The organism is Pseudomonas sp. SJZ077 (genome assembly GCF_007993905.1).
Taxonomy (GTDB): Bacteria; Pseudomonadota; Gammaproteobacteria; order Pseudomonadales; family Pseudomonadaceae; genus Aquipseudomonas; species Aquipseudomonas mandelii.
This window is the reverse complement of the sequence record NZ_VIUJ01000006.1, coordinates 229,356-277,835: the sequence shown is the minus strand read 5'-3', so window position 1 is coordinate 277,835 and position 48,480 is coordinate 229,356. Positions and strand designations below refer to the sequence as shown.

At 59.3% G+C, this 48,480-nt stretch carries 37 protein-coding genes (1 of these 37 cut by a window edge); 12 read left to right on the top strand and 25 right to left on the bottom strand.

What is annotated here, in order from left to right:
- Positions 1–267: 267 nt before the first annotated feature.
- From FBY01_RS12475 to FBY01_RS12450, 6 genes are all read left to right on the top strand, one after another.
- Positions 268–1,422, top strand: a complete 1,155-nt coding sequence (locus FBY01_RS12475) for a MalY/PatB family protein (RefSeq protein WP_010460356.1) — start codon at positions 268–270, stop codon at positions 1,420–1,422.
- A gap of 221 nt (positions 1,423–1,643) precedes the next feature.
- Positions 1,644–2,501, top strand: coding sequence for an SDR family oxidoreductase (locus FBY01_RS12470; RefSeq protein ID WP_010460357.1), 858 nt, complete (start codon positions 1,644–1,646; stop codon positions 2,499–2,501).
- A 169-nt stretch (positions 2,502–2,670) separates the two neighbouring features.
- The gene (locus tag FBY01_RS12465; protein ID WP_010460359.1) at positions 2,671–3,282 is read left to right on the top strand and encodes a Yip1 family protein; all 612 of its coding nucleotides are present in this window, start codon (positions 2,671–2,673) and stop codon (positions 3,280–3,282) included.
- A gap of 46 nt (positions 3,283–3,328) precedes the next feature.
- A complete protein-coding gene (locus FBY01_RS12460; RefSeq protein WP_145307575.1) occupies positions 3,329–4,672 on the top strand; it encodes a sodium:proton antiporter in 1,344 nt (447 codons plus the stop codon).
- Between the two features lie 191 nt (positions 4,673–4,863).
- Positions 4,864–5,160 carry a hypothetical protein gene (locus FBY01_RS12455; RefSeq protein ID WP_145307577.1) on the top strand — a complete coding sequence of 99 codons (297 nt, stop codon included), beginning with the start codon at positions 4,864–4,866 and terminating at the stop codon, positions 5,158–5,160.
- 384 nt (positions 5,161–5,544) lie between these two features.
- The gene (locus FBY01_RS12450) at positions 5,545–6,021 is read left to right on the top strand and encodes a hemerythrin domain-containing protein (protein WP_145307579.1); all 477 of its coding nucleotides are present in this window, start codon (positions 5,545–5,547) and stop codon (positions 6,019–6,021) included.
- Between the two features lie 54 nt (positions 6,022–6,075).
- Here the strand turns inward: FBY01_RS12450 and FBY01_RS12445 are convergent, their stop codons facing one another.
- Positions 6,076–6,612 carry a hypothetical protein gene (locus tag FBY01_RS12445; RefSeq protein ID WP_077748489.1) on the bottom strand — a complete coding sequence of 179 codons (537 nt, stop codon included), beginning with the start codon at positions 6,610–6,612 and terminating at the stop codon, positions 6,076–6,078.
- Positions 6,613–6,750: 138 nt separating this feature from the next.
- Here FBY01_RS12445 and FBY01_RS12440 point away from each other — a divergent pair, with 138 nt between their 5' ends.
- Positions 6,751–6,984, top strand: coding sequence for a hypothetical protein (locus FBY01_RS12440; protein ID WP_145307581.1), 234 nt, complete (start codon positions 6,751–6,753; stop codon positions 6,982–6,984).
- Between the two features lie 12 nt (positions 6,985–6,996).
- Here the strand turns inward: FBY01_RS12440 and FBY01_RS12435 are convergent, their stop codons facing one another.
- Positions 6,997–8,919 carry a PAS domain-containing sensor histidine kinase gene (locus FBY01_RS12435; RefSeq protein ID WP_145307583.1) on the bottom strand — a complete coding sequence of 641 codons (1,923 nt, stop codon included), beginning with the start codon at positions 8,917–8,919 and terminating at the stop codon, positions 6,997–6,999.
- Between the two features lie 146 nt (positions 8,920–9,065).
- Between FBY01_RS12435 and FBY01_RS12430 the strand changes: the two genes are divergently transcribed.
- On the top strand, positions 9,066–9,821 hold the full coding sequence (locus FBY01_RS12430) for a DJ-1/PfpI family protein (protein WP_145307585.1): 756 nt from the start codon (positions 9,066–9,068) through the stop codon (positions 9,819–9,821).
- Here the strand turns inward: FBY01_RS12430 and FBY01_RS12425 are convergent.
- The 3 genes from FBY01_RS12425 to FBY01_RS12415 form a co-directional block, all read right to left on the bottom strand.
- A complete protein-coding gene (locus tag FBY01_RS12425) occupies positions 9,802–10,698 on the bottom strand; it encodes a zeta toxin family protein (protein WP_145307587.1) in 897 nt (298 codons plus the stop codon). The two genes, FBY01_RS12430 and FBY01_RS12425, sit on opposite strands and share 20 nt — an antisense overlap.
- 128 nt (positions 10,699–10,826) lie before the next feature.
- Positions 10,827–13,106: an ATP-dependent DNA helicase gene (locus FBY01_RS12420; RefSeq protein WP_145307589.1), complete on the bottom strand. Its 2,280-nt coding sequence runs from the start codon at positions 13,104–13,106 to the stop codon at positions 10,827–10,829.
- A complete protein-coding gene (locus tag FBY01_RS12415) occupies positions 13,103–14,755 on the bottom strand; it encodes a VRR-NUC domain-containing protein (protein ID WP_145307591.1) in 1,653 nt (550 codons plus the stop codon). Before FBY01_RS12415 ends, FBY01_RS12420 begins: the two co-directional genes overlap by 4 nt.
- Before the next feature lie 187 nt (positions 14,756–14,942).
- Between FBY01_RS12415 and FBY01_RS12410 the strand changes: the two genes are divergently transcribed.
- On the top strand, positions 14,943–15,167 hold the full coding sequence (locus FBY01_RS12410; protein WP_010460381.1) for a YgdI/YgdR family lipoprotein: 225 nt from the start codon (positions 14,943–14,945) through the stop codon (positions 15,165–15,167).
- A gap of 84 nt (positions 15,168–15,251) precedes the next feature.
- On the opposite strand, the gene FBY01_RS12405 is transcribed toward FBY01_RS12410, so the two are convergent.
- The 15 genes from FBY01_RS12405 to FBY01_RS12335 form a co-directional block, all read right to left on the bottom strand.
- On the bottom strand, positions 15,252–15,614 hold the full coding sequence (locus tag FBY01_RS12405) for a hypothetical protein (protein ID WP_145307593.1): 363 nt from the start codon (positions 15,612–15,614) through the stop codon (positions 15,252–15,254).
- Between the two features lie 200 nt (positions 15,615–15,814).
- The gene (locus FBY01_RS12400) at positions 15,815–17,668 is read right to left on the bottom strand and encodes a polyurethanase (RefSeq protein ID WP_145307595.1); all 1,854 of its coding nucleotides are present in this window, start codon (positions 17,666–17,668) and stop codon (positions 15,815–15,817) included.
- Positions 17,669–17,764: 96 nt separating this feature from the next.
- Positions 17,765–19,453, bottom strand: coding sequence for a triacylglycerol lipase (locus tag FBY01_RS12395; protein WP_010460388.1), 1,689 nt, complete (start codon positions 19,451–19,453; stop codon positions 17,765–17,767).
- A gap of 24 nt (positions 19,454–19,477) precedes the next feature.
- Positions 19,478–22,549 carry an autotransporter serine protease gene (locus FBY01_RS12390; RefSeq protein WP_145307597.1) on the bottom strand — a complete coding sequence of 1,024 codons (3,072 nt, stop codon included), beginning with the start codon at positions 22,547–22,549 and terminating at the stop codon, positions 19,478–19,480.
- Between the two features lie 215 nt (positions 22,550–22,764).
- On the bottom strand, positions 22,765–25,722 hold the full coding sequence (locus tag FBY01_RS12385; RefSeq protein WP_145307599.1) for an autotransporter serine protease: 2,958 nt from the start codon (positions 25,720–25,722) through the stop codon (positions 22,765–22,767).
- Between the two features lie 72 nt (positions 25,723–25,794).
- The gene (locus tag FBY01_RS12380) at positions 25,795–27,162 is read right to left on the bottom strand and encodes a TolC family outer membrane protein (protein WP_145307601.1); all 1,368 of its coding nucleotides are present in this window, start codon (positions 27,160–27,162) and stop codon (positions 25,795–25,797) included.
- 2 nt (positions 27,163–27,164) lie between these two features.
- The gene (locus FBY01_RS12375; RefSeq protein WP_145307604.1) at positions 27,165–28,514 is read right to left on the bottom strand and encodes an HlyD family type I secretion periplasmic adaptor subunit; all 1,350 of its coding nucleotides are present in this window, start codon (positions 28,512–28,514) and stop codon (positions 27,165–27,167) included.
- Positions 28,511–30,286: a type I secretion system permease/ATPase gene (locus tag FBY01_RS12370; protein ID WP_145307606.1), complete on the bottom strand. Its 1,776-nt coding sequence runs from the start codon at positions 30,284–30,286 to the stop codon at positions 28,511–28,513. Before FBY01_RS12370 ends, FBY01_RS12375 begins: the two co-directional genes overlap by 4 nt.
- A 173-nt stretch (positions 30,287–30,459) precedes the next feature.
- The gene (locus tag FBY01_RS12365; protein ID WP_077747857.1) at positions 30,460–30,885 is read right to left on the bottom strand and encodes an AprI/Inh family metalloprotease inhibitor; all 426 of its coding nucleotides are present in this window, start codon (positions 30,883–30,885) and stop codon (positions 30,460–30,462) included.
- A 74-nt stretch (positions 30,886–30,959) separates the two neighbouring features.
- Positions 30,960–32,417 carry a serralysin family metalloprotease gene (locus tag FBY01_RS12360; protein ID WP_077747856.1) on the bottom strand — a complete coding sequence of 486 codons (1,458 nt, stop codon included), beginning with the start codon at positions 32,415–32,417 and terminating at the stop codon, positions 30,960–30,962.
- Between the two features lie 448 nt (positions 32,418–32,865).
- The gene (locus FBY01_RS12355) at positions 32,866–33,120 is read right to left on the bottom strand and encodes a hypothetical protein (RefSeq protein WP_077747855.1); all 255 of its coding nucleotides are present in this window, start codon (positions 33,118–33,120) and stop codon (positions 32,866–32,868) included.
- A gap of 118 nt (positions 33,121–33,238) precedes the next feature.
- On the bottom strand, positions 33,239–34,324 hold the full coding sequence (locus tag FBY01_RS12350) for a polyamine ABC transporter substrate-binding protein (RefSeq protein WP_145307608.1): 1,086 nt from the start codon (positions 34,322–34,324) through the stop codon (positions 33,239–33,241).
- A gap of 44 nt (positions 34,325–34,368) precedes the next feature.
- Positions 34,369–34,716: a cupin domain-containing protein gene (locus tag FBY01_RS12345; protein ID WP_145307611.1), complete on the bottom strand. Its 348-nt coding sequence runs from the start codon at positions 34,714–34,716 to the stop codon at positions 34,369–34,371.
- Positions 34,717–34,759: 43 nt separating this feature from the next.
- Entirely contained in the window at positions 34,760–36,166 is a 1,407-nt protein-coding gene (locus tag FBY01_RS12340) for an FAD-binding oxidoreductase (protein ID WP_145307612.1), read from the bottom strand.
- A gap of 50 nt (positions 36,167–36,216) precedes the next feature.
- Positions 36,217–37,032, bottom strand: coding sequence for a helix-turn-helix domain-containing protein (locus FBY01_RS12335; protein ID WP_145307614.1), 816 nt, complete (start codon positions 37,030–37,032; stop codon positions 36,217–36,219).
- A 263-nt stretch (positions 37,033–37,295) separates the two neighbouring features.
- On the opposite strand from FBY01_RS12335, the gene FBY01_RS12330 reads away from it, so the two are divergent.
- Positions 37,296–37,571, top strand: a complete 276-nt coding sequence (locus FBY01_RS12330) for a DUF1652 domain-containing protein (RefSeq protein WP_010460414.1) — start codon at positions 37,296–37,298, stop codon at positions 37,569–37,571.
- Between the two features lie 57 nt (positions 37,572–37,628).
- Here the strand turns inward: FBY01_RS12330 and FBY01_RS12325 are convergent, their stop codons facing one another.
- On the bottom strand, positions 37,629–40,103 hold the full coding sequence (locus tag FBY01_RS12325) for a UvrD-helicase domain-containing protein (protein ID WP_145307616.1): 2,475 nt from the start codon (positions 40,101–40,103) through the stop codon (positions 37,629–37,631).
- A gap of 281 nt (positions 40,104–40,384) precedes the next feature.
- Here FBY01_RS12325 and FBY01_RS12320 point away from each other — a divergent pair, with 281 nt between their 5' ends.
- The gene (locus FBY01_RS12320) at positions 40,385–41,080 is read left to right on the top strand and encodes a pirin family protein (RefSeq protein WP_077747847.1); all 696 of its coding nucleotides are present in this window, start codon (positions 40,385–40,387) and stop codon (positions 41,078–41,080) included.
- 187 nt (positions 41,081–41,267) lie between these two features.
- On the opposite strand, the gene pgm is transcribed toward FBY01_RS12320, so the two are convergent.
- From pgm to FBY01_RS12300, 4 genes are all read right to left on the bottom strand, one after another.
- On the bottom strand, positions 41,268–42,914 hold the full coding sequence (pgm, locus tag FBY01_RS12315) for a phosphoglucomutase (alpha-D-glucose-1,6-bisphosphate-dependent) (RefSeq protein ID WP_083376719.1): 1,647 nt from the start codon (positions 42,912–42,914) through the stop codon (positions 41,268–41,270).
- Between the two features lie 119 nt (positions 42,915–43,033).
- Positions 43,034–44,434 (bottom strand): PLP-dependent aminotransferase family protein, encoded by a 1,401-nt coding sequence (locus FBY01_RS12310; RefSeq protein WP_145307618.1) that lies wholly within the window; start codon positions 44,432–44,434, stop codon positions 43,034–43,036.
- Between the two features lie 67 nt (positions 44,435–44,501).
- Positions 44,502–45,980: a hypothetical protein gene (locus tag FBY01_RS12305; protein WP_145307620.1), complete on the bottom strand. Its 1,479-nt coding sequence runs from the start codon at positions 45,978–45,980 to the stop codon at positions 44,502–44,504.
- A gap of 560 nt (positions 45,981–46,540) precedes the next feature.
- Entirely contained in the window at positions 46,541–47,563 is a 1,023-nt protein-coding gene (locus FBY01_RS12300) for a zinc-dependent alcohol dehydrogenase family protein (RefSeq protein WP_010460426.1), read from the bottom strand.
- Between the two features lie 269 nt (positions 47,564–47,832).
- On the opposite strand from FBY01_RS12300, the gene FBY01_RS12295 reads away from it, so the two are divergent.
- On the top strand, positions 47,833–48,480 hold the 5' portion of the coding sequence (locus FBY01_RS12295) for a LysR family transcriptional regulator (protein WP_008156370.1). It continues 270 nt past the right edge of the window; only the first 648 of its 918 coding nucleotides appear in the window; the start codon lies at positions 47,833–47,835; the stop codon falls past the right edge of the window.

Below are 48,480 nucleotides of genomic sequence, written 5' to 3'. Positions count from 1 at the left end.
GTGGGACGAAGTCTCCCACGGTCTGTACTGGTTAGAGTCAGATGACGAGCTTTAGTCCCACCCACCCCTTCAAGTCTAAACATACAAGCGAGCCTATTCGCGATAGCGGTGGGTCAGTTTGCCTGGATGATGAATGAGCTGACGCCATCGCGAGCAGGCTCGCTCCCACAGGGGTTTGTGTTGTTTGGGCGATTACCGTCTCGCTCCCACAGGGACTTGGCGTTTATCATGGCGCCACGTTCAACCCCGCTTTTTATGAGACTGAGCATGACCTTCGATTTTGATCAGGTGTTCGACCGCCACAACACCGGCAGTACCAAGTGGAGCCGCTACCCGGCCGACGTGTTGCCGATGTGGGTCGCCGACATGGACTTCGCCGCGCCGCCGGTCATCCTTGAAGCCCTGCGTAAACGCCTGGAACACCCGATGGTCGGCTACAGCGTGCCTCAGGACGATTTGCGCGCCGCCATCGTCGCCGACCTCTGGAACAAATACGCCTGGCGCGTCTTGCCGGAGGAACTGATCTTCCTGCCGGGTGTGGAGTCGGGTTTCAACATGGCCCTGAAGGCGCTGATCGAGCCGCAACAAAACGTCGTGGTCCAGGTGCCGAACTACCCGCCGCTGCGTCATGCGCCAGGTCATTGGGGCTTGAACAAGGTTGAACTGGAATTCGACGCGTTGGCTGACGGCACGTATGACACGCCGCTCGCGGCCTTGAGCGAAGCACTGACCGGTGGCGGCGCGCTGTTGCTGAGCAACCCGCACAATCCGCTGGGCAAGGTTTTCCCGCGGGAAGAACTGCAAGCGCTGGCGGACATTTGCCTGGAACACAACGCGTGGATCATCTCCGACGAAATCCACGCCGAGTTGTGCTTCGACGGGCGCGTGCACATTCCCACGGCATCGCTCAGCCCGCAGATCGCCCAGCGCACCATCACCCTGATGTCGGCGAGCAAGGCTTACAACATTGCCGGTCTTAAAACCTCCTTCATGATTATTCAAGACTCGGCGGTGCGTGCGCGGGTCAATCATGCCCGTTGCGGCATGGTCGACAGCGTCAACCCGCTGGGAATGGAAGCCACTCGCGTTGCCTACAGCGAAGGCGGCCCGTGGCTGGCCGGGTTGACGGCGTACCTGCAAGGCAATCGGGATTACCTGGTGGAAGCGGTTCGCACGCGCTTGCCGGGCGTGACGATGAATATCCCGCAGGGGACGTATCTGGCATGGCTCGATTGCTCCGCCCTGGGGCTGGACAATCCGCAGCAGTTCTTCCTCGACCAGGCCAAGGTCGGCCTCAGCCCCGGCCTGGATTTCGGCGACAACAACCGCCAGTTCGTGCGCCTGAACTTCGGCTGCCCACGGGCATTGCTCGAAGAAGGCTTGGCACGCATGGCGCGTAGTTTGCTCAACCTCAAGGCCTGACAACACGACAAATCCCCCTGTAGGAGCGAAGCTTGCTCGCGAAGGCGGTGTGCCAGTTGACACATGTATGACTGACACACCGCCTTCGCGAGCAAGCTTCGCTCCTACAAGGGATTTGCCTGGATTCGGGGTTTTGTGCACACACCTGAATCCAACCGAACTCAAGGCAAAACACCAGGGTCAACCCTTTGAATCCTGTGCCCCGAGATCGGAGATTTGCCATGACTGACTACCCAAGACCACCCTTCCCCAAACAAGGCCAGCCTGTCCCCGGCTCCCAAAAGAAAATGGACCCGTATCCAGACTGCGGCGAAAAAAGCTACAAAGGCTCGGGCCGGCTGGATGGCAAGATTGCCCTGATCACCGGGGCGGACAGCGGCATCGGCCGTGCGGTCGCCATCGCCTTCGCCCGTGAAGGCGCCGATGTCGCGATTGCCTACCTCAATGAACATGAAGACGCTCAGGAAACCGCACGTTGGGTCGAACAGGCCGGACGCCAATGCGTGCTGCTACCCGGCGACATCGCGCAGAAAGCGCAATGCCAGGCCCTGGTGGACAAGACAGTCGAACGCTTCGGGCGGATTGATATTCTGGTCAACAACGCCGCGTTCCAGATGACGCACGAACACTTCGAAGACATCCCGGACGAAGAATGGGTGATGACCTTCGACGTCAACATCACCGCCATGTTCAGGATCTGCCAGGCCGCGCTCAAGCACATGAAGGCCGGCAGTTCGATCATCAACACCAGTTCGGTCAACTCGGACATGCCCAAGCCCACCCTCCTGGCCTACGCCACGACCAAGGGTGCCATCGCCAACTTCACCGGTGGCCTGGCGCAGATGCTCGGGCCGAAAAACATTCGGGTGAACAGCGTGGCGCCGGGGCCGATCTGGACACCGCTGATCGTCTCGACCATGCCCGATGAAGAGGTGCAGAACTTCGGCGCGCACACCCCGCTGGGCCGGCCGGGCCAACCGGTGGAAGTGGCGCCGATTTACGTGCTGCTGGCGTCGGACGAGGCCAGCTACATCACCGGCCAGCGGTACGGCGTGACCGGCGGTAAACCGATGTTGTGACCGCCCGCTGTAATAGCAGCGGCCCTGTGGCGAGAGGCTTGCCCCCTCGCCACAGGGTTGCGCCAACGGCTACACGTCATTCCGCGAAGTCGCGAAAAAATGAACCCCTGACAAATCTCTCCCCTCAATACGTTTAGGCCCCCATCACGGGCCGTTCGAGGAGGTCGTCATGTCCGCACCTATCGTCAAACTGTTCACCCAGCCCAATTTCGCCTGGACGGATATTCGCCGGGAGGAGGAAGCACATCCGCGCCATTACCTCGCGCATTTGCTGCTGCTCGCCTTGATCCCCGCCGTCTGCCTGTTCATCGGCACCACCTATGTCGGCTGGAGCCTGGCCGAGAACGAAACCGTCAAACTCAGTACCCAAAGTGCGTTGCAACTCTGCGTGCTGCTGTACGTCACCATCATCGCCGGCGTGGCGTTGATGGGGGGATTCATCCGCTGGATGTCGCGCACCTTCGACGCGCGTCCGACCATCAATCAATGCATCGGTTTTGCGGCGTATACCGCGACGCCGTTTTTCCTGGCGGGGATTGCCGGGCTGTACCCGAGTCGCTGGCTGGCAATCATTGTGTTGATGGCTGCTTCGGCTTATTCGACGTTTTTGCTGTTCGTCGGCTTGCCGACGTTCATGCACGAGCGCAAGGAACAAGGCCTGCTGAATGCGGCGTGCGTCTGGGGCGTCGGGCTCCTGGTATTGGTGACTATTCTGGTAGAGATGATTCTGCTGTGGTTCAACGTGCTGACGCCTGAATACCTGCGCGCCACGGTCGGTTGATCCGCAGAGGCCAACAAACGCGGTCCACCCCCAGCGAGAACCGAGCATGAGTTTCATTTTATGGGTGGCCGTGTTGGGTGCTGTACTCCTGACGCTGGCGCTGACCTCGTCCTACCTGCGCTGGATGCCGGTGACCACGTCGGCGGTGTGCCTGGTGCTGGGCGCCGCCATCGGCCCGGCCGGGTTCGGGCTGTTGAAACTGGACACCGCTGACGCTTCGATCTGGATGGAGCACCTGACGGAAGTCGCGGTGATCTTTTCTCTGTTTGTCTGCGGCCTGAAATTGCGCTCGCCCCTCAAACATAAAAACTGGCGAATTGCGGTCGGCCTGGCCGGCCCGGTGATGCTGCTGACCATTGTCGGCGTCTGCGTGTTGCTGCATTACGCATTGCAATTGTCATGGGGCGCGTCTGTGCTGATCGGCTCGATCCTGGCCCCCACCGATCCGGTGCTCGCCGCGCTGGTCCAGGTCAACGACGCGCGGGATGACGACAGCGTGCGCTTCGGCCTCTCCGGTGAGGCCGGGCTCAATGACGGGATCGCGTTTCCGTTCGTGATCCTTGGCCTGCTCCTGCTGCAACACGAGGGTAACCCCGGCTGGTTGGGCGACTGGGTGCTGCGCAGTCTGATCTGGGCGGTTCCGGCCGGTTTTCTGACGGGGTACTGGATGGGACGCGGCATCGGGCGCCTGACCTTGGCGCTGCGGATCAAGAACGATGACAGCACGCTGTCTCCGAACGATTACCTGGCCCTTGCTTTGATTGCCCTGGCGTATGTCGGGGCCGAGTCTATCCACGCCTATGGGTTTCTGTCGGTGTTCGCCGCTGGCCTCGGATTGCGCCAGGAAGAAGTCAGCTCCACGGGCAACGACGAACTCCCTGCCGAGCATCTGGTCCAGCCGGTGGTCGGTCACCAGAACGTCGAACCACAACACGCGGCGCATGGCGATACCGACAACCTTGAAGACACCCAGGTCGCCGCGGGCATCATGATGGGTGACATGCTCGCCTTTGGCAGCCTCGTGGAGCGGGCCATGGAAGTGTTTCTGGTGACACTGCTCGGCGTCGTGCTGATCGCTCACTGGGACTGGCGCGCCCTGCTGGTCGGCGGGGTGTTGTTTTTTCTGATTCGCCCTTTGAGTGTCGCCGTGATGCCGTGGGGCCGATTGCTCGATTGGCGCCAGCGAATGTTGATCGGCTGGTTTGGCATCCGTGGCATCGGCAGCCTGTATTACTTGTTCTACGCCTTGAATCACGGGCTGGGTCAGTCGGTGTCGACGCTGTGCATGGACCTGACCTTGTCCGTGGTCGCGTTGAGCATTTTGATCCACGGCATCAGCACGCAACCCACCCTCGCCCGCTATGAACGGCGCAAGAAACAAATTATTTGATTTTTACCTGCGTGTTTACAGCTTGAATCAAACGAATTTTCGCCTCGAAAAATTTGAAATCCCTGTGCAACTCGACAGTCACAACCTTAATTCCGCCTGTTTTCTTTTATACGGCGGAACTCGACAGGTTCGGTTCCACTGTGGCAACGATGCCTATTAAAAGGGACCTCGAAAAAAGTAAGGTGCCGGTCATGGTTCACTATTCAACTCCCGATCAAATCAAAGCCTGCCGGGCGTTTGCCCTGGAATGCAATCGCCAGATGTTCGAAGACGCCCAGGCGTTGAGCCGAAGCGCTTTCGAGATGCTTGAGGACGGCGACATGGACCTGGAACGGTTCGAACGTTACAGGGCGATGCGCAGGAAGGCTGATTTGAAGTTTCAGGAAGCGATTGAGCACCTGCGTTTGCTCAACGCGGACTTCCCACCGATCCCGATGTCCGTGAATAACTCCCACCGGTTGCGCCAGCAGCTTGAAGGCCGGGCTTGATCCTGAAAACCCCCGGGGCATCCGCCCTGACGCACTCCATATAGCCGCTGGCGAAATCGCCTTCGGCTATCGCATCAGTTTCCACGCTCTCCGTCAGCGGAACATCCCTTGAACCCGGTGTCAGGATGCGGCGAATCTGATCGACGGTAACACCGACAATTCACATTTCTCGACGGAAAACTTCGTGCCGCGAACTGCATGAGTCAATTTCCAGACTCATGCAGCCTGCACGACCTCAATTCGCCATCAGAGCTTCTAACCAATTGTTTTATATAGCGTTACTCATGGCGGTGAAATCGGCACGACAAATGCTCCCAGTGTAAAAGCGACCTACGGCCATGAGACCGTTTGCGCCTATTCCGTGACTATTTGAGAGATTCGACCATGAACGCCATCGACCTGTTGAAAGCCGACCATGAACGCGTAAAAGTCATCCTGACTCAGTTAAGCGAATCCACCGAACGAGGTGTCAAAAAACGCACCGAGTTGCTGGCCAAGCTCGAAATGGAGATCACCATCCATACCCGGCTCGAAGAAGAAGTCTTGTACCCGGCGTACAAAAAAGCCGGTGGCAAGGAACAGGACGTCATGTACTACGAAGCCAAGGAAGAACACCGCACCGTGGATTCCCTGGTGTTGCCGGACCTGAAAGTCACCGACCCTTCCACCCCAGAATTCGCGGGTCGGGTGAAAGTGGTCAAGGAGCTGCTGGAACACCACATCGAAGAAGAGGAAACGGAAATGTTCCCTCAGGCGAAAAAGCTGCTGGGCAAAGCCACCCTGGAAGAGTTGGGCGCGCAGATGGAAACGCTTAAGGCTCAGTACAAGAAAGAAATGAGCGCGTCCAATCTGGCGGCTTGATTTGGTAGTCGATGTCAGAGAGCCCGGCAAATGCCGGGCTTTTTAGTCTGCGATTCAGCCGCCGGGATTGGTGACCTGGATGTAAACCGCATAAGTGCCCAGCAACACCCAGAACGTCGCGAAAATCCACGGCGTACGCACGGAAAACAGCAGCGATTTGCGGTAGCCCTTGTGGGACGATTCCATCTCACTGAACAGCGGGGATTCATCGTACGCCAGCCCCATCAATGGCTCGCTGCGCAACAGCTCACTTTGCTTGAAGTGCCAGTGGTCGATGATGTCGTAGGCCGCACGAATGCCCGGCCAGGCGTTCAGCGAGCTCAGTAAACCCAGCAGCGCGAGGAACGGCGGCACCACCAGGGTGAAGAGTTTTCCCCATTCGGGATTGAGGTTGGCCATGCAGGAAGCAAAGGCAATCACCAGGAACGACTGCGCGGCCAGGTAAGCGTCGGTTCGGTTGGCGAGGATGCTGGTTTCATACTGGATTTCCCGACGGTAGAAATCCAGCCGCTCCTTGGGCGAGCCGAACATCTTGGCATTGTGCTCGGTCAAGACTTCTTCGGCAGTGTGTTCGGTCAGTATTCTGGGCACGGAAATTACACAAGGACTGGGAAAGCGTTATGACGAAACCTGCCCGGGCAAAGTTCAGCCGGATTTAATGCACTTCACTCGAACGCTATTTCGCTGCCGTGGTCCTTCAAGTACACAGGCTGACTTCAAGGATTGCGGATGGACACTCTCGATTGGGTGCAATGGCCGGCGATGCTGGTCACGGTATTGGCGGCGTGGTTGATCGGCTCGCAATCACCCTCGCGCAGGGTGTGGGGTTTCAGTTGCTTCATCGTCAGCAATCTCTTGTGGGTGATTTGGGGCTACCACACCCACGCCTACGCATTGATCGTGTTGCAGTTTTGCTTGTGTGCCATGAACTTGCGCGGTTTCAAGAAGAACGTGAATGGCTGAGCACGACGCACATCACTTCATGGCCAGCGCAATCACCTCGACCAGATTGAGTTGGGTATACGGTTTGGACAAGCGAGGGAGTGTGGTCGCGAAGCCTTCGAGGCGTTCGGCATAACCCGTGGCAAGAATGATCGGTACGTCCGGCTTCAACGCCCGGATGGCATTGGCCAACTGCTCACCGTTCATTTGTGGCATGGCCATGTCGGTAATGACCAGGTCAACATGCTGCTCGCGTTCGAACAGCTCAAGCGCTTGGGCACCGGACACCGCACTGATCACCCTGTGACCGAGGTCCTCAAGCAACAGGCCGGTGCTGGTCAGCACCAGGCTGTCATCGTCCACGACCATGACGCACAACTGAGCCACTGGCGGAGCGGCCACTTCCGCTACGGCAGGATGATTGAGCGCGGCTATGGACGCGGCGGGTATCCACAGTTCGGCGACAGTGCCGATGTCCTTCTGACTCTTGAGAATGAATCGCCCGCCCAATTGTTCGATAAAGCCATGGATCATCGACAACCCCAGCCCCGTGCCTTTGCCCACCCCTTTGGTGGTGAAAAACGGGTCCATGGCCGACGCCAGGGTGACCTCATCCATGCCCTCCCCGTTATCGGCAACACTCAGGCAAACATAGCGTCCGGGCTCCGGCAATAGTGTCGATTGGTCGCAGACGTCTTCCGTCCGGGTACTGATGACGATTTTTCCGCCGTTGGGCATCGCGTCCCGGGCATTGGTGGCGAGGTTCAGCACGGCCAGTTCGAGTTGATTGACATCGGCCATGACCGGAACGAGGTCAGGGGAAAAACGGGTTTCGAGCTGTACAGAAGGCCCGAGGGAGCTGCGCAACAATCCGCTGATTCCTTCCACCAGCGCGGGTATTTCGACGGATTCGGACTTGAGTTCCTGACGTCTGGCGAACGCCAGCATGCGTTGAGTCAGGGACACTCCACGCAGGGCACCTTGGGTGGCGTTGTCGACCAATCGAGTGACTTTCGGATTGTCTCCCACGCGTTTACGGACGATTTCCAGGTTGCCCAGGATAACGGTCAGCAGATTATTGAAATCGTGGGCGATCCCGCCACTGAGTTGGCCGATGGCCTGCATCTTCTGCGCCTGGAACAGCGCTTCACGGGTTTGTTCCAGAACCTTCTGTGCTTGTGTGGCCTCGGTGATGTCCCGGGTAATTTTGGCAAAGCCCAGCAACGTGCCCGTATCGCCCCAGATCGGATCGACCACCACATGGGCAAAGAACCGCGTGCCGTCCTTGCGCACGCGCCAGGCCCTGTTTTCAAAGCGCCCTTCCCGCATAGCCGTCTCCAACGCACGTTGGGGTTCCCCGGCTTCACGGTCTTCGGGGGTATAGAAGAGTGAAAAATGCTGACCGATGACTTCTTCGGGTCGGTAGCCCTTGATGCGCTGGGCGCCTTGATTCCAGTTGGTCAATCGTCCATCCGGGGCGAGCATATAGATGGCGTAGTCAGTCACGCTTTGAACCAGCAAACGAAACTGCTGCTCGCTTTGCTTGAGCGTCTCTTCGGCCATTTTGCGGTCAGTGAGGTCCCGGGTGATCTTGGCAAACCCCAATAGATTGCCTGCCGGGTCGCGAATCGGATCGATCACCACATGGCACCAGAAGTGTGTTCCGTCCTTGCGAACCCGCCAGCCTTCGCCCTCGAACCGTCCTTCGCGAATCGCCGTATCCAGCGCGCGCTGGGGTAGACCGGCACTGCGGTCTTCTTCGGTATAAAAGCGCGAAAAATGCTGTCCGAGGATCTCCTTCTCCTCATACCCCTTGAAACGTTTGGCGCCAGCGTTCCAGCTGGTGATGATGCCATCGGGGTCAATCATGTAGATCGCATAGTCCACCACGGCATCAATCAGCAGGCGAAAGCGCATTTCCTCGATGGCGTTGGTTTTGGACTGGTTATCACTCATCGATCACACCCGTGACTGTTGTTTTGCGAAGTATGCGTCAAACCGTGGGTTTGGTAAGCCAGAAAACGGTTGTGCACTGGAGCATAGCGTTCACTCCGCCTATTCTCGATGCCAAACGCCATTCCTGGCGGTTCCAAGGCGCCCCGATGATCCTGATTCTGTTGCCCACTTCCGACTACGATCCCACAGAGAGCAGCGTTCCATGGCAGGCCATGCGTCAGGCCGGCATCGAGGTGCGCTTTGCGTCGCCCGAGGGATTGCCCGCCTACGCCGATTCACGTTTGGTGGACATCGGTTTCGGCCCGTTGAACCCGCTGCTGATGACGCGCAAGGCCGACCTGGCCAGCTACGCCCGGATGATCGAAGACCCCTCCTTTCGCCGACCGCTGAACTATGACGATGTGGACCCCAGCGAGTTCCAAGGACTGCTGATTCCCGGCGGGCATGCCAAGGGCATGCGCAGCCTGCTGGAGTCCGAGCAGGCGCGACGGATTGCCCTGCACTTTTTCAAGACAGACAAACCCGTGGCAGCGGTCTGCCACGGCGTACTGTTGCTTGCCCGAACCCTCGACCCCGATACCGGGCGTTCGGTGTTGCAGGGGCGCAAGGTCACCGCCCTGGTCGCCAATACCATGGAGCTGCCTGCCTGGGCAATCACCGCCGCCTGGCTAGGGCGCTACTACCGGACCTATACCCAAACCGTCGAAGCGGAAGTCACGGCCGCCCTGTCCAGCCCGACGGATTTCCTGCGCGGGCCCGTCCTCGCGGTGCGTGATTCGGCGGACCAGCCACAACGCGGGTTCGTCGTCCGTGATGGCCTGTTGTTGACCGCGCGCTGGCCGGGAGACTGTCATCGCTTTGCCGCCGAGTGGGTTCGCCTGCTTACCGGTTCACGTATTTGACGATGTAGGCGTACAGGTCGTTGTAAACGAAGTCAGGAACAACCTGGGCGTAAGTCTGGGTGTTGAGTAACGCCAGGTGGCATTCTTTAACTATCTCGTCACGCTCACTCAGGGTGTGGACATGATTATTGATGATGCTTTCATAGGCGCTGTATGCCGTTGGCGTCGTAGAGGGCGTCACGCAAGCGGTTGTGGTGTAGGTGATATGAGCACGCGAGACGCGTTCCTTCAGCGCCCCGAACCCGCGTTCATACACCGTGATTTGTGAACGATCGACCGCCTTCGAGGCGGTTTCGAAGGCCAGGATCACCGCTTGCTCATTCCTCATGGAGCTCTCCAGTGTCGATCGCGTGACAAACCTTTCCAGTTCGCGGTTTTCCAGGCTTTTAAAGGCTCTTTTGATGCACGAAACGTGAGCGAACTCCAGCGTGCAGCCAACGATATGCGTTTCGAACTGATAGCCGGCCGCCGTCGCGAGTGGTGGAAATGCCGCGAAATCGATGCTGTCGAACGCACACTCCATGATGATGTTGTATTTGAGTGTGAAGGCTTCGGTGAAGATTTTGGCGCAAAGCTCTCGTACGAAAGCTTCGGTATGTTCATAGGCATGCAGCACGCCAAGCTTGATCATCTCTGCGTATTGAGGATGTTTCTGCCGGTATTCGGGCAGGTAGAGACGAACATACTTGTCGTAGCGCCTGGTCGGCAGGAGTGTGTTTTCCAGCAGGAAGGTTTTACCCGAGCCTTGAAGCCCGGCAACCACCAGGATTTTCGGCGTTTCCTCGGCCGTGATACCGCGGAACAGCGTGGTTTTGATGGCATTGAACGCGGCGCTGACTTGTTCAGTGGTGTAGGTGTAGTTAGGTGCGGAGGACATGCCTTGATTTCCTTATCAAAGAGCCGGCTGAAATTGATTGGCTGCCCTTTGAATAAAGCGCTGTTTCACCGCTTGTTCAAATACGTCTGTCTTTCAAGATATGTACCTGTTTTAAAAGGTAAATAATCCTACGCACCTGAAGCCAAATGCGCCTGTTCGACCGACCACCAACGCGGCAGCAAGTGTTTGACCTTGCTGTCGCCGAACCGGTCATCGATCAACATCACCACCCCTTGATCCTGCTGAGTGCGGATCACCCTTCCTGCCGCCTGCACGACTTTCTGTACGCCGGGATACAAGTAGGTGTAGTCATAACCGGCGCCGAAAATCGCCGCCATTCGATGCTTCATCTGTTCGTTGACCGGATTGAGTTGCGCCAGCCCCAGGGTGGCAATGAATGCACCGATCAGGCGCGCGCCCGGCAGGTCGATGCCTTCACCGAACGCTCCGCCGAGCACTGCAAATCCGACGCCCTGGCTGTGCACGGTGAACTGGTCGAGAAAGGCCTGGCGTTGCCCTTCCGCCATGCCCCTGGACTGCGACCACAAAGTGATCTGCGGATGTCGCTCGGCCAGTAACTGCGCCACTTGCTGCAAATAATCGAAGCTGCTGAAAAATGCCAGGTAGTTGCCGGGGCGTTGGCTGAATTGGCGGGCGATGAGTTCGACAATCGGTTCGAGGGACGCCTGGCGATGGACGAATCGGGTCGATATCTGACTGACGATGTGCACTTTCAACTGGTCTGCATGGAACGGCGATTCGACATCAATCCACACTGTATCCGGCGGCGTACCCAGCAGGTCCGCGTAATAATGCCGAGGGCTCAGCGTCGCCGAAAACAGCACGGTGCTGCGCGCAGCCGTCAGGCGTGGGCGGATGAAACCGGCCGGCACCACGTTGCGCAGGCACAGTTGCGACAGGTTTTGTTTACGTTCGAGGTCGCGCTTGCTGATGTCGAACAGGAACTGTTCATCGAAGAGTTCGGCCACCCGGCAAAACTGCAGCATGTCGAAGTAAAAACTCTGTAGGGCGCTGTCCAGGTCTTGGGGATGATCGTTGAGATAATCGCCGATGCTCGCGCTGCATGACGACAGCGCCTGGAGAAGTTTTTCCGGTGCCTTGTCGTAGGCCTGATACGGCGCCAATTGCAGATTATGCAGGGCATTCCACTCACGATTGACCCGCTGCAACGGTTTTTTCAGGGCGTCCGGTGCGGTTTTTCGTACCCCGCTGAGGGTCGACTGATCGAGCGTGGCGCTGTACATCTGCCGGCCGCGTTCCACCAGGTTGTGCGCCTCATCCACCAACACCGCGACTTTCCAGTTATTGGCCTGAGACAAGCCGAACAGCAACGCACTGAAATCGAAATAGTAGTTGTAGTCGGCGACCACCACATCGGCCCAGCGGGCCATTTCCTGGCTCAGGTAATACGGACAGACCTCATGCGCCAATGCCACTCGGCGCAAGGCGTCCTGATTCAGCAGGCTGAGTTCGCTGGCGGCCTGGCGGGCGGCCGGCAAACGGTCGTAAAAGCCCTGGGCCAACGGGCAGGATTCACCGTGACAGGCTTTGTCCGGGTGTTCGCAGGCCTTGTCCCGGGCGATCATCTCCAGCACCCGCAGCGGCGGCGCATCGGCGCTCTCCAGGATGACTTGCGCGGCATCCAGCGCCAGTTTGCGCCCCGGCGTTTTCGCCGTCAGAAAGAACACTTTGTCCAACTGCTGCGGCGCCAGGGCCTTGAGCATCGGAAACAGCGTGCCCACGGTCTTGCCGATGCCGGTTGGCGCCTGAGCCATCAGGCAACGACCGGTGCTGACCGCCTTGAACACCGATTCCGCCAGGTGCCGTTGCCCCGGACGAAAGTCAGCATGGGGAAACGCCAATTGCTGCGCCGCGTGATTGCGTGCTTCGCGATGGGCCATCTCCTGCTCGGCCCACAGCAGGAACAGCCCGCAATGATGCTCGAAGAACGACTGCAGCTCTCCGGCGCTGAAGGCCTCGACCAGGCAGGTTTCCTTTTCGCTGACAATGTCGAAGTACACCAGCGCCAGATTGATCTGCGCCAGTTCCAGCTTCTGGCACATCAGCCATCCGTAGACCTTCGCTTGTGCCCAGTGCAATTGCCGGTGGTTGGCCGGTTGCTTGCTCAGGTCGCCGCGATAGGTTTTGACTTCTTCCAGGCAGTTTTGCGCCGGGTCGTAGCCGTCCGCCCTGCCCTTGACCTTCAAGGTTTTATACAGGCCTTCGAGGGCGACTTCGCTTTGATAACCCTCGCTTCGGCGCGAGGCGACAGTGCGGTGCCCGACGATGCCTTCCAGCGCAGTTGGCGACGGCGTGAAACGCAGATCGAGGTCGCCGACCTTGGCGGTGAATTCACACAGCGCCCGCACCGCAATGCTGTAACTCAAGCGCTCTGCTCCGCCCATTGCACGTAGCAGACGGCGATTGGCATCTGGTGTTCGTGACAGAACTCCAGCCAGCGCAATTGGTTGTCTTGCAGGCGATCGCCGGGGCCTTTGACTTCGATCATGCGGTAGGTCTTGTGCTGCGGCCAGAACTGGATCAGGTCGGGCATCCCGGCCCGGTTGGCCTTGATGTCCAGCAACAGGCGATTGAACCAGTGCTTGAGGTGTTCGGCGGGCAGGCAGTCAAGCGCCTGATCCAGCAGTTCTTCGCTCAGCGCGCCCCAGAATACAAAGGGTGACTGCACGCCCCACTTGGCGACGTAACGCTCACGGATGGTCTGGCTATAACGCCCGTCATCGAGTTCGGCGAGACAGGCCTGAAACACCTCCGCCCGACGTGCATGGAAGTCTTCGTTGAGCAGGTCCACCGGCCCGCGCTGGAACGGGTGGAAAAACGCCCCCGGCAACGGCGCAAAGATCGCCGGCCAGCACAACAGGCCGAACAGCGAGTTGATCAGACTGTTCTCGACGTAATGCACCGGCGCCGAATCCTCCGCCAGGTGCGCCTGAACATGAAATTCGACCGACAGCGCCGGATCGGTCCTGGGCAAGTGCAGGTCCAGGCGCAGCATTTCCCGGGGCGATGGCCGCTTCATTGCCGGGCCGCCCAGTTTGCGCCGCAACCTGGGCAACACACGCAGCACATGCTGATGCTCGGTGGCGCTTTCCGGCGATTGCTCCGCGTGCGTGGCCAGATGCAGGGCCAACTGATATTCACCACAGCGTTCGAGCACACGGATAAGACGCACCCGAGCGCCGGGGTAGGCGCAATCGCGATAAATCGACAGCGCCGTGGAGAAATCCGTCATGCGTTCACAATGCTGACCAATCTGGAACAGCAACTTGCCCCGGCGTCGTTGCAGCCAAGGGTTGTCGAGTTGCACCTCGTTGATCTGCTCGACAATGTCCGCCACCTCTTCACCGGCCTCGAAACGTTGCTGGCAGTGGTGCAGAAACAGGCAGGCGTCCACGTCTTCACGGCTGCGCAAGCCCCGGGATTCGGCGCAGAATTCGACTTTCTCGTAGGTAAAGATGCCGAGATCGGCCAGCACGAACTCTGACCAGTCCTGATAAAGGTTGCCGAAGAACATCAGCCGCAAGCGGTCGCACAGGTCCATGATGGTCAGCGTGAACAGCCGGTCGTTCAGTTGCGGGCACCATTGCGCGAAGCTCTGCGACTCGCAGAACTGCTCGCTCAGGGTCGCCAGCCATTCGGTCTTCTTGCCTTTGGGTTGATCGATGGCGGCACCGAAGCAGTGAAGAATCTCGGCCTTGAGCAGAACGTCGAACAGTTCCTCGATCTGTAGCGGCGATTGCGCAGAGATCCAGCCTGCCGCCAGCAATGGCTCGGCAGCACTGGCAATGTCGCCAATCTCGACGTAACTCAATTTGCCGGCCCTGAAATGCAGGCCCTTGCGCATCACCATCCTGACCAGCAGCGCCCGGGACTCGCGGGGTTGCCGACGAAAATCGCGGATGAAGGCTTGCTCCTCGACGCTCAGCACGTCGGCATAACGATGCTCAAGCCAATCAAGCACTTGCATGAAGTTGTTCAAGTAATAGAACGGGTCGTCGAGAGGATTTTCAGTCACAGGAAAAAAGGGCCATGGCGAGCGAGTACTGGTTATGCGTACAGATACCAGTTACAGCGCGTTCGGTGCAAACGGAAAAGGATAAGCGGCGGCGCTATTTGGCTATTTTCAGGGGGCCATCGAACTTTCTGCCGTTCCACGGCACCAACCGGCATAGCGGCTTTTTTCACGCATTTGAGAGGTGGGTATGAATATCAAGACTCTGGGTTTGCCTTTGGCAGCGGCAGCCTTCCTGGCACTGGCCGGTTGCTCCACGCCAACGGTGGTGACGCTGCAGAACGGCACCCAGTATTTGACCGAAGACATGCCGAAAACCAAGACCAAGGACGGGTTTTACGAGTTTGAGGATATTTCCGGCGCGAAGGTGAAGGTCAATGCCAAAGATGTGGCCACGGTCCGCGAGGAAGACTGAGAACCGCATTATCGTTCTTCGTGGGCAAGCCTCGCTCCTACAGGGTTGTGCGATGTGAGGCTGGCCCGCGAAGAGGCCGAAAATCTACGGCATCCACGGCGTACTGTTATCGCAGGAGATGAACTTCCCTCCCCGCCTCCTCAGTTCTTCATGAATCTTCTGGCAGCGCTCGTAATCCTGCTGCATCGCGTGGTCGATGCTGATGTTGCCTGTCATCTCCGGCTGCTTTTCCCCCGAGCGAAATGTCACAAAAGGCTCTTCCGGCTGGAGCTGGAAACGGCTTTTTTCTACCAGCGGGGCGGCGGGTTCCGACGGTGCCGGTGTGGGCAGTTGATCTGGCGTCATGCCATAGCGGCTCAAAATCGAGCTATGAGGCAACTCCGCAGCGGCACTTCCTGATAACAGGGCCAGCGCCAGACCGATGAGGTGCTTCTTGCTGTTACTCACGTTGCGTAATCTCCTGATCCAGTACTCAATCCTGTTGTTGCAAGGTATTGGAGTCCGCAGGTGACTGTCGGGTCACGTGCTCAGGCAGGTTTACCGCGTTATTGTTCTTCGCGGTCAAGCCTCGCTCCTACAGGGTTGTGCGATTCCTTGTAGGAGCGAGGCTTGACCGCGAAGAGGCCCTTACCGGCGCCACATCACCCTCAGGCGATGACGATCCCGGCGCCAGACAAACTGTCCAGCCCAACCCCCACCAACGTCACCGAATCCCCGCCAAACGTCAGCACCGTATCCTGCCCCACCGTCGTGGCATGAGCCCGATAGTCATCATTCGGCGCGACCCCCTGAACCCCGAGGAATACCAGCTTGTCGTTTGCCTGATACCCCACCACCCGGTCCTGACCAAACGCACCGCTGAACAGGAACGTATCAATCCCGCCCCCCGATTCCATCAGGTCATTCCCCGCCCCGCCCACAAACACATCGTTGCCCTGGCCGCCGATCAAATGATCGTTGCCGTCCAGACCGAACAACCAATCGCCCGTCGTATGCGCCTTGAGCGTATCGGCCCCCGTGCCGCCCTTCACCGATGACGCGTATGACGTCAGGTTGTTGCCGACGGCAAGTCCATTGGCCGTCACGCTGTGCGTCACATCATCCTTGAACAGCCCCCACAAGAACCCCGGTTCCTTGGTGACAATACTGCCGATGTCCCGGGTGATGCTGATACCGCCATTGGCATCACGAACATAGAGGGTGCCGGCGTCGTCATTGGCAAAACCGACATTCTTCACCGACTGCTGCAAGTCCAGCACGTTGTTGCCATTGCCTCCCAGCAGGATGTTGTAGCCGCCGCCGTCACGGAAGGTGTCGTTACCGTCACGCCCCTCCAGGTAGTCGTTACCCTTGCCACCCTGAATCAGGTCGTTGCCGTCGCTGCCGATGATGAAGGTACTGCCCTTGTGGGTCTCGGCGTTGCGATTGAGGTCCTGAACCCAGGTATTGGCGCGTGCCGGGTCCGAGAGATTGGCGACGACGATCGTCGAGTCCTTGCTGGTGAGGTCGTAGAACTTCGATTCGATCACCCGGTTCATGCCGTCGCCATAGGCGGTCGGCAAGTGCGAGATCCAGGTCGGGATGTTGAGGATGGAGAACGGCAGCACATTCCATGCGGTCGAGGCGTAGTGATCGTTGAAGCTGACGATGTTATCGGTCACCGAGGCCTTGGCGGCATCGTGCACACCCACCGACGACAGGTTGAAGGATGAACCGTCGAGGGCCCGAAACACCGGGTCGTTTTCATAGCCGACATTGAGCACTTTGTCGGTGCTGCTCTGGGTCGGGGACGCGTAGGCGATGTAGTTGGAATCCTGGTAGAACCCGGACCACTTCTCCGCGCTCAAGTCCGCCAGGCTGTTGACCGCCAGCCCGCCGAGGCTGTGGCCGCTGACCAGCACGTTTTTTCCCGACAGGCCATTGGCCTGGGCAAACGCCATGACGTCGCCGAGCAGATTGCCGAAGGCTTCGCCCACATAGTTTTTCGCATAATCCTTGGGACCTAGCGCCGCCAGCAGATCGTTGATCACGTCGCCGATGGAATCGCCGATCAAGATTTCCCGCGGGCCGCTGGTGCCGCGAAAGGCGATGCCGATTTCGCTGAGATGGCCTTGAGCATCGTACTTGCCGAGGATTTCGACCTGCGCGCTGGTGTACCCGGCCTTCTCGCCGAAGAACGTTCCGCGAGCGTCGACCTTGCCGTCATAACCCAGTTGCGAGGCCGTGATGGGCGTCCAGCCGGCTTTTTGCACGGCCTCCAGGGCGGCTTTTTCCGAATCGGGGTTCCAGGGAATGCCGGGGATCACGCCTTGAGAATCGGTGCCGCCCAGCAGCGCGGTAACCAAAGTCGCCGGCAAGCCCAGGCCGAAGCCGTTGTGCTGGTAGCCGGTGGCAAAGCCATTGTCGAGGTTGTGATAGGAATACAGCGTGATCGCCATCGCGTCGGTGAATAACGCTTTGGAATCGGCTGTGCCGAAGTTTTTGTAGTCATACACACCCATTGGTATTGCCTCTCTTTTGTTGGAATTGTCAGAGATAGCTCACAACCAGGACGCCTCATTCACGAGGCGCCCCAGAGCATTTAGTGCATGCAGCCTTTACGCAAACGTGATGCCTGACGCCGACAGGCTGTCCAGTCCTACTCCCACCAGGGTGACGGCAAAATCGCCCACTTTCAGCACCGTGTCATGGCCCGACTGCGAAGCGTGTTGCTTGTAGTCATAACCCTGCCCCGCGCCCTGAACGCCGAGGAACACCAGCTTGTCGTTGCCCTGATAGCCATTGATCGCGTCGAAACCGAAGGCGCCGCTGAACAGGAAAGTGTTGTGGCCTCCCGAGGCCTGCATCAGGTCGTTGCCCGCGCCACCGACGAAGGTCACCTGGCTTTTGTCGCTGCGCAGCAGGTCGTCGCCGGCATGACCGAACAACCAATCGCCGTCGACGCTGGCCGCCAGTGTGTTGCCATAGGCGTCACCGTTGAGCGAGTGGTTGTAGTGGGTCAATTCACTGCCGTTGAGCAAGCCATTGGCAGTGACGCTGTAAGTCACCTCCTTGCTGCCCCACCATGAACCCGACTCCTTGCTCACCAGCGAACCGATGTCGCGGGTCATGCTGATGCCACCATAGGCGTCGCGCACGTACAGGGTGCCGTCGCCGTCGTTGGCAAAACTGAAGTTCTGCAACGGCTTCTGCAATTCGAAGGTGTTGCTGCCCTTGCCGCCCAGCAGAAGGTTGTAGCCGCCGTCGTCGCGCAAGCGATCGTTACCGTCGCGGCCTTCGATGAAGTCATTGCCGGCACCGCCCTTGAGCAGATCGTCGCTGTCGGTGCCAATGATGAAGGTGCTGCCGGTGTGGGGTTCGCCGCTGCGTCCGAGGTCCTCGACCCAGGTGGTGCCCCGGGACGACTCCGCCAGGTTCGAGACGATCAGCGTTGAGTCCTTGTCGGTGAGGTCGTAGAACCGAGAGTCGATCACCCGGTTCAAACCGTCGGCATAGCCCAACGAGCCATGCGCTGACCAGTTCAGCGGATTGAGGATGCTGAACGGCACCAGGTTCTGCGCGGTGGACGCGTACTGGTCGTTGAAGTTGACGATGTTGTTGGTCGCCGAATCCTGATGACCGTCGTGCTTGCCCAAGGACCCACTGCTGAACGTGGTGCCGTCGAGCACCCGGAACACCGGGTCGTTCTCGTAGCCGATGTTCAACACGTTGTTGCCGGTAGCGCTCTGGGTCGGTGAGGCGAACGCGATGTAATTGGCGTCCTTGTAGAAGCCGCCCCAGTTGTTGCCGCTCAATTCGGCGAGGCTGTTGACCCCCAACCCGCCGAGGCTATGGCCGCTGACCATGACATCCCTGGCGCTAAGGCCATGGGCGATGGAAAACGCGGCAACGTCCTTGAGCAAGTTGTCAAAGGCGTTTTTCGCGTAATTCGTCGCGTAATCCACCGGGCCGACGGCGGCCAGCAGGTTGTTCTTCATGTCGCCGAAGGTGTCGCTGTACCCCAGGCCTCCGGTGCCCCGGAAGGCAATGCCGATACCGATCAGCTTGCCCGCCGTGTCGTACTTGCCGAGCACTTCGGCTTCGGCGCTGGTGAAGCCGTCCTTCTCACCATAGAAAGTGCCCTGAGCACCGACCTTGCCTTGATAACCCAGTTGCTTGGCGCCAATCGGCGCCCACGCGGTGGCCGGCAGTGGCTGACCGGTTGGCGTGTACGCATACAGCGTCAGGGCGATGGCGTCGCTGTACAGCGCCTTGCCGTCAGCATTTTTGTAATCAAACAGTCCCATGTTGTTTGCTTCCTTTGCGTTAAATCAGAACTGCCAGTCGAGTGTCAGACCTACACCGTGGTCTTTCTCGTTGGAGCCCAGCAGTCCGTTGTAATCCAGGCTTACACGCACATCCTTGGCCACCGCCAGACCGGCGCGCGCACCAATGACGGCGGCGTTACGATCCAGAGACACGCTCTGCACGCTGAACCCGGTGTTGCCGTTGGCGAAGGCCAGGTGGTCTTCGGAACGGGTGTTGCTCAGGTTGTGCTGCCAGCCCAGGGTGCCGGACAGTTCCAGTTGCTGTTTGTCCGACAGGGCAATGGCTTTGCTCGCCCGCACACCGAGGGTCGAGAGCACGGCGTCGCGGTTGTCTTCGCCCCCCTTGAGCGCGGCGGCATCGCCTTTCTCGGTGAAGCTGTCGCGGTTGAGGTGCACGTAAGCCAGGTTGGCAAACGGTTCCAGGGCCAGCGGTTGCAGGTCCAGGCGATACGCGGCTTCGGTAAACAGCTGGGCGGTGGTCGCATCGCGTTTGGATTTCTGTTTGCCGCTGACGTCACCGAATTGCAGGTCACGTTTCACATCGATGCGATGCCAGCTATAAGCGCCGCCGACACTCAAGCGCAGTGCATCGATTTCATGGCCCAGGTAGGCGCCCAAGTGGTAGCTGTCGACCGAGGCCGACGAATGCGTGCCATCGCCCATGCTCAACGAGCTGTCGCTATACCCGGTGACGAAACCGAGCCGCGTATCTTCAGTGATCAGACCGTCGACACCGGCCAGCAAGCCGCCGATGGAGCTGGTGGAACTGGCGTTGTCATGCCCGCCGTCGCTCTTGCCCCAGGCGCCGAGGACTTTGACCCAGGCATTGCTGCGGTCATCGGTGGGTGCCGCGGCATCGAACAGATCACGCTCACGCAGGCGTTCGCCGACGGCATCGCGCAGGTAACGGCTGTCGTTGATCAGCAACGTGCCGATCGCCGGATGAATCTCACCGGACAGTTGCTGGAAGGCTTGTTGCGCGACGGCAGCGGTTGGCGACAGCAACAGGGTTTCATAGAGCGGATTGCCCGCGCCCAGTTGCTCGGCAGCGGCAGCGACGGCACGTTGGTTCGGGGTCTGGCCGACGCTGGCGAAGGACGCGGCGTTGCGCTCTACCGCCAGTTGGATGCCAGTTGCCGAGTAGTCGAGCGCGCCGCCGATGAACAGGTAGTTCGGCAGGACTGCGCCAAACCGCCCTTCGATGCCGCCAGCTGCTTGCAGGATGTTGTATTGATTGCCAAGCAGCGATTGCACGTCGCTGGTGGTCAGCAAGGTCGGGCTGTTTTCCAGGGACAGGCTGACAGTCGCGCCTTCGATCACTGCTTTACCGCCCGCGATGATCTGGTCGCTGCTGGTCGGCGACAATTCCACGGCGTAGGTCGAGCCCGGCTCGAACGTCACGTCACCCGCGACCTGCAAGGTGCCGATGGAATTGCCGGGGGCCACGGTGCCGCCGCTTTTCGCGGTCAATGCGCCGATGCGGCCGTTACCGCCGAGGATCCCGCTGTCGTTGACGGTGACCGCCGAGAGCAGCGAACCGTTGATCGCCAATCGCCCCTGATTGACCAGCGTCGGGCCGGCGTAAGTGTTGGCGCCGGTCAGCACCAGCGTGCCGATGCCCTGCTTGGTCAGGCCGCCGTGGCCGGAAATGTCGTTGCGCCAGACGTCCCGGCCACACTGCACGTCATTACAGACGCGCTCGGTCGGTTTGCCCGCATCGATAATCGCGCCGATGCCGGGCAAGTCCGCGACAAACTGGCTGGAGCCGTAGGCGCCCTGGATGCGGAACTCCTCGGGTATGTCTTGCTCGGTGACCAACATCGCCGGGCCATCGATGCCTTTGCGCAGGTTGATCATGCCCCAGCCATACAGCGCGTCGACACCCGGTGCGCCCATGTCGGTGGCCGTGGTGCGCAGCACGCTGGCAACCTGGGCGCCAGTCATGTACGGGAAGCGTTCCATCAGCACCGCCACCGCGCCCGCAACGTGCGGCGCCGCCATGGAGGTGCCGTTTTTGTTGGCGTAGCCGATGGTCATGTTATCGGCATTGGTGCCGCCGATGACTGCGCTGAAGATCTTGCTGCCCGGTGCCGACACGCAGAAACTCGCGGTGTAGCCGCAACGCGACGAGAAGATGCTGATGTTGTAGAGGTCCGGGCTGTTGAGGTCCGGGTTCTTCTGCAAGGCCGCGACGGTCATCCAGTTCGGTGCGATTTCGGGGACGAAATAACCGAGGCCGGCAATGGCATCCGGGTTGTTGAGGTTGTAGTCGTTGCCGGCGGCGAAGATCGTCACGATGCCGCTGCGAGCGGCCGCGATCGCACCGTCATAGGCACCGCCCTGGCGCGTGCCGAGGATGGGTTGGATCTGATTGAATTGCAGTTGCGCGTCCTGCACGGTGAAGTGCGGATACGCCGGGTCGCGGCCGCCCAGGTCGAAGCGATCGGTGATGCCGATGCCCCAACTGTTGTTGATGATCCGCGCCCCGCTGGCGATCAATGCATCCCAACCGGCCTTGTACACCGCGCCGTCGTTGCCGAGGATGATCCCGTCTTCGGGGCCCGGGTCGCCGTTGTCGGCACTGATGATTTGCGCGTTGTACGCCACGCCGTGCATTGGATTGCCGTCACGGCTGCCCGCGGCGATCCCGCCGACGTGAGTGCCGTGGGAGCCGAGCTTGCCGTCGTAGCCGACCGAGGGTGAACCGTCATACACAAACGCATCGCCGGCTTTGACCGGGATGTATGGGTCGGTGTATTCGCGGATGCCGCGGGTGACCAGCGTGACGACCTTGTTGGCACCGGAAAACTCCGGATGCTGGGCGTAAACCGGTTGATCGAAGATCCCCAGTTTCACGCCTTTGCCGCTGTAACCGGCGGCGTAGGCATCCTGGGCATTGATGGCGCCCAGGCCCCAGTCAGCGTTGAACTCCGCGCTGCGCCAACTGTTGGGATCGCCTGCTTTGCCGCTTTCCACGTAGGGCACCGCTTGTGCGGTGCCTACTGAAGCCAGCGCACAAAGCAGGGCTCGGTTGAGTGCTTTCAAGGCGAATAAGTTGTTGTTCTTAACTTTCATACAGCGACCATCCTTAGTTGTCTTGCCAAAATCCCTGTAGCGAGGGGGCTTGTCGGAACGCCGCATCGTCCCGTTCGGCTGCGCAGCAGTCGCGAGCCCGGCTGATGCGTTTTGTCTGCCAAATCACCGCTGCCTGTTTTGGGGCGGCTTCGCCACCCAGCGGGAGCAAGCTCCCTCGCCACATTTAATGTTTGCCACGTTTTTTGTTCGTGTTTTTAAAACTGCCAATTGAGGCTCAGCCCTACGCCATGGCTCTTCTCGCGGCTGGCCAGTTGGCCGGTGTAATCGAGGTTCACGCGAATATCCCGGCTCAGGGCCAGGCTGGCATGCGCGCCTACCAGTGCCGCGTCACGCACCATTGGCGCCCCTTCCACCGAGAACGCCGTGCTGCCGCTGGCAAATGCCAGATGTTCTTCAGCATCGGTATTACTCAGGTTGTGCTGCCAGCCTAGACTGCCGCTCAGGTCTAGTTGCTGCTGGCCGGACAGGTTCACCGTTTTCAATGCGCGCACGCCCAGGGTGCTGAGCACCGCATCCCGCGTGTCGCCAGTGCTTTTCAGTGCAGCGCCATCACCTTTCTCGGTGAAACCCTCGGTGTCGAGGTGCACGTAGGCCAGGTTGGCGAAGGGTTCGAGCGCGAGCGGTTGCAGATTCAGGCGATACGCCGCTTCACCGAACACTTGAGTGGTGCCGGCATCGACCTTGGCTTTCTGCTTCGCGCTGACGTCGCCGTATTGCAGGTCACGTTTGACGTCGGCGCGATGCCAGCTGTAGGTACCGCCGGCACTCAGGCGCCAGGCGCCCAGTTCGCGGCCGGCGTAAGCACCCAAGTGATAGCTGTCGACCTTGGCCGATGAATGCGTGCCCGAGCCCATGCTCACCGAACTGTCGCTGTAACCCGTGACCAGGCCGATCCGGGTTTGCTCGTCAATCGCGCCATCGACACCGGCAAGCAAGCCGCCGATCGAGGTGGTGTAACCGGCGGTGTCATGGCGGTCATCGGTCTTGCCCCAGGCCCCAAGCGCCTTGATCCAGCCATTGCTTTGCGCGCCTTTAGCGTCAACCAGTCGCTCACCGATTGCATCGCGCAGGTATCGACTGTCGTTGATCAACACCGAACCCAACGCCGGGTAGATTTCCCCCGACAACTGCTGGAACGCCTGCTGTGCAGACGTCGCGGTGGGCGACAGCAACAGGCTTTCGTACACCGCATTCCCCGCCCCAAGCCCTTCCAAGGCGGAAGCGACGGCGCGTTGGTTCGGCGTCTGACCGACGCTGGCGAACGTCGTGTCGTTTCGCTCCACGCTCAGTTGAATACCGGTGGCGGCGTAATCGAGGCTGCCGCCGATGAACAGATAGTTGGGCAACACCGCACCGAACTGACCTTGAATGCCGCCGGCCGCTTGCAGGATGTTGTATTGCTGACCGAGCAGGCTTTGCACTTGTTGAGTGCTGAGCAAGGTCGGGCTGTTTTCCAGTGACAGGCTGACCGTCGCACCGCTGACCGTGGCCGTGCCGCTCGCAACGATCCGGTCGCTGTCGGTCGGAGACAGCTCCACCGCGTAAGTCGAGCCGGGTGCAAACGTGACGTCGCCGGCGACCTGCAAGGTGCCAATGGAGTTGCCCGGCGCGACGGTAGCGCCGCGATTGGCCGTCAGATCCCCGACTCGTCCTGAACCGCCCAGCGTGCCCCCGTCATTGACGGTCACACTGGATGCCAACGAACCGTTGACCGACAGCAGGCCGCCATTGACCGTGGTTGGCCCGCGATAGCTATTGTCACCAGTCAGCATCAAGCGTCCGGCTCCTGACTTGATCAGGCTGCCTTCGTAGACCCGAGTGGTGGCGGCAAGATCGCGGGCCATGCCGACGGCGTAATCCGTCTGATCCTGCTGACTGGCACCGGCCGGTATGCCATTCTCCCAGCCCTTGGTCCTCAACGTCTGTTGCCAGGCACTGCGTTCGGCCGCGTCTTCACTCTGGCGCTGGATCAGCGCGTTGTCCGAGATGTCGTTGCTCCAGACATCGCTCTGCCCTGCCCCCAGATTGGCGTCGAAGCGCCCGAGCAATTGCCCCGGCCCGCGCATCGCCCGTTCGAGGTTGGCCACGCCCCAGCCGACGCGGGTATTGGGCGCCTGGGTGACGGAACCGTCGAGTTGGGTGGCGGTGGTCAACAGGGTTTCCAGCGCCTGCTGGTTGGTCATGTACGGATAGCGTTCCATCACCAGCGCCAGCGCGCCGGTGGCATGCGGCGCGGACATGGACGTGCCGGACTTGATCGCATAACCGGCGTCGGGGATGGTGCTGTCGATCTTCGCGCCGGGGGTGGTGATGCACCAATACTTGGCGATTCCGCACTGGTTGTACTTTTGCTGGTTACTTTGATCCAGCCCCGACACCGCCAGCCAGTGGCCTTCCAGGTCCGGCTGGAAGTACGGCAAGGCCGAACGCACGCTGGCATTGGGGTAACCGCTGTTGCCGGCGCTGAACACATTGATCACACCGCGACGGGAAACGTCAGCCGCCGCATCGAGCCAGGTGCCTTTGTTCCAGTGCTGGGCGTAGGCGGCGTGCAGATCGTCGAGGGTGCGATAGCTGACGTCCGGTGGCTGGCTGCCCCAACTGTTATTGATCGCCCGCACACCGGCGTCGGCCAAGGCGTTATAGACCGCTTTGAAGTAGCGCGGATCCGGATTGGGGCCGAACAGAAAACTGTCGTTCTTGTTGGTATTGCCGACGTAGACCTGCGCGTTGTACGCCACACCGTGCATGCCGGTGCCATCGCGGGAGGCGCCAATGGTGCCGGCGACATGGGTGCCGTGGGAGTCGTTGTTGGCGTTGAGGGTGCCGTCGACATTGAACAGTGAACCGTCGACGTAGCTGCCGCTGGCCAGCACCGCGTGGTAACGGTCGGTGGCGAATTCGGGATGGGCTGCATCGAAGCCTGAATCGAGTTCGCCGATTTTCACACCCTTGCCGGTGATGCCAGCGGCGTAGGCCTGGTCGGCCTGCATGCGGGCCAGTCCCCAGTCCCGCTGAAATTCTACCGAGCGCCAACTGGCCGCATCGCCCAGGGTGCCGTTTTCCTGATAAAGCGCCTGGGCCGAGCCTGGCGCTACTGAAATCCAGAGCAATAACGTGCCGACCGACATCGGCTTGATCTGTACGTCCATGTCAACTTCTCGCTTTTTTGGCGTTTTTAGAATTCTGGTTGCCCACTAGGGGCTGCAATGCAACAGCTCAAATCATTGAGATCTCGGGCCTTGACCGAATGCCTCGTCCACCTTGGCCAGATCCTGCTCATTCAAGGTCCCGGCGTAGTAATGCAACTTGGTCCAGGCCATCAGGTAGTCGTACCTTGCCTGAGCCAAATCCCGGCGGGTGGTAAATAGTTGTTGTTCGGCATTCAACGCATCCAGGTTCACCCGCTCACCGCCCAGGATGCTTTGCTTGGTCGAAACCACCAGCAATTCCGCCGATTTCAGGGCTTTCTGATAAGCGCGCAACTTGTTCACCCCCGACAGGCAGGCACTGAATTGCCGACGCAGCTCGATCAGGGTTTCCCGGGTCTTGCCATCGAGTTCGTACTCGGCCTGTTCCATGGTGCGGCTGGCCTGACGGGTCGACGCCGACACCCCGCCGCCGGCGTACAACGGCACGCTGACTTCAATGCCGATGGTGTTGGTGTCGTAACGCTGGTTGTAGGTATTGCCGCTTTCCGATTCGTTCTGGCGCACCGAAGCGTAGGCACTGACTTTCGGCAGGTGTCCGGCGCGGTTGCGTTCGACTTCATACCGCGCGACTTCCACCGCCTGACGCTGGGAGGCCAGGTTCGGGTTGTTGGCCACGGCCATCTCGTGCCAGGTGTCGTAGTTGGCCGGCAGCAGGCTGAAGGTCTGGAAGTTCTGGTCCAGCGGCGCCAGATCGGTGATGTCGACGGCCGGCACGCCAATCAGCGCGCCCAGTTCGCGCAAGGACGCGTCCTGCTCGTTGCGTGCCTCGATTTCCTCGGCGGTCGCCAGTTCGTAGCGAGACTCGGCCTCAAGAATATCGGTGCGCGTGCCCTCGCCCTGGCGGAACATCTGCTCGTTCTGCTGGAACTGCTGTTCGAAGGCCTTCTTCTTCGCCAGCGCGATGTCGATCTGATCCTGGGCGAACAGCGCATTGGTGTAGTTTTCCAGCACACGAACCAGCAATTCCTGGCTCTTGCCGCGGAACGCTTCGTCGGCAAACAGCGACTGCGCCACACCTTTGCGATACCCCGCGTAGGCTTCGTAGTCGAGCAACGGCTGTTGAAGGGTCAGGTTCGAGCCGTAGCTGCCGTAGTTGCGGTCCTCGGTGAAGTCCGGCCGACCTTCATTGATTTGGGTGACCTTGGAGGTGTTGCGCCCCTTGTTGTAGGTGTAACCGAGCCTGGGCAACAACCCGGCCCGGCCTATGATGCGGTTTTCAAGGCCGGCATCGCGTTCCTTCATGGCGCCAAGGAATACCGGGTCATTGCGCAACGCTTGCTCGTAGATATCGAAAGGCCCCATGGCGGCCATCGCACCGTTGCACGTCAGCAACGCCAGGGTGGCTGCGAGCATTGAAAGCTTATTCATACAGCCGAACATCCTTATTCCTCGGTCAACGCGGAGCCTGCCCGGTCGAGCAGCGGTTTGAACAAATAGTTGAGGAGTGAACGTTCACCGGTGCGCACGAACATTTCCGCCGGCATGCCGGGCTTGATCACCAGCCCGTTGAGTTTTTCCATGGCCTGGTCGCTGACGCTGCTGCGCAGCACGTAATACGGCGCGCCGGTTTTCTCGTCGACCATCTGGTCGGCGGAAATCAGGCTGACTTCGCCGGGTACGCGCGGTGTACGGCTCTGGTTGAACGCGGTGAACAGAATGTCCACCGGCAAGTGGGTGCCGACCTTGTCGATCAGGTTGATCGGCAAGTGCCCTTCCACTTCCAGGCGGGTGCCTTGCGGCACGATCTCCAGCAAGGTGTCGCCCTGGCGGACCACCGCACCTTCGGTGTGAACCCCAAGGTTGACCGCGATGCCGTCGGCGGTGGCGATGATCTCGCTGTGTTGCAGATCAAACCCGGCGGAAGTCAGTTGCTCTTCCAGGGTCACGCTTTTGAGTTGCGCGTCGGCCAGTTGCGTGCGGACTTCTTTCTGGTATTCCTCGATGTGCTGTTGCAGCTTCAGGCGCGACTCGAGGATGCCCTGCTCGACCCGGCCGCTTTCGCCGCTGTTTTCCGCCAATTGCTGCTGCACCTGCGACAGCTGCCGCTGGAACTCCATCAAGCGATTGCGCGGAATGTAGCCGTTGTCTGCCAGGGGCTGAAGGTTACTCAGTTGTTGCTGCAAGGAGCTGGCCTGAGCCGAAAGGTCGGTACGCGCTCGGCGCATGCCGGCCAATTGCGCGCTGGCGCCTTCGATGTTGGCGCGCAGACCCGCCTGCTCGCGGGAAAACGCTTCGCGGCGGCTGCTGAACAATTGCCGCTGGCCTTCGAGGACCAGCGCCAGGCGTGGGTCGGGATCGTTGCTCAGTTCCGCGGGGAAATTCACCTGCTTGAGGTTGTCCCGCTCGCTCTGCCAACGCGCCAGGCTGGCCCAGGCCATGCGGTATTGCGCTTGCAGCGATTGCACATCGGCCGCGACCTGGGTCTGGTCGAGCTGGAACAGCGGTTGGCCCTGCTTTACCACCTGGCCTTCGCTCACCAGGATACGGCTGACCACGCCGTTGCTCATCGATTGCACGGCCTTGCGCTTGCCCGAGACCACGACTGTGCCTTGCACCGGGATTCCTTGGTCGAGCGGCGCGAGGCTGGCCCAGGTGAAGAAACTGCCAGCACCGACGATCGCCAGAATCCAGCCCATGCGGGAGAAGAAACGAGCATCACGCTCAGGGCGTTCGGCGATGTAATCGTGTTCCATCGTCGCTTCGTTTTCAGTGTTCATGCGAGCGCTGGTCATACACCCGAATTCCTTGTCGTAGGCTGATACTGGCGACTCATGTTGAGCCCGCCCGGTGCTTGCGCCGGTTTTTCACGTTGCTGTTCCTGGGCGCCGGAGAGTGCCTTGAGCACTTCCTGGCTGGGGCCAAAGGCCTGTAAACGACCGTCGTTGAGCACCAGCAACTTGTCAGCCTGAGCCAGCGCCGAGGAACGATGGGTCACCAGAATCACGCTCGTGCCCTGAGCCTTCATTTGCGCGATGGCGCCGGCCAGCGCCGCTTCGCCCACGGTGTCGAGGTTGGAATTGGGTTCATCGAGCACCACCAGGCTTGGCTTGCCGTACAGCGCGCGGGCCAACGCCACCCGTTGCTTCTGGCCGCCAGACAAGCCACTGCCGTCCTCGCCCAGCACCGTGTCGTAGCCCTGCGGCATGCGCAGGATCAGTTCATGGACGCCCGCCTGTTGCGCCGCTTCGACGACTTTTTGCGGATCCGCTTCGCGAAACCGGGCGATGTTTTCCGCGATGCTGCCGCTGAACAATTCGATGTCCTGGGGCAAGTAACCGATGTAGGGACCCAGATCGTCGCGGTTCCAGCGATGGATGTCCGCGCCATCAAGCCGCACCGTGCCGCCAAGGGTTGGCCAGACGCCAACCAGCACCCGGGCCAGGGTCGACTTGCCGGAGCCGGAGGCGCCGAGTACGCCCAACACTTCGCCGGCACTCAGGCTGAAATTGACCATGTGCAGGGTCGCCGCGCGTTGCCCCGGAGGGCCGGCGCTGACTTGTTCGAAGGTGATCTGCCCCTTCGGCGCCGGCAGCGCCATGGCTTCATCACTCGGTGGAAAGGCTTGCAGCAGCGAATCAAGACGACGATAAGCGAGCTTGGCGCCGCTCCACTGTTTCCACACCGCGATCAGCTGATCGATGGGGCTCAGGACGCGGCCCATCAGAATGGAGCCGGCGATCATCATTCCGGCGGTCATATCGCCCTTGATCACCAGTAACGCGCCGAGGCCCAGGACCAGGGATTGCAGGCACAGCCGCAAGGTTTTGCTCAGGGAGCTGATGATGGCGCCGGTGTCGCTGGCCTGATTTTGCAGGCCGAGAAAACGCGAATGCACCTGGAACCAACGCTTGCGCAACACGCCGAGCATGCCCATTGCCTGGATGGTTTCGGCATTGTGCAGATGACTGGTGGCCAGTTGGCTGGACTTCTGGGAAAACCCGGCGGCTTCGCCCAAGGGCTTTTTGGTCATTGCCTCGTTCAGGCACGCGAGGCCGATGAGCACCAGCGCGCCCACGGTCGCGAACACACCGAGCCAGACGTTGAACAGGTAGATCACGAAGAGGTAGACCGGAAACCACGGCGCGTCGAAGAAGGCAAACAGCGCAGGACCGGTGACGAATTGGCGAATGTGGGTCAGATCGCCAAGGGACTGACCGGCGTTGCCCTCGCCCTTGAGCAGGTTGCGCTCGAACGCGGCCTGATACACCCGCAGGTTGAAACGGCGCTCCAGCTGGCTGCCGATGCGGATGACGATGAAGCTGCGCACGATCTCGAGCAACCCGATGAAGGCGAAAAATCCGACCACCATCAGCGACAACATGGCCAGGGTGGTTTCGTTTTGCGAAGACAGCACGCGGTCGTAGACCTGGAGCATATAAATCGACGGGACCAGCATCAGCACATTAATTAACGCGGTAAAACAACCGACGCTGATCAGGATGCTCTTATAGTCGCCCAGTGCCTTGAATAACGGTGCGGTGGCCGGGCTCATTGCCATCTTCATGGTTTCTTCCTGAGGTGTTATTCCTCGTCATGCCTGACGAAGTTTCCATTAACTGTCCGCGCAGAGGCAGATATAGGTTTGGCGCATCAGCGCTTACAAACCAATAACAACTTTTATTCTGGTTTGGTGCTTATAACGATAATGACCGTCGCTCTTTCGCCGTTGCCTTTTAATTACTGCGTCTGACGCACAAGTGTTATGACCAGCGCGGATTTCAATGTGGCTTTATAAGCACCATCACGTTGACGGCTGAGAAATAGAATCTTCGAGCCTTCGTTGCCGGTGATCGCAATGCCGTCCGGTTCCGGGAACCAACCGGTAGCGGTTTTGCCATCCAGCCAGGCGCTAAGGCAGCTGGCGCCCTCACCCAATGTCTGGGTTTGCTGAAAGTCGATGACGCACACGTTGGACGGTTTGTCTTGCAACGCCCGGGACTCTGGCGAGTCATCTTTGGCGCTGAGAGTTGCCTGCCATTTGCCGGCCAGTTCCGACGGATCCGCTAATTTCAGGCTGCTTGACATGGCTGTCTCTCCAAAAAAAATCATCAACGTCGCCAGGAGCCACGCGGTTGTAAGGTTGGTAAAGGCTTTATGAGCCATAGGTTGTTGTACTCCGGCTGCGGTCTTTGGCACAGAGGGCGGCGCATCGGCGCCACCCTCCTTATCGCGCTACATCACGCGGCGATGTCCGAGAACGCCGCCTGGCCAACGGTGCTGACCAGGAAATCAGCCACGCCATGCCCGGAGAAGTCCACCGCCAACTGGCTGTTACCGCCCGAAGAGGTCAACACGGCATCGCCTGCCGCACCGGTGAACGAATTCACGAAGTGCAGGCCCGCGCCTTTGGTGATGGCGGTCAGGTCGATCTTGTCCAGGCCACTGACAAAGTCGAGGATCTGATCAGTCGCACCCGGCTTGGAATCGCTGCTCGCTGCGAACACAAAAGTGTCCGAGCCGGTACCGCCCCACAGCTTGTCCGCACCGCCCGCGCCGAAGAGGATGTCGTTGCCGGCACCGCCCTTCAGCTCGTTGGACACGCCATTACCAATCAGCAGGTCGTTACCCGAACCGCCAATCGCGTTCTCGATGGTTGCACCCTTGGCAATGGAAACGTTGCCAACCATGCCGCCAACATCGGAGAACGAGGCCTCATTGAGGTTGATCTTCTGGTTCTGGGTAAAACCGGAGAAGTCCAGCGTGTCTTTGCCGCCCGCATCCCACACCGAGAACACGACCTTGTCCGACGACGAAGACGCGCTCAGGAAATCGCGACCGGCATTGGAGTTGAAACCGTAGGTGGTGTCACCGGTGCGGGTGGTGGTGTTGGCACCGTAGAGCTTCTGGATGGCGGCAATATCGTCCAGCAACGGACCGGACGCATAGGCTTCGACGCCGGCCTTGCTGAAGTTCTGATCGGTATTGCTTTCACTCCAGTAGCTCATGAGGCTGTAGCCGCGGGTGTCTTCCGCGTAGGTCGCGTCGTTGTAAGTCGGCGCGCCTTCACCGGCGTTGTAGTCGCCGGGGTGGGCCAGGCCTAGGGAGTGACCGATTTCGTGGGTCAGAGTTTGACGACCGTAGTTGTTCAGGTCCGGCGTCTTGTTGGGCGTGTAGCTGCTGTTGGTCAGGTACCAGGAAGTACCGTCATAACCGGCGCCGGTGCCAGGCAGGTAGGCGAATGCCGCTGCGCCGTCCTGGCCGCTGCTGTAATTGCCGAAGGTCATGTGACCGTCGCCGCCTGTGGCTTTCTCGGTGAAAGTGACTTTGGCCACATCGGCCCAGGATTGCATGGCGAGCACGGCCTGGGCTTTCTGCTGGGCGCTGAACTGACTGAAACCGGAAATCCCGTGCTTGTTCATGGTGCTCGACGACGCCGAGGTCAGGAACGTGTAGGTCAGTTCGATTTTGCCGCTGCCGTCCTTGTCCTGATAGGCAGCGCCGTCACGCAGCAATTGCGTCGCTGCCTCGTCGACGGAGTAGGAAGGTTTGCCATTGACCGTGAGATTGCCACCCCGGTCATACTGATGGCTGAAGCTGTCGATCTGGTTGTACGCAGAACTGGGCGCAGCCAATGCTTGCAATGGCGAAAAGGCCTGTTCGGCAAGATCAATAGCGTTGTTTTTAACTTTCGACATAAACACACTTCCTTGTTTAGCAATGGAACAGTTTTTGTCAGATAGCGACAATCTCTGGCGAGATCGTCCTATCACTCGCCCAATGAAGGCGAAAGAAAACTGACACAATTCGAAATCGAACGTCTACATTTTTTTTGACGTCAAATTGTTCAGCCCCGGCAAGTACCCGGAAACAATGCCTGCGCTGTCGAAATATAGTTTTTAGTTGAGGGTTTCGGACTAATTGTCTGACAATTGCGTATTTAAATATTAAATAGAGGTAAGTTGTTTTTTGTCGAAAGCGTCTCACTTTTCCGTGACTTTTAATATGAGTGCCAGTGCAATGCCACCAGCCAAATAAAACGCCCGATGAGGGGTAGCCAGCCGCGATGACTTCCAGATGAACAGGAGTCGATGGTGAACACGTTGCGTGTTCACCATCGCATTTACCCACCGCCATCACTGCTTTCTAAACCTCATCAACAACGGACAAGACCGTTTCTCGACTGTCCAGAATCCCCAGTTGCTGGAGGATGTCATTGATGCCCCCCCATAGGCCGAGATCCTCAGGTGTCGGGGCTTCGACCAAGATACGACGCAAGCTCAGGTTGACCTTCAACCTGCCATAGGCGATTTCATCGGACTGGGCGCCTTTATCGATGATTCGCTTGGCAGCGAGGTTAATCTCTCCTTCAACGTAAGCTTGCAAAGCTGATTTGTTCATTGCGATTCTCCTTTGCAGACGTCATGTCTGTGCCGGAAACGCTACAAAGGATTTTGCCAGCCATCTACTGTCAGAATTTACAGGTCCAGACGGTCAATGCCGCGATTGGGTTATGCCCTCAACTCTCCGTCCGAATCTTGTTCCACACCCTCGTCCGAATCCGGTCGATATTCAGCGGCATCGCCTCCAGGGCGAACAGCTTGCCCATCATTTCCGGGCTCGGATAAACCTTGGTGTCATTCTTGATGGCCGGGTCAATCAGGCTGTCGGCCTGCTGGTTGCCGTTGGCGTAGTGAACATAGTTACTGATGCTGGCCATGACGTCCGGGCGCAGCAGGTAGTTCATGAACGCGTAGCCGGCCTTTTCGTCCGGGGCGTCGGCGGGCATGGCGACCATGTCGAACCAGATCGCGGCGCCTTCCTTGGGAATGGCGTAGCCGATGTCGATACCGTTCTTGGCTTCTTTGGCACGGTTCTCGGCTTGCAGGATGTCGCCGGAGAAACCGACCGCTACACAGATGTCACCGTTGGCCAGGTCGCTGGTGTATTTGGATGAGTGGAAATAGCTGACGTAGGGCCGGACTTTCATCAGCAGCGCTTCAGCTTTTTTGTAGTCTTCCGGGTTCTTGCTGTGGTGCGGCAGCCCGAGGTAATTCAGCGCGGCCGGCAGCAGTTCGGGGCCGTTGTCGAGGATGGCGACGCCGCACTTTTGCAGCTTGGCCATGTTCTCGGGCTTGAAGATCAGGTCCCAGGAGTCCACTGGCGCGTTGTCGCCCAGCACGGCCTTGACCTTGGCGATGTTGTAGCCGATACCGGTGCTGCCCCACAGGTATGGGAAACCGTGTTCGTTACCCGGGTCGTTGGTCTGCAATGCCGTGAGCAATACCGGGTTGAGGTTCTTCCAGTTCGGCAGCTGGTTCTTGTCGAGCTTCTTCAGCGCCCCGCCCTGAATCTGCCGTGCCATAAAGTGGTTGGACGGGAATACCACGTCGTACCCGGATTTTCCGGTCATCAGCTTGCCGTCCAGGGTTTCGTTGCTGTCGTAGACGTCGTAGCTGAAGGCGATGCCGGTTTCTTTCTGGAAGTTTTTGGTGGTATCCGGCGCGATGTAGTCCGACCAGTTATAGATCTTGACGGTCTCGGCGGCATGGCTGAGGGACGCGACAAGCGCAAGGGGTGCCAGGGTCAGTGTCTTTCGGATCATGAGTCGATTCCTGTATGGGTTGTTTTTGGCAGGCAATCAAAGGATCAAAAATCAAAAATCAAAACGTAGGTCTTGCGCACGGTTTCCTGGATATCCCAGATGCCGAGGCTGTTGGCCGGCAACATCAGTGCGTCGCCGGCTTCGATGTAGAGGATTTCACCGTCGTCCGGGGTGAAGGTGCAGCGGCCCTGGATGAAGTGACAGAATTCCTGGGCAACGATCTGCCGACGCCAGCGGCCGGGCGTGCACTCCCAGACGCCGGTTTCGACGCCGTCGTCGCGTTCGACGCTGGTGGTCGAAGCCACCGCCACCGGCGCTCCCAACGGCACGGCGACGGGGTTCGACTCCTCCAGTTCCAGTGTTGCGGTGTTCTTGAATTGGGTGATGCCCATGGGAGTACCTGTCGATTGAGCCTATAGATGTAGAACGCGGTGTTTACTGCATGAAACCTTCCATGAACCCCGCCACCTTGCTCGCCAGTTTCCGGCGCCAAGGGGCTTTCGCCGGGTTGGCCAGGGTCTGGTCTTCGTGGACGAAGCTGCGGATGATTGCGTTGTAACCCAGCCAGCGGCAGGGTTCGGGTTCCCAGGCCCGGAGCGTGTCCAGACCGCCTTGAGGCATGACCCAAGGCTGGTGAACCAGTTCGGTATCGCGCTCAAGAATCAGATCCGCCAGGGTTCGGCCGCCCAGGTTGCTGGCGCCGACGCCCTCGCCGCCATAACCGCCGGACAAGGCAATGCCGCTGGCCTGATCGCAGAGCATGTGCGGCTTGAAGTGCCGGGACATGCCCAGGTTGCCGCCCCATGCGTGGGTAATCTGCACGTTCTTGAGTTGCGGGAAGAGTTCGCTGAACAGGTAGCGCCGCAACTCCACTTCGCTGGTGGTCAGGTCAAAGTCATGGCGCAATTTTCCGGCAAACTGGTAGCCGCCCCGGGCGCCGAACACCAGGCGGTTGTCGGCCGTACGCTGGCCGTAGGTGACCTGTCGACTGCTTTCGCTGAACGCCTGGCCGCGGCTCAGGCCGATTTCGTCCCAGGTCGCGACAGACAATGGTTCGGTGGCGACAATCAGGCTTTGTACCGGTAACTGATAACGGCCGAGGGGTGGCAACGTGACCGAATAACCTTCTACCGCCGGCACGATCCAGCGGCTGCGGACCTGAGCCTTTGCCGTGCGCAAACTCCCCGACTGCCACTGCGTGACCGCGCTGTTTTCGTAGATTTTGACACCCATGCGCTCGACCGTTTCTGCCAGGCCGCGCACCAACTTTGCCGGGTGAATGGTCGCAACGTGCGGTGCATAGATACCGCCATAAGGCTTCGCCACTCTGATCTGTTGCGTCAGTTGCTCCGGGCTGAGCCAGCGGTAATCGCTTTCGGTCAGGCCTTGGCGGTAAAGCTTGTCCAGATAGTCGCGCAGGCTGGTTTCCTGCTCGGGATAACGCGCGGCACAGTACAGCACCCCGCCTTTGCGATAATCGCAGTCGATGCCCTCCCGTTCGATGACAATCTCGACTTCATCAGGAATGCTGTGCAGCAGATCGAAAGAGGCGCGACGTTGGTCTGGCGGCAAACCCGCCAACAGACGGTCCTCGCCCAGCAAGTTACCCATCAGCCAGCCGCCGTTGCGGCCCGACGCGCCAAAACCGGCGGTTTGCGCTTCGACGATGGCAATGTCCAGGCCTGGCGCCAGGCGCTTGAGGTAATACGCGGTCCAGAGCCCGGTGTAGCCCGCACCGATGATGGCCACGTCGACGTCCAGGTCATGTTCCAGCGCAGGACGCGCCAGCAACGGCTCGTCGAGTTGATCCATCCACAAACTGATAGTGCGCCACGCCGACATGCCAGACTCCGCCACTCAAACTTCGATGGCGTCGATCCTAGTGCGTGACCTCAGGGGCTGTCGTGCGCGCGTGCACGCAAAGAAATTTGTTTGACGTAAGCCTTGGGCGACAGCCCTGTGTGCTGGCGAAAACAACTGTAGAACGCCGACAAGGAGTTGAAGCCGGCGGCAAACGCCAGCTCATCAATGCGCAGCGATGGCATGGCGGCGTCCAGCGCCGCGAGTAAATGCTGCAGCCGCGCCTGGTTGACATAGCGATAGAAGCTCTGGCCCAACACTTGATTCAGCAGATAGGAAATCTGATTGCGGCTGTAACCGCACTCCTGCGCCACCCGTTGCAGATCGAGCTCGGGATCCAGATAAGGCTGCTGGCGCTGGAAATACTGTTGCAGGTCCTCAGCCATGAAACTCAGCTGGCGCGGTGAAAGCCCAAGTCGGCTGGCGGCCGGGCGCGAATTCGTAGCGGTGTTGCGTTGGGGTTGTTCGCGCACCAGTGACGCGTATTCGTTGACTCGCCAGATCAACCCGTCGCGCACCGTGATCGCTTCACTGGAACGGAACGACACCAGCCCTTCGCCGCCGCGCAAGGTCATCTGGTACTGGATGAACGCAGTGTTGCCGTCCAGCCGTATGCGATCGGAATGCTCCAGCGCTTCGTCCGGGTTACGCGGCATGCTGCCGCGCACGTACTCACGCAACTCATCCAGGCCCATGACCCGGTTCTGGAAAAAGTCGTTGTACTGAATATCCGGGTGATAAAGCGCCATCACACCGTCCAGATCCCGGTGTTTCCAGCACAGGTGGTAGCGCATGACCGTCTCGCCCGTGGCCTGGGTTTGCAGGGGGCCATCATCATCGGCGTGCATAAGGGACTCGACGAAAAAAGCCGAGCTTGCCGAAGTTCGGCCGCGGCTTCAATGACCACGCCTGATCGCCGGTAACGCCGAGCAAGGCCCGGCACGTGATCCATATCAAAAAAACGGTAGCAATCGCCAAACGGACTGAAAAAAATCACATGGTTTTCACATCCGGGTGCTACTTTTAAAGGCAGTCACCGGTTGAGCCATTGAAGGCTCTTCCCTCCTAACATGAGCTAAAGGAAGCGCTCGATGAAGAAGGCGGGCAACACATGAATAAAGGGTCTTTCAGCAAAGTTACGTTTCCAAACGCCTGTCAGCTGATGCGCTGGCATTTCCATCCCATGGGATTCGAGGCGAGCATGGACGCGCCGGGCAGCATGATTGCCCGCCTGTTTGACCGCGCCAGTGGCGAGACCATGATCGCCATTGCAGGCATTCCATGCGCAACCGTGATGAATGCCGCGGACGTAGAACGAATAATCGAAGCCGTGGAGGACGAGCTAGAGTCTTTCATACCTCCCCAAGCCTTCAAGAGTTATGCCTGAAGGCCAAACGCCCAACAAAAAGCCCACATCATGTGGGCTTTTTTGTGGGGCTCGGGCTCAGGCCAGTTTCTGACCCTGGCGATGATCAGCAAAGAATGGCTTGTCCTTGCCAATCCGGTCAGACGCCTTGGGCATGTTCGCCGCCTGAGTATCCTGCCCGTCGACATACCAGTAGCAATGACTCACCGCCCGAGTGATGCCGACGTAAGCCAGTCGCAGGATTTCGTCTTTCTGTGCGTTGTCGTATGGCTCGTTGTCGCCCGTCTTGCCAAGGCCCGCCATGCGATAGGCCTGATTCTTGTAGGGAGAACTGGTCAGATGCTGACAATCACCCAGCAAAAACACCGCGTCAGCCTGCAAGCCCTTGGCGCTGTGATACGTCAGCTGTTTGATGCGCCGCGCTTCATACGGCAAGTTAGAATCCACATTAACTACAGACTGAATGTGTTGTTCAATCAATAACTTATCGCTGCTTTTTCGATAAAGCATCAAGATTGAATCACCTTGTCGATAATGCTGGATCAGGCGTTGAGCCATGCCTTGATCATCCCGATCCATGACGTTCACCGGCAACAGCGCCTTGGGTTCACCGCTGGCCTTGGCCTTCTTCCCGGCGATCGACGGCGCTGCGCGGACGATATGCTCGGCCGCATCAATGATGTGCTGATGACTGCGGAAATTGTCGCTGAGCATCACTTTGGTCGTGCTCGGTGACGGGAATTCCTTGTTGAACTCCATGAAATACGCTGGAGAACTGCCGCGCCAGCCATAAATGGACTGCCAGTCATCGCCGACGCAGAGCAAGGACGAACGTTGCGCGCCTCGCCCCACATGCATCGCCGGGCCGCGACTGCGGATCTCGGCCAGACTGGCACGGATCCACGAGACAATTTGCGGTGATACGTCCTGAAATTCGTCGATCATCAGGTGTGACAAGGGCCTTAGCAGCTCATCGCTCAGCAGCTTCAGGTTTTCCGGGGAGTGCTCGCTAAACAAGGCAAACATCCGGTTGTAGGTCATCACCGGTGGCTTTTGATCAAGCAAATGATCTTCCAGGGCGCGCCAGAACAGGCTCAGAGCTTCGAAGAAATACCGGTCCGGGTCATCCTTGGCGAAACTCATCTGGCCTACGGCACTCGGAACATCCAGGCCCAAGTTCTCGATAAACCCGGCGGCGGCCACAAAACAATCCAGCAAGGGGGCTGATCCCAGCTCACCCTTGACCTTGTAATCGAAACCCGGACCGGCACTGGCATCCCCTGCCAGGGAAGCCAGCACGCGCTTTGATGATTCGTAACTATCCAGCCATATCAATGGTTTACGACAGAAAGCTTGAAACAGGGTGCGCTTCACCGCCCATTCCGCGCGGACAGTCAACTTGGCATTCGGGCGGCAGACCTGCGGATTTTCCCGTGGGTCAAAACCGAGTACCACCCAGGCGTCCAGCGTGGGAATGTAGCCGTGAAAATGGAAAGTCGCACCATTGATATCGAAAGCCTGCCGATTGGGCTCGATGCCTTTGATTGGCCAGGCGCCGGCACGAAACCACAGGTCCTCAATCGTGTCGCAGAGCTCCTCGTCACGTTTGGCCGCCAACTCGGTCACCGCCACGCGCTTCTGCACATCGGGGTGATCGCGCTCAAGCTCCTTGAGTTGCAAGGCATGACGGGACAATGGCTTGATCAGTTCGCGAAAACGCTCATCGCGGGTGTGCAGGCTGTGAAAACACGCATTGAGTTGCTGACGCTGCGCGTCATTGATGCGCAGGTCGAAGGGATTGCTGTCGACCTCCTCATCGCCGTTTTGCGCGCGATTGCTGAGGTTTTCGAATGCTTGCAGGCGCTCGAAGCCCGGCAGGCTGCGAACCATCGGCAGGATTCGCGAGTGGAAGGTGCGCACCAGGTCGCGCGCCTCCTTGAGGCTCAGCGCCCGGCCCCACACACCAAACAATTCGGTCAGCTTATTAATGAAGTCCTTGCGCGACTCGCGGGTGAAGGTCACCACGGTCATCGAGCTCAGCTCGAAGCCCAGGTAATGGGTCAGCAGCAGGATACGCAGGACCAGTGTCGTCGACTTGCCTGCACCCGCCCCGGCAATCACCGACGTCGAAGGCGTGTCGCTGAAAATCATTTTCCACTGGGCGGCGCTGGGCTGGGCGTGAGGTGGCAGCAGTCGGGCGACATCGGCTTTCATGCGCTTCTTAAGCTCAGTGCTGAGTGGCAGGCGCCAATCGTCGAACAAGTTGTGATCGACATTAGGTGGCCGGTGCTCGGTGGAGCGCGAATCGCGGATCAGCAGGACCTGCCGGCCTTCTTCCAACCCCTCGGCTTTGCCTTCCTTATAGCCGTAATCGACCCCGGCGCTGTGACCACTGCGAAACCCATCGGCTTGCCCGTGCAACCACGAGGCACGGTGTTGCGCGCGCAGACGGGTCAAGCCATGGCCAAAAAACCGGGCGGCGAGGCGCTTGAGCAGTGGCATCTCGGCCAGGGGACGAAGTTCGGGAGGAAGATCGGGGGTGTGTTGCGGCACGCGGGCTGACTCCAGGGTGTGAGGCTGACGAGGGCTATGGTGTCCGTATTTGCCGTTGAGTTCTAGTGAAATGCTTACAGGTCATTGGCTTATACGATGAAGTGAAGGCTGGATGAGAACGTTTCGAGGTTATTTGATATCAACTTATCCGATCATGATGAGGCATTTTTTACGCTTTTTATCGATTGGTGCCTGATAGATGATGCCCGCCATCAACCACCGGTTCTCGTTTCGTGGCTCAGGCGCTCTGCCCCATGACGAACCTTTTTCAGGAGACGATCATGCTTGAACTCAGACCTTTCAGCTCCCTGGGCGGCGCCCACCATGGCTGGTTGGATGCCCACCACCACTTTTCGTTCGCCGAGTACCACGACCCGAAACGCATGAACTGGGGCAACCTGCGGGTATGGAACGACGACGTGATTGCCTCCGGCACTGGGTTCCCTAAACACCCGCACCGGGACATGGAAATCATCACCTATGTTCGTGAAGGTGCAATTACCCACGAAGACAACCTCGGCAACAAGGGCCGCACCGAAGCGGGCGACGTTCAGGTCATGAGCGCCGGCACCGGGATCGCTCACAGTGAATACAACCTGGAAGCGAACGAAACCAGGATCTTTCAGATCTGGATCATCCCGAACGAATCCGGCCTGGCCCCCTCTTGGGGCGCCAAGCCATTCCCGAAAGGCCAGCGTGAAGGCTTCGTGACGTTAGCCAGCGGTAAGGCGGGTGACGATCAAAGCCTGCGAATCCGTGCCGATGCACGGCTGGTGGCCGCCAATCTGAAGGCCGGTGAATCCGCCGAGTATCGCCTGGACAGTGGCCGTCGCGCTTATCTGGTTCCGGCTACCGGGGTCATTGAAGTCAATGGCTTGCGTGCACAAGCTCGAGACGGTGTTGCCGTGGCGGATGAGCAGGTGTTGCGGGTGACTGCGATTGAGGACAGTGAGATCGTGTTGGTGGATCTGGCTTGATCGGGTAAATGCAGGGCAAAAAAAGGGGCGACCGTTGATGGTCGCCCCTTTTTTACATCTGAATCCTGAGTGGCCGTGCTGGCGTCTTCGCGGGCAAGCCTCGCTCCTACAGGATAGATATCGCTCACAATCATGTGATCGACTCCGCCCATACAGGAGCGAGGCTTGACCGCGAGGGGTCGCTCAATCACTTCGCAGAAATAGCGCCATCCACCAGGGTCTGAGCTTCTGCAACCAACTGCTTGAGGTGCTCGTCACTGACGAAGCTCTCAGCGTAGATCTTGTAAATATCTTCAGTCCCCGAAGGCCGTGCTGCGAACCAGCCGTTCTCGGTCATGACTTTCAAACCGCCAATGGCCTGGTCGTTACCCGGCGCGTGGCTGAGGATGCTCTGGATCGCTTCGCCCGCCAGTTGGGTCGAGGTGACCTGATCCGGTGACAGCTTGCTCAACAAGGCCTTCTGTTCAGGGTTGGCCTTGGCGTCGACGCGCACCGAGAACGGTTCGCCGAGCTCGTCAGTCAACGCACGGTAGGCCTGGCTCGGGTCGCGACCGGTACGAGCGGTCATTTCTGCCGCCAGCAATGCCGGAATCAAGCCGTCCTTGTCGGTGCTCCAGACGCCGCCGTCCTTGCGCAGGAACGAGGCCCCCGCGCTTTCTTCGCCGCCAAAGCCCAGCGAACCGTCGAACAGACCGTCAGCAAACCATTTGAATCCGACCGGCACTTCGTACAGGCGACGGCCCAGGCGCTTGGCCACACGATCGATCAAGCCGCTGCTGACCACGGTTTTGCCCACGGCAGCATCGGCGCGCCACTGTGGACGGTTCTGGAACAGGTAATCGATGGAAACGGCGAGGTAGCTGTTCGGTGCCAGCAGACCACCGGACGGGGTCACGATGCCATGGCGATCGTGATCCGGGTCGCAAGCAAACGCTACGTCAAAGCGCTCTTTCAGACCGATCAGGCCTTGCATGGCATGGCTCGACGAGGGGTCCATCCGGATTTGCCCGTCCCAGTCGACTGTCATGAAGCGGAACGTCGGGTCGACCTGTTTGTTCACCACTTCCAGGTCCAGACGGTAGTGCTCGGCAATCGCCGACCAGTAGCGCACCCCTGCTCCGCCCAGCGGATCAACACCCAGACGCAGCTTGGCATCACGGATGGCATCGAAGTCGATCACGTTGATCAGGTCGGCGACGTAGGTGTTGAGGTAATCGTGACGATGGGTCGTGCCGGCCTTCAATGCCTGCTCGTAGCTGATGCGTTTGACCCCGGCCAGCTTGTTGCCCAGCAGCTCGTTGGCCTTCGCTTCGATCCACTTGGTGATGTGGGTATCGGCCGGTCCACCGTTGGTGGGGTTGTATTTGTAGCCACCGCTTTGCGGCGGATTGTGCGATGGCGTGATGACGATACCGTCCGCCAGGCCCGAGGTACGGCCGCGGTTGTAGCAAAGAATCGCGTGGGAAATTGCCGGGGTCGGCGTGTATTCGTCACCCTCGGCGATCATCACGGTCACGCCGTTCGCGGCCAGCACTTCCAGGGCGCTGGCGCCGGCCGGGGTGGACAGCGCGTGGGTGTCGATGCCGACAAACAGCGGACCATCGATACCCTGGGCTTCGCGGTACAGGCAGATCGCCTGACTGATCGCCAGAACGTGCCATTCGTTGAAACTCAGATCGAACGAGCTGCCTCGGTGTCCGGACGTGCCGAAGGCTACGCGTTGGGTAGAGATGGCGGCATCAGGCTGGCCGGTGTAATAGGCCGTTACCAGTCGCGGGATGTCGACCAACAATTCTGCCGGTGCCGGTTTGCCCGCAAAAGGACTGAGTGTCATGCAAAACCTCTGGAATAGAGTGGTTCAGGAGTAGGAGCGCAGTTTACTGGCAGTTTGACCGCAGCGCGACGTTATCGATCCCGAGGGAAATGTTATCAATCGCCAAAGCCCACCCCTGCTCAATCGATCGATTCCAGGCGCAAGGCATCGCCCAGCAAACCCATGGCCGCCCCGAGGTCGTGGTCGCCGCCGAAGGTATGGCTCAGGCGCAAGTGTTGCGCGTGCAACCCTTGGAGGCTGAACAGCTCCCCTGGCGCAATCACCACCTGGTGCCTGAGCAGGCGCTGGAACACCCGACGCACATCGACCTGACGCAGCGATTGCACCCAAATCGTCGCACCGCCCAAGGGTTCGACAAAGTGCAAGGCATCCCCCAGACGCTCCTGTAACAGTTGGGTCATGTGCACCTTGCGGTCCTTGAGCAGCCGGCGCAATACCAACAAGTGCTGATCGATTCGTCCATTGCTGTAAAGCCGTGCGATGGCTTTCTGGCGAATCGGTGACAACCGGAATGAACGTAACAGGAAATGCCGCTGCAGTTCGACGCTCAATTGCCGCGAGAGCAGATAACCATAAGGCGCTTCCGGCCCGATGGATTTTTCGAAGGTGGAGAAAACGATCAGCCGGTCCGGGTTCAGCAGATCGCGAAACCGCAGGCCGTCGGGCTCAAATGCGAGCTCGCCATAGCAGTCGTTCTCCAACACCCAACTGCCATGACGCTCCAGCAGTTCAGCGGTTGACTGCCTGTTGCTGTGGGAAGCCACGCTGCCGCGCGGCATGTTGAGGCCGGAAGAAAGCATGACCAGCCGCACCGGCTTGGTCTCCAGCAGTTGCTTGAGCTGCTCAAGGTCCAGGCCGCCATGGGCTTGCAGGGGCAACTCGATGACCTGGACGTCAGCGTCCTGGAGCAAGCGCAGGATCATCCAGTCGCAGGGCGATTCGACGACTACCATGGCATCTTTGAGACACAGTACAGCGATCAGTATTTCCAGGACACCACGCAAATCGGCGCCAATGTAGACATTATCGGCGTGCCAGCAACGTGCCGGAGACGAGGTATAGCGTGCGGCCAGTGCGGCGCGCAGTTCCAGTTCGCCACAAGGTTGTGAAGTCGGTTGCGGCTGACGCGGATATTGACGCAGCAGTTCTCTTTCAAGCAGCAACAACGGGCTGTCCAAGGGCTGCAACAACGCCGGTTCATCCGCGCTCAACACCAGCATCCCCGGTCGCCTGGCGTTCACATAAACCGTCTCGAGCAGGTCATTGCCGCTGCTGAGCGGGTGAATGGACGACACGGGCAGCGCGTAATAGCCGGATTTGGCGACCGAATACACCCGCCCTTCCTTTTCCAGCAGCGAATAGGCGTACTGAATCGTCGAAATCGATACGCTCAAACGGTCCGCCAATTGCCTTAATGAAGGGAGGCGGACCCGCGTGTCGCTGACGGGCTCGTTGATGAGGTTAGTCAGGTAACGGTACACCGCCTGATAGGCAAAGTCGGTTTCGCGGGGTCCTTTCATGGGTGATGACCAAGCACGCCACGCGCCGCGTGGGGTGGGTGGATGAGCGCGGTAACCCCGAGCATTTTCAACGACCCGTTGACCGTTCGCCATTTGCGGCGTTGCCCGCGTCGAGGTCCAGCGCAGGCTCATCCGCATTACCGACTGCCGGGCCCGGCCCTTCGCCCCTCGCAACCGGTCCCATCCGGTAAAGCGTGCCGATCAACTTGACGGTCAACCCGCTGACGTCGACCATCCATTGCAGCACCTGCTCGGGAGCCGACTTGCCCTGCATCGCCCGGTGCAGATCAGGCAACGCCACGAGCATACCGGGATGGCATTGGCGTAGAAAACGCTCAAGCGAGGCGCCGTTATCGACGAAGGGCGCGAACAGCAAGCACACCAGTTGAGCCTCACTCAAGCCCAGGCTTTTCTGGGCCTGCGCCGCTGCCAATGCACGCTGGTCGGACATTGTCGTCGGGTTAACGAACGTTTCCATTACCTGCTCGCAATAGCGCTCGGGAAGCTGTTTGCGACGCATCATGACCAAGGCCCGCTGTACGTACTCGGCGACGCCTGCTTCATAGGTACGGCCATGAACAAAACACGCCTCCAGCCCCCGAACGTGCGCAGAAATCGTCAGGCTGACAAACTCGTTATCACTAAGCTGGGCCGCCAGTTCGTCAGGCTGAAACCCGAGGAAATCGGTGAGTAGCGGCCAGCGATCTTCCAGATTGCTGACCAGCATGTCGTGAATATCGATGAAGGTTGTGCGCCGACACGCCTCAAATGATTCGGCCGGCCGCCACTCAGCTTGCCCATGCTCAGAATAAAACTCGCGGTAGCAATCGCTGCCCAGTTCATCCAGTCGCGCGAACAGCTCCTCATAACCGGATTCAGGGTCATTCGATGCATTGAGGCCAGCCTTTTGCGCCGCACGGGTCAACCCATGCATGAACTGCTTTTGCTGGCGAGGTGTATCGCTGCTGACCAACGCATCGACGCCTCGGTCCCAACGGCAGATTTGCCCATAAAACTCGCCCGCCGCCAGGTACCCGTCATCCCACAGGTCAAGCGGCCCGTTCCAGGTTCGCCGGTGACCCACCATCAACAGATTGAGACGATTTGACTCGCGACCTGCATCGGAGACCGGCGCCAGATGGCTGAATGGCAGGACTTCCCGGTTATCGACCATCACCACTTCGACCCGAGGATCGTCGTAGAGAAACAGCGCACTGCAACAGTGATGGATGTTTTCAAGGGCCATCGGGCTTGCGCCATTCGTGCGCAAGGTCGCGACTCGCAGCTGGAACGTCGCAGGCGCCCGGCCAGCGATGCTCAATTGTGCGGCGCGCAGCAATGCCAGCGTGTAGCAACAGTCGCGGGTTCCGGACTGGATCGACAACACCTTGTATTCGCCGATCCGCTCCATGCCACCCGCGGAGACCACCAGGCGCTGAATCATCAGCTGCAGTGCCGTGCGCTCGGCGCGTGAAAAAAAACTCAGCAATCGCTGCAATACTTGCTGATAAACATAGTTCATTGCCTGTTCATGGGTATGGGTCATCATTGTTTACCTGTTACGCATAGGTTCGATGTCACGCAAACAACTGTGTGCATTGCGCAAACGGCTGACTGACATGATTAAAGTGTTTCGATTGATATGAAATCCTAACACTTAGTTTTGAGTAATTATTTGAAATGAATCGAGCTTACTTGTGACCCTGTCCGCACACGATGGCAGGAAAGCCCCGCAGGACAAGGGTCCTGCGACCACGCGAGGGATCCTAGGAAATGTCCGACAGCGTCCCACAGACATGTAGCACGAGAAATAAAGAAAGAAGTCGCGATTAATTTTTCGGCAATTGATCGATAACACGCTATTTGTTGAGCTTGTATTACCGGAGCGCGAAGAAAAGTATCTGTCCAATACCCAGCCATAGCTCATTCCTTGAGATGAAAGTAATCATTCAATTATCGGGGCTTATAGGGTGATTAGAAGATACAGATTGAGAGCAAAAACCAGTTCAGTTGCTGAACTGACTCGTCGCAGGTTGAGGGGACGTCTCGGAATTTCGGAGGGGGAAATGCAAAAGTCCGTGCAAGCACGGACTTTTTTCAGTGGTGTTACGCCGGATCGACCTGGAGCGCAACCCGTTCGCGACACGGGCATTCATCCATGTAGCGGTGCGCCTCGACAAACTCGGAAAACGGAAAGACCCGAGTCTTGAGTGGCAGCAACACGCGGTCGGCGGTCAGCTGGTTGATGTCGCGCAAGGCACGTTGCAGTGCGACCTGATCCTGGATGATGCCCAGCTCCGGCTTGCCAGTGAAGTTGCCGATGCAGTGAACGAAGAACTGAATGTTCTTCTGGAACGCTGCGCAGGCCGGGAACGGCGTCTGGTTACCACCTTGCAGGCCGTACAGCACCAGGCTGCCACGAGGCGCGAGCACATCGCCGAGCAGTGACATCTGCGGACCGCCGAGGCCATCGAACACCACATCCACGCCGCGGTTGTCGGTGATTTTGTTGATCCGCATGAGCAGATCCTCTTCCTCGGTGACGATTACTTTCTCGGCACCCAGCGACAGCAGGTATTCACGTTCTTCAGCGGTCTTGGTGGCGGCAATTACCCGCACGCCCAATGCCTTGCCCAGTTGCACAAACGATGGACCGGCACAGTGGCTCGCGTCAGTCACCAAGGCAAATTGCCCAGGTTTGACACGCGCCAGATCGACATAAGCGAAGTAGGCAATCAGCAGCGGCGTGTAATGCACGGCCGCTTCAATCGGGCTGAGCACGTCCGGATAACGGGTCAATGCCGAGCGAGGCAGAACGATCTGCTCGCCGTAGACCGGATAGTCGTTGGGGCTTTCAGCCGGGAAGCTGGCGACCTTGTCACCGACTGCCAGGTCATCGACGCCCTCGCCGACTGCTGTCACGACGCCGGACATCTCATGGCCAAGGCCAGAAGGCAGACGAGCATGGGATGAGGCCAGGTTCTGGCGCCAGAGAATGTCGTACCAGCTGATGCCAATCGCCTCGACGCGCACCTGCACTTCGCCCGGCGCAGGGAGAGCGGCCGCATGCTCTTCGCATTTGAGCACCTCGGCTGGACCAAACTTGTGAAAACGGATCGTGCGGGACATCGCAAACCTCGTCAAAGAAACCTCTAATGCCCTGAACTCTATCTGGGCTTTCTACCCAAGACTATCAGTGGCTATTAATAGTCGACATGCCTGTCATTGATTCCGCAGCATCCATTGGATCAACGGTTATCGTAAAAATCCGGAGCATCCGTTCCTGGGAAACTGAATTATTCGGTGCAGAGTAGCAGCCTTTCCCCGTAATATTCATGCCGGCCATTGTTCTCATATGGCCGCTCTCGTCAAGCTTGATGACTCTGCCAGGACTCCAGATGAATCGTAATGACCTGCGTCGTGTCGACCTGAACCTGTTGATCGTTTTTGAAACATTGATGCACGAACGCAGTGTGACCCGTGCTGCGGAGAAATTGTTCCTCGGCCAGCCGGCCATCAGTGCGGCGCTCTCACGCCTGCGCGGGCTGTTCGATGATCCGTTATTCGTGCGCACCGGGCGCAGCATGGAGCCTTCCGCTCGCGCGGTGGAAATCTTCGCCCTGCTCTCTCCTGCCCTGGATTCGATTTCCACGGCGGTCAGCCGTGCGGCAGAATTCGACCCGGCGACCAGTACGGCGGTGTTCCGCATTGGCCTGTCGGACGATGTCGAGTTCGCGCTGCTGCCGATGCTGCTCAAGCGTTTGCGGGCGGAATCGCCGGGGATCGTATTGGTGGTGCGTCGGGCCAATTACATCCTGATGCCGAGCCTGTTGGCCTCGGGGGAGATTTCCATCGGCGTCAGCTACACCGCCGACCTGCCGGCCAACGCCAAGCGCAAAGTGCTGCGCCGCAGCATGCCGAAGCTGTTGCGCGCCGATACGGTGCCGGGGCCATTGAGCCTCGATGACTTCTGCGCCCGCCCCCATGCGCTGGTGTCGTTTGCCGGTGACCTGAGCGGCTTTATAGATGAAGAACTGGAAAAGCTC

Bases quoted from the DNA above. Each gene is read 5' to 3' on its own strand.
- FBY01_RS12300 (WP_010460426.1), bottom strand. From the start codon at position 47,563: ATGTCCCGCACGATCCGTTTTCACAAGTTTGGTCCAGCCGAGGTGCTC.
- FBY01_RS12385 (WP_145307599.1), bottom strand. From the start codon at position 25,722: ATGGACGTACAGATCAAGCCGATGTCGGTCGGCACGTTATTGCTCTGG.
- FBY01_RS12465 (WP_010460359.1), top strand. From the start codon at position 2,671: ATGTCCGCACCTATCGTCAAACTGTTCACCCAGCCCAATTTCGCCTGG.
- FBY01_RS12430 (WP_145307585.1), top strand. From the start codon at position 9,066: ATGATCCTGATTCTGTTGCCCACTTCCGACTACGATCCCACAGAGAGC.
- FBY01_RS12390 (WP_145307597.1), bottom strand. From the start codon at position 22,549: ATGAAAGTTAAGAACAACAACTTATTCGCCTTGAAAGCACTCAACCGA.
- FBY01_RS12410 (WP_010460381.1), top strand. From the start codon at position 14,943: ATGAATATCAAGACTCTGGGTTTGCCTTTGGCAGCGGCAGCCTTCCTG.
- FBY01_RS12305 (WP_145307620.1), bottom strand. From the start codon at position 45,980: ATGACCCATACCCATGAACAGGCAATGAACTATGTTTATCAGCAAGTA.
- FBY01_RS12345 (WP_145307611.1), bottom strand. From the start codon at position 34,716: ATGGGCATCACCCAATTCAAGAACACCGCAACACTGGAACTGGAGGAG.
- FBY01_RS12375 (WP_145307604.1), bottom strand. From the start codon at position 28,514: ATGACCAGCGCTCGCATGAACACTGAAAACGAAGCGACGATGGAACAC.
- FBY01_RS12400 (WP_145307595.1), bottom strand. From the start codon at position 17,668: ATGGGTGTGTATGACTACAAAAACTTCGGCACAGCCGATTCCAAAGCG.
- FBY01_RS12380 (WP_145307601.1), bottom strand. From the start codon at position 27,162: ATGTTCGGCTGTATGAATAAGCTTTCAATGCTCGCAGCCACCCTGGCG.
- FBY01_RS12460 (WP_145307575.1), top strand. From the start codon at position 3,329: ATGAGTTTCATTTTATGGGTGGCCGTGTTGGGTGCTGTACTCCTGACG.
- FBY01_RS12470 (WP_010460357.1), top strand. From the start codon at position 1,644: ATGACTGACTACCCAAGACCACCCTTCCCCAAACAAGGCCAGCCTGTC.
- FBY01_RS12335 (WP_145307614.1), bottom strand. From the start codon at position 37,032: ATGCACGCCGATGATGATGGCCCCCTGCAAACCCAGGCCACGGGCGAG.
- FBY01_RS12450 (WP_145307579.1), top strand. From the start codon at position 5,545: ATGAACGCCATCGACCTGTTGAAAGCCGACCATGAACGCGTAAAAGTC.
- FBY01_RS12355 (WP_077747855.1), bottom strand. From the start codon at position 33,120: ATGAACAAATCAGCTTTGCAAGCTTACGTTGAAGGAGAGATTAACCTC.
- FBY01_RS12435 (WP_145307583.1), bottom strand. From the start codon at position 8,919: ATGAGTGATAACCAGTCCAAAACCAACGCCATCGAGGAAATGCGCTTT.
- FBY01_RS12425 (WP_145307587.1), bottom strand. From the start codon at position 10,698: ATGTCCTCCGCACCTAACTACACCTACACCACTGAACAAGTCAGCGCC.
- FBY01_RS12330 (WP_010460414.1), top strand. From the start codon at position 37,296: ATGAATAAAGGGTCTTTCAGCAAAGTTACGTTTCCAAACGCCTGTCAG.
- FBY01_RS12475 (WP_010460356.1), top strand. From the start codon at position 268: ATGACCTTCGATTTTGATCAGGTGTTCGACCGCCACAACACCGGCAGT.
- FBY01_RS12340 (WP_145307612.1), bottom strand. From the start codon at position 36,166: ATGTCGGCGTGGCGCACTATCAGTTTGTGGATGGATCAACTCGACGAG.
- FBY01_RS12350 (WP_145307608.1), bottom strand. From the start codon at position 34,324: ATGATCCGAAAGACACTGACCCTGGCACCCCTTGCGCTTGTCGCGTCC.
- FBY01_RS12310 (WP_145307618.1), bottom strand. From the start codon at position 44,434: ATGAAAGGACCCCGCGAAACCGACTTTGCCTATCAGGCGGTGTACCGT.
- FBY01_RS12365 (WP_077747857.1), bottom strand. From the start codon at position 30,885: ATGGCTCATAAAGCCTTTACCAACCTTACAACCGCGTGGCTCCTGGCG.
- FBY01_RS12360 (WP_077747856.1), bottom strand. From the start codon at position 32,417: ATGTCGAAAGTTAAAAACAACGCTATTGATCTTGCCGAACAGGCCTTT.
- FBY01_RS12440 (WP_145307581.1), top strand. From the start codon at position 6,751: ATGGACACTCTCGATTGGGTGCAATGGCCGGCGATGCTGGTCACGGTA.
- pgm (WP_083376719.1), bottom strand. From the start codon at position 42,914: ATGACACTCAGTCCTTTTGCGGGCAAACCGGCACCGGCAGAATTGTTG.
- FBY01_RS12370 (WP_145307606.1), bottom strand. From the start codon at position 30,286: ATGAAGATGGCAATGAGCCCGGCCACCGCACCGTTATTCAAGGCACTG.
- FBY01_RS12455 (WP_145307577.1), top strand. From the start codon at position 4,864: ATGGTTCACTATTCAACTCCCGATCAAATCAAAGCCTGCCGGGCGTTT.
- FBY01_RS12395 (WP_010460388.1), bottom strand. From the start codon at position 19,453: ATGGGACTGTTTGATTACAAAAATGCTGACGGCAAGGCGCTGTACAGC.
- FBY01_RS12320 (WP_077747847.1), top strand. From the start codon at position 40,385: ATGCTTGAACTCAGACCTTTCAGCTCCCTGGGCGGCGCCCACCATGGC.